Consider the following 57,671-nt stretch of genomic DNA (forward strand, 5'->3'; position numbering starts at 1 on the left):
TTTTGCTGTTCTTGCCTTCCTCTACAGGAGCGACCGGCACTTCATAAGTGTATTTAATAGCTTCCGGCGGATAGCCCGAGCTTACCGTCAGCACCATTTCAGTTCCCGGCGTAGCCAGGCTGTTCGGCGCAAACGGCCATTGGTCGATAACTTCGCCCGCTTCTCTTTCAAAGCTAGGCTCCGTCTTGATTCCGTCCTTGGCCAGCTTCAGCCCCAATTCCTTGATTTTAGCTTCCGCTACTTCCTGCTTCAATCCTACTAGGGTCGGCATACTGAATTCCTTGGGACCCTTGCCAACTTTAAGCACGATGCTTACCGATGCCGGATCATATTCCGTGCCCGCATCGGGGCTTTGCCCGATTACCTTGCCGGCCTCTTCCTCGCTGCTGAACTCTTCCTTCTGAGTAATCCGATCCTTATCCACTCCAGCCTGGACGAGTTGAGCCTCCGCTTCCTCGTAAGTCAATCCATCGAATGAAAGCATCTTCTTCAGCGGTTTGGCCGTGCTCACGGTTAAATCTATGATTGCGCCTTCTTTGACTATCGTGCCTTCCGGCCTGCTTTGGTCATAGACGATACCTTCATCGAAGCCTTCTTTGTATTCCCGTTTCACGTCGCCGACCGCTAGTCCCTTATCCTGCAATGCCTTGGTTGCGTCCGCTTCATTCAAATCGATGACCTTCGGTACCGTGACATCTGGAACGGTGAAAGTATTGTTCACGTACCATACGACGCCGGCCATCGCCGCAAGGAGCAATACCGTCAGACTTACCCAGAGTACCGGCTTCGACCAGAAACTTGCACCCTTCTTCACTTCGTCACGGCCATCGTCGGCCTGCGATTCCCTGGACAGCTTGGAGCCGCCCCGGGCAGCCGAGCCGCCCATTTGCGGCTTGATCGCCGGAACGATCCGGGTGCTGTCCTCATCGTCACCGTCGTCAAATAAGAGCTTGGACTCCGTCCGCCGCTCCGGCATCAAGCAAGTCTCCAAATCAAGAAGCATTTCTTTGGCGGACTGATAGCGTTCGCCTGGATTTTTGCGCATCGATTTCAGAATGATGTTCTCGACGCTTTGCGGAATCATCGAATTCACCGAACGCGGCTCCTCGAAATGCTCCTGCAAATGCTTCAAGGCAACGCTAATCGGGCTCTCTCCCAGGAACGGAAGGCGCCCCGTCAACATTTGATACAGCACAATACCCAACGAATATAAATCCGATTTCTCCCCGGTAGCCACTCCCTTTGCATGCTCCGGCGAGAAATAATGCACCGACCCTACGACCGAACCGGTCTGCGTAATCGTCGTAGACGTGACCGCCCGGGCGATCCCAAAATCGGTCACTTTTACCCGGCCGTTACGACCTATCAATATGTTATGAGGTTTAATATCGCGATGAATGATTTGGTTATGATGGGCATGATCCAGGGCATCCGCAATTTGCGACGCAATGCGAACGGCCTCGTCCACCTGCAGCGGCGCACGCTCCTTAATGATCTCGTTCAGGTTCTGGCCTTCTACATATTCCATGACGATATAATGAATATCGTCCTCCTGCCCCACATCATAGACGCTGACAACATTGGGATGCGACAAAGACGCAGCGGACTGCGCTTCCCGCCGAAAACGGCGTATAAATTCCTCGTCGTTCACAAATTGCTGGCGCAGCACCTTGATCGCTACGTTGCGATTGAGAAGAATGTCGTGCGCTTTGTAGACGAGCGCCATTCCCCCGCCGCCAATTCGTTCGATAATTTGATAACGACCGCCCAATTCGTGTCCGATCATGAGTTCCACTCCTTTATGCTTGACCCGGCTTCTTCCTGATGCTCCAGCAGAGCAACGGTAATGTTATCGTCGCCTCCTGCACTCAAAGCAAGCTGAAGCAGGCGATCAGCCCGATCCTGTAAGGAGAGATCGTCCAATCCCAGCGTAAGGGTCATTTGTTCCTGTGATACATAGTTGCTGAGCCCGTCGCTGCAGAGCAGCAGGATATCCCCGTCTTCCAAAATAATATGGTCCAGATCGACCTCCACTTTGGAATCCGTGCCCAGCGCTCTTGTCAGCACGTTGCGCCGCGGATGCACGCTGGCTTCCTCTTCGCTGATTTGCTTGCTCTTGACAAGCTCATTTACGAGCGAATGATCCTCCGTCAGCAGGATCAGATCGTCCTGCCGGAATTGATAGGCCCGGCTGTCGCCAATATGGCCTACGACCCCTTCCCGGCCGCTGAGGAGAACGGCAACGATGGTCGTTCCCATGTTGTGGTATTCATCATGTTCTGAAGCTTTGCGAAAAACAACTTCGTTCGCATGCAGAATCGCCGCTTTCAACGCCTCAGCGCATGCCTGTACCGACAGTCCCGGGGCCAGCGAGACGATATCCTGAGTTATCGTCTCTACCGCAAGCTTACTGGCGGTATCTCCGGCCTGATGGCCGCCCATGCCGTCGGCGACAATGCCTAATGTGTAGCCCTGCTCCAAGCGGGATACCCAGGCGCTGTCCTCATTGACAGGCCGGACACGCCCCACATCACTTAAATACACCATTTTCATAGCACCAGATCACCTCGCACCAGACTCCATATGCTTCGCCCGCAGCTGGCCGCAGGCCGCCGCGATATCGTGTCCTTGCTCACGGCGGATCGTTACGTTGATGCCCTTATCCGCCAAAATGCGCTGAAACTGAAAAATATCGCTTCTTGAGGTTCTGACATATTTGCGTTCCGGCACATGGTTGACCGGAATCAAATTCACATGGCACAGCATGTCCTTGATAACATTAGCCAGTTCCTCGGCATGCTCGGGCTGATCATTGACGCCCCCGATCAATGCGTATTCGAACGTAATTCTGCGTCCCGTCTTCGCGATGTAATAACGCAGCGCCTCCATCACGTCGTCGAAAGGAAAACGGCGGTTGACCGGCATTAATTTGGAACGAAGCGCATCGTTAGGCGCGTGAATGGAAATGGCCAAATTAATTTGCGTGTCCTCGTCGGCGAACCGGTAAATGTTAGGGACGATTCCGCTCGTAGAGACCGTAATATGCCTTTGCCCGATATTCAAGCCTTTGTCATGGATCATGATTCTTAGGAAGTTCATCGTAGCGTCGTAATTCTCGAACGGCTCACCGGTTCCCATAATAACGATGCTGCTTACGCGCTCGCCGCGGTCATCGAGGATTTTCTGGGCCTGTACGACCTGGGCAACGATTTCCCCGGCCGACAAGTTCCGCTTCAATCCACCGAGCGTCGAGGCGCAGAACGTACAGCCGACCTTGCAGCCGACCTGCGTCGTTACGCAGATGCTGTTGCCGTAGTTATGCTTCATGATAACCGTCTCAATCGCATGATCATCATGGAGCCCGAACAAGAATTTGACCGTTCCGTCCTTCGATTCAAATTTGGTGATTTCATTCAAAGTGACGAAGGCGAATTGATCATCCAGCTTTTGGCGGAGCGACTTAGACAGGTTCGTCATTTCCTCAAAGGAGTTTACGCGCTTTACATAGAGCCAATCGAAGATTTGCCCTCCGCGAAACGCTGGCTCTCCTTGGGCGACAGCCCATTCTTGCAGTTCATCAAAAGTATAGTCGTATATAAAAGGTTTCATTTTCACACACCTGTCCTATAGTATATCGTATGCAGTTGCCCACTCATTCTTCCTATTTTAGCACAAATCATTTTTACACTAAAGTGCGGCAAGTTTCAAGCTTTGCTTTCATTTTCCATTTGGAGGAAAAAAGAAAGCCGAGCTTTCCCCGGCGAACCAGGTCAGGGATCGGCTAAGACTATTGGACTATGGATTAATGCGTCACCATTGAACGGAAATCATCGCGGCTGGTAAGATCAGCATGATACAATACAACGTCCCCATCCTGCAGACGGTAGGTCACGCCAAACGGATCCTGCACGCTGCGTGCAAATCCCTCCATCTGATGCCACTGGTTTACTAAAGGACCATGAATATACTGCAGATGCGGATCGTTGAATTGCCCTTCACGCACCGTCTCAATATTGAAATTAACCGCGATATAGCCATTCTTCAAAAAAATCGGCGATTTATCCGTCAGCCCTCGGTGCGTTCGCCCGTATTCTGCGACATTCGTCCCAGTCTTCACCGCATACAGATCGGCAGGCAAGCTGTACTCCCCGTACCATTTCTGGACGGCGGCATTCACCCGGCTCGAATCGATCCCTGCCGGGATACTCGTTTTCGGCCCGATGAGGGTGCGCACGCCTTCGGGAAGACGGAGCAGGCTCAAGCTCCCTATCGTCGTCCTGCGCTTCGTGGCAAAGTTGATATAGTGACTCACAAATTGTCCTCGCCCGATATTCGCAATCTGATCAAAAGGGTATTGATGATCATATTTATAAAGCGCTGTATCCGTCAATTCCTCTGCCGGTACATTACGCAGGCGCTCGTTCAGAATGACGAATCGGGTCACGTCGTCGCCGGGCGAACCTACTTTGACATAGCTTTTTCCGCTTTTGTGATAGTACAGATCCACGGGCATACGCGAACCGTCTTCCGCGCTGATAAAGTAAAAGCTCGGCGTAATTTTGACTTCATCCTGCCATCCGAACATATTTCCTTTCGTTTTCAAATCGAATTTGAAATGATATCCGGTTTTGATAGCGACATTCTTATATACGGGATGGCTTCCAGGACGAATCGGCAGAGTGTACTTGGACGTGATCCCTCTTGGCGCCCCGTCAATTCCGCCCAGCCCGACCCAGTAAGCGGTTCCCGTCGGCAGGCTGCTTCCCTGCGTTGTCCTGAACACCGTCTCCCAATTGTAGTCGGCAATATCGGTAACCCGGAAATCATAAACGCGTCCAACGACATCAACTGCCACTGTATCATAGGCAGTGTGGTGAGTTAAATCCAGGTTGGCGTTCCTTTGCTGGCTTGCCCCGGCTGGAGCATTGTGCGCAATTGTCCGGAACTCGACATCATAGAATCCTTCGTCCACCCATACCGGGAGAAAAAAGGAGAAACTCTCCTGCGATTTCTCCACCTCGATCCACGTATTTTTCGGGTGAAATTGCGTCTTGGAGCCGTTATAGACATCAAACGGAAACCTGACCTGTTTACTGCCGATGTATTTCAAATAATTGCGGTTGCCGTACCCGAGATAATTCGTGTGCTGCCCTGAGTTAGGCATTTCGATCGTAAACGGTCGATCCAGAATCACGGCAGAATGCCCTGCCGCCGGTTTGCTTTTCTGATTGTGCGCCCGATCATCCGACACGGCAGGATAAATGACAACCGGAGTATGTACGGTAACCGGGCTAATGCCATAGATGGGATAGCTTCTTTCATTAGCACCGTTGACTTGTACATAATAAATCGTTCCTGTGCTCGGCTGATTTCCCTTGTTCGTCTTGGAGATCGGAATGACGTTTCCTGGACTATAAAGGATATTGTCACCCGTCATAGCTGCTGTGGGGATTGGGGAAGGAGCTGGCCCGCTGCCCGTCGTTGCCGCTCCGCTCATGAGAGTCTGGCTGTTGAAAGTAAACGTATCATTGCTCACCCGCACGCTCACCGCCGATCTGGCGGCTGCTTCAGGATCGCTGTCAGCATCCACGGTAATGTCAAAAACAGCGGATGGTTCATAACGATGTGTCTGCGCTATCGCATAGTACGGGGCATTATAACCGCTGGGCGAAATCCTGATGCCGTTTGCCTCGAACGCATAATTCTGCAGGGCTGCCTCTTTTAGGCTGTAGACTTCAACTTGTGATACCGTCCAGAAAGAATAGTCCTTATCCACCTGGACTTGTATGGTCGAAGGCTCTGTCGGTTCTGCATCCGGAGGCGGGGGCGGCGGCATAATGGTCACATTGACGGTAAACGTGCACTTCCCCGTCATTTCCTGATAACCGTATTTATGCAGGTAGCTCTTTGTCCAAACATTGCCGTACAGGCTCTCCGTCGTCGGTATGCCATCCTGCACATTAAACCGTTCGTTGTCCCTTGCGTCCGCCCTGATGACCGCGCTGACATTTGGGCTGAAGTCTTCTCCCGCCATCGATCTCCTAGGCGAAGGGGACGTGCAGATCACGCCAGACTCGACCGGATCGGGGTCTGGAGGAGGCGGCGTCGTTCCATTGCCTACTCTGATCGTGGCTGTCCCTCTCAGCCAATAAGGTCCCTTTTTCCAGTCGGCCGAAATTGTTGTTGTTCCCTCCGAAACCGCGGTAACTTTGCCGCTGCTATCAATAGTGGCCACTGCCTCGTTACTGGATGACCACACCGTCTCTGACGCTGTCGAGACATCAAACCACCTGTCATTCCAGTCCGCCATCGTGTAATCCAAAGTTCTAACCTCAGCCTTCATATCCTTGGTATCATTGACTTGTAAAACGGCATTTTCCACTACGCGGATTTGCTTTTTCTCAACTACGTATCCGGTGTAGAACACATCCATAGGAATGTAATATTCTACAATAAATTTAGGTGCGCCATCAGCCCGGGTAGAGTATTGATATTTAAGGCTTTCAACTAATGGGTAGCCTGTATTAACTTTAACAATAGCTGTAATCTCCCCCCTATTAAAAAGAGGTTTATTTCCTATTGGTTCATAGGTATTGTCATCGGCTCTCCACTCCATTTCTTCAATCGATAATTCTCTCACATAGGATTTTAGAAAAGCATTATCAATTGAATCCCTCAAAGACTCTGGCGCGTATTGATTCATATCTAGCTTTTCTTCAGTTTGTTTTTTTAACGGAAAGGCATTAGCCCCTCTACTATGAGTACCAGTCTCTATTTTTGTATTTCCATAAGTCGCACTCCATATTTCTGTATCCGACTGCACCCATACTACCTTAGGTCTAGCTAGAGCTTTTCCCTTAACTTCCACCTTAATGGTTTGCATGTAAACAGGTCCATTTGGAGTTACCTCTATCCCTGTTGTTGGATGACCGTTTTCAAACCCAGCAGCAAATGATAGATATGAAAATGACAATTGAAAGAGGCCAATTATTAAAAAAGCGGCCGTCCATTTTTTCATGTGTTCAGCCTCATTTTATTTTTTTTGAATAATTACGTAAGAATCGTCATCAGTTTTAAATTCATCCCATCTTGAATTAGGTGCAATATTGCTTTTTACCCATATGATTAATCCATTGCCTGTATTATTAGTTCTAAAAAACTTCTTCGCCTCAAAATTAGGAAGTGTTAAATATCCATATTTCTCAGGTTTTACATTTCCTACCCTTCCACTTCCTAAAAGGGGGGAAACAGCACCATTCATGTAATGCCCTAAATCAAACTCGTTCGCCTTCGGATAAATAGTGACTTGCATAAAAACACGATAATTTCCCGGCTTATCAATCCGCTCCACATAATCCGACTCATCCACAAACAAAGGCGCATATATGCTGTTGATATCCTTGAAATCCTCCGTATCTACAACAATATAATTGTGGAGCTTCAAGGAACCCGCATTATTCTTGAACGTGTAAGTTTTACCGACCACATTATTAAACGACGTATTCCCCGTTGTAAAAGGACTGATTGTCTCAAGGTTGGTTCGTTCCGTACCTACCTGCCTCAGCTCTCGGAGCCCCAAAAATTGATCCGCCTTCTTCAGGCTTGCATTCTCATAATTAAGCAATATGGTCGCCGTCTCTGCGCGGGTAGCTCTCTGCTCCATACCGAAAGAGCCGTCCGGATACCCGCTTAACAGCTTCGCACCCAATGCAACGGCGATATAAGGGGACTTGGATTCAGGTATGCCTGGATTAAAATATTCCTTCACCGGAATAACCGCTGTCTTGGTATCCTCCAGAGCCTGTTTGTAATCTGAGTGAGCTTCAGCCAAACCGGATGCCATCCATTTCGCAATCTCAAAGCGTGTAATCGGCGTGTTGGGTTTGAATCCATCGGGATAGTCGCTAGGCTGCACAAAACCAAGGGCAACTGCACGCTTGACCTCTGCCTCGCTCCAATGCCCGGCTACATCCGAGAAGCTCGCCGCTGAGCCTGCGTCCGCGTCCGCCTCCCCCTTCGCCACACGAGCCAGCAAAGCCGCAAATTCTGCACGCGTCACGGTCGCGTTCGGCTTAAACGTGCCGTCCGCGTAACCTTTGAAATAACCTCTGCCTACCGACGCTTCAATCGCCTTTCCCGCCCAATGGTCTGGTTTAACGTCCTTAAAACCGATGCCTGTCGCTTGAGCGTTCGCAGTAAAATACACATTCATTACAACCATCAATCCAGCCAGCAATAATGCAATCCGTATTCTCATCGTTTACCCACTTCCTTATCGATTTTCATTTATCGCCTTGTCCCTATGTACATCTACACTCCTCCCCCTATTTCGTGATAACAGGACCAAAGACCTCCTTTCAATTGGATAATTTGATAAATTAAGGAATTTGGCACAATAAAAAAACACACCTCTTCTGCTCGCTTCACGCGATCCAAGAGATGTGCTTCATCTTCGTTCATTATATAAGATATTACCCGGTCCGTAAATCCCATATTTTCCAGGTTTTATTCAAATCTTCGCGCGTTTCGTTAGACGTGCGATATAAAAACCGTCCGAATGATAATGCTGCGGCAGAATTTGCAAGCCTATAGCTTCCCGATTTATCCCGCTTTCCCGGTTATTCGAAACGGACTTCGGAACGAGCCGCTGCCACTCCGTCATCTCCGGTGCAAGTTCATATTCGGGATGGCGGTCAAGAAATTGTCTCACCATCTCTTCGTTCTCCCCAGGTTCAATCGTGCATGTGCTGTATACCAGCACCCCACCCGGTTTGAGAAGCGAGCTTACTCGATCAAGTAAATCTCGCTGAATGCTGGTGATCTCGGCGATATCTTCCGGCGTCTTGGCCCACTTCAAATCAGGTTTGCGGCGAATAACGCCCAATCCGGAGCAAGGAGCATCCAGCAAAATGCGATCAAAGCTTTCAGATGCATAGCGTTTGTCCAGCTCCATGGCATCCCCGGCCAAGGCTTGGACATTGCCGAGGTGTAAACGGGAAGCCTGATCCGCGATCAGCTTCACCTTATGAGGGTGGATATCGTTCGCAAATATCTCACCCGAGCCAGCCATACGCTCCGCCATATGGCACGTCTTGCCGCCCGGAGCGGCGCAGCAGTCCAGCACGGTCATCCCGGCCTCGGGTTCCACGGCCTCGGCAACTAGCATCGAGCTCTCATCCTGGATCGACAGTAAACCGTCCTCATACCAATCGGTTAACGCCATATTCCCCCCGCTCAGCACGATAATTCCATCGGGAGAAACCTGGGAGGCGACCACCTTCAGCCCCTGCTCTTCCATCCTCTGCATGAGCTCGTCCCGGCTGATTTGCGTGCGGTTGACCCTCACACTGACAGGAGGAGACTCATTGTTCGCACGGCAAATGGCCTCCGCGGCCCCCTCACCGTATTGCTCGATCCATCTCGCCACCAGCCATTCAGGATGCGAATGCTCCAGGGCAATCCGGCGCGCCGGAGGCAGATCTCCCGGTAACACCAGCTCCTCCTTGCGGCGCAGCACATTGCGAAGCACTCCATTGACCATCCCCGAGATTCCCTGATGCCCTCTGCGTTTGGCGATATTCACCGCTTCATTGACAGCGGCATGCGGAGGTATCCGGTCTAAATAATAAATTTGGTAGAAGCTCAGCCGCAGTAAATTCCGCACCCAAGGCTGCAGCTTGGCCACCCCTTTGGCCACAAATTGATCAAGATAATAATCGATCGTATTCTTGCGGGATATCGTGCCGTACACGAGCTCGGTGGCAAGGCCAGCTTCTGGTCCTGTCAGGCCGGACTTCTGCAGTGCGGAGTTCAGCAGCAAATTACTGTACGCACCCTCCTGCTCCACTTCGGTCAGCACATGCAGCGCGGTATCGCGGGCTGAAGCTTTATGCTGCCGGCGCGAGCCGCCCTTGGCACCCTGCTGTCCGGCTTGAGACGCGGCGCTCGCATCTCCTCCATGCCGTCCCCGTCCTCCGCTGCTCGGGCGGCCTCCTTTGTCCCTGCTCATTCAAGTACCATCCCCGGCTGCATCACGCCGCCGCGAATAAACTCAGAAGCTTCCATCGCTTTTTTGCCCGCTGGCTGGACCCGCGTCAATAGGACAGAGCCGTCTCCTGTCTTCACTTCAATTCCCCGCTCCGATAAATGCAGCACCGTACCAGGAGCTTGTCCGCCCGCTTGTCCACTCGCTTGTTCATCCGCACCGGCACCAACAGGAGCAGGCTTACCTACGGCCCACACTTTAAACACATCGCCATTCCATAGCGTATATCCGCCGGAATACGGTACTAAGCCTCTAACCCGGTCATAAATCGCCCGCGACGTGGACGTCCAGTCGATTTTCTCGTCCGCCCGGGATAAATTCGGGGCATACGTGGACTCCTCGTCATTTTGGGGAATCCGCTCAGCCCTTCCTTCTAAAATCAGGGGAAGCTGCTCCAGCAGCAGATCGGCTCCGGCCAGGCTCAACTTCTCAAACATCGTCCCGGCGGTATCCTCATCCTCGATCGGAACGACCGATTTGGCGATCATGTCCCCGGTGTCCAGACCTTCCGCCATATACATCAGCGTTATTCCCGTCTCTTTCTCGCCGTTAATAATCGAGCGCTGAATCGGCGCGCCGCCCCGGTATTTCGGGAGCAGCGAGCCGTGGACATTCAGGCAGCCGTAATGCGGCAAATCAAGCACGGCCTTCGGCAAAATCTGGCCGTAGGCGGCGGTAACGATAAGATCGGGCTGCAGCGCAGCTAATTCTTCGACCGCTTCTGGCGCTCTCATTCGCTGCGGCTGAAGCACGGGAAGGCCGTGCTTTAAGGCGGCCTCCTTTACCGGCGTAGGCATCAATATTTTCTTGCGTCCCTGCGGCCGATCCGGCTGCGTCACGACGCCAAGCACGTTATACCCCTCGCGGAGCAGCCCCTCCAGGGAAGGTACGGCAAACTGGGGAGTTCCCATAAACACAATATTCAACTGCGAAGTCACTCCTTCTCTTCACCCTCAGGCGTAATTTCATATACTCTTTCCGCTAAATCCGTATACAACACACCGTTTAAGTGATCGATTTCGTGCTGAAATGCTCTGGCCAGCAGCTCTGTCCCCGTATAGGTCACTTCCTTGCCGTTGCGATCCAGCCCTTTGACAGTAACTTGCATCGCTCTTCTTACATCGCCGCGGTAACCAGGTATGCTCAAGCAGCCCTCGGGTCCGAATTGCTCCCCTTCCGAAGCGACGATTTCCGGGTTGATCAGCTCAATCAATCCATGCTCATCCCCTACATCGACGACAATCACCCGTTTCAGAATTCCTATTTGCGGGGCTGCCAGCCCGACTCCCTCCGCATCGTACATTGTATCCGCCATGTCGGTAAGGAGCTTCTGCACATTAGGGGTAATTTTCTTCACTTCTTTGGCTACCTGGTGCAGCACTTCATCCGGTTCGTTGACAATAATCCGAATCGCCATCCTGGGAACATCCTCCTCTTGCCTCTTCTTAGATTTACCTGTTCTTAACAAAATATATATGCAGCCTTCCATGCCGATGCTCCGGCAGGAACACGCTTTTTAACGGGATAAGCCCGGCCTTACATTAGCATCTGCGGGTCGACGTCGATGCTGATTTGCAGCGATGCATCCCGGAGCTGATCTATCGTAGCCGCTGCGATCTCGCGTACGAGAGACACCACATCCAGATCCCCCCGATATTTTACCATACATTGAAATCGGTATCGGTTCTTGATGCGCGGAAGCGGCGATGCTACTGGTCCGAGAACGTCGAGCGCCTCTGCCGTCCGTCTATCCAAATCGCCGTACCAGCCGAGACGCTGGGCCTTGCCCCGCAGCTCGCTGGCGAAATTCTCTGCCATCCGCAGCAGCACGGGAAGCTGCTCATGGGAAAGAGTCACGAGGATTAGACGGCTATAGGGCGGATAATGCAGCATTTTGCGGTGCTGCAGCTCTTCCCTTACGAAAGAATGATAATCATGCCTGCTGGAATGAATGATCGAATAATGCTCCGGCATGTACGTCTGGATGTACACTTCGCCCGGCAGTTGATGGCGTCCGGCCCGTCCTGCCACCTGGGTCAACAGTTGGAACGTTTTTTCCGCCGAACGGAAATCGGGCAGATTCAGCGCCGTATCCGCAGCGATTACGCCAACAAGCGTCACGTCCGGGAAATCCAGGCCCTTGGCGACCATTTGCGTACCGAGCAGCACATCGCCTTTCTTCTCCCGGAAGGCCTGCAGCAATTTCTCATGCGAGCCCTTCTGGCTCGTCGTATCCACATCCATGCGAATGACCCGGATGCCCGGGAACAGCTTGGACAGCTCGCCCTCTACCCTTTGCGTCCCCGTCCCGAAATAGCGGATATGCTCGCTTTTGCACTCCGGGCACTCCGTAGGGGTAGGAGTCGCATAACCGCAGTAATGGCACCGTAAGTTATTTGACTTCTGATGATACGTTAGCGATATGTCACACTCCGGACATTCCGCCACATAACCGCAGGTCCGGCACATGACAAACGTCGAGTATCCGCGCCGGTTGAGGAACAGCACGGTCTGTTCGCCACGCTCAATCCGCTGGGCGATCCCCTGATGCAGAGACCGGCTGAACATAGAACGATTGCCCTCTCGCAGCTCCTCGCGCATGTCTATAATTTGAACGCCTGGCAGACGGCTGCCAGAGGGCCGCTGCTTCATTTCGAGAATCATCGGGGCAAAGTCATCGTTGCTCAACGATCGGGCAGCATGATAGCTCTCCAGCGAAGGCGTCGCCGAGCCTAAAATGACTGCGGCACCATGCTGGCGCGCACGTTCTACCGCCACGTCGCGAGCATGATATTTCGGTGTCTCCTCCTGCTTATAGGATGTCTCATGCTCTTCATCCATAACGATCAGTCCCAGATCGGCAAAGGGGGCGAACACGGCGGAACGGGCCCCGATCGCCACCTGGACGCGGCCCTCGCGGATTTTCCGCCATTCATCGTAGCGCTCGCCCGTCGACAAGCGACTGTGCATAACGGCGACCTTGCTGCCGAACCGTCCCTTGAAGCGCTCCACCATTTGCGGGGTCAGCGATATTTCCGGAACGAGAACGATCGCCTGCCGTCCCTGCGAAATGCAGCGCTCGATCGTCTGTAAGTAGACCTCCGTCTTTCCGCTTCCGGTCACCCCGTGCAGCAGAAATACGCGATGCCGGCGAGAATCGATAGCCTCGACAAGATAACGGTACACGTTCTCTTGCTCGGGGGTGCGTTCCAGCGGCTCCGTGGCCTTGAAGCGGCGGTCCTGGTAAGGATCACGGAACACCTCCACGTCCTCGATCGTCGCATAACCTTTGTCCGCGAGGCTCTTGACCGTCCCAGCCGTAACCTGCAGCGTCGACAGCACTTCTTGCATAGATAAGGGAACACCCACTTCCAGCAGGAATTGCAGCACCTCCTGCTGACGGCGCGCCTTGCCTCCAAATGAAGCGAGCGCCTCTTGAGCAGCTTCCCCGCTGATGGCTGCAGCGACGGTTTTGACCGTTTTCTTTCTGATCCTGTCCTTAATCACCTGGCTCTCGAATAATATCCCTTGCCCGAGCAGGTTCTTAATCACTTCGACCTTATCCGGATGACGAGTGCTTAAATGAGCCATCGTCACCGGGCCGGCTTGATTGATGTAACCGACAATCTCCCGTTCAGCGGGTCCCAGCAGAGCCCGGGAATCGAACAGAACACCCGTTTCAGGCGCCTCATTCCCCTCAGTCTGATGCTCATCCGCAACGTGAATATATCTTTCCGCTTTGCCTTTTAATGCCGAAGGAATCATGGCCTGCAATGCGGAAATCATGCTGCAGGCATATTTGCGGCTCATCCATGCCGCCAATTCCACCAAATCCACAGGCAGCGGGGGCAGCAGATCCAGCAATTCATCAATCGGCTTCATTCTCGATGAATCCATCTCCAGCTCTTCATGCAGGGAGACGACGAAGCCTTGCACGGTCCGGCGGCCGAACGGCACCCCGACCCGGCTCCCCACTTCAATCCATTTGCCCATGGACTCAGGAATTAAATAATCAAAAGGCCGGTCGGTTTCCCGGCTCGGCACATCGACAATCACTTTTGCCATTCTGTACATTACTTCGACTCTCCCGTCAAACGTGCCGCGGCCAGCTCCATAATTTCGAGCCCGATTTCCTCCTTGGACGCCCGTGGAATCGTCTCTACCAGTCCATCCGCATCGTAAATATGCACGATATTCGTATCAGTGCCAAAGCCCGCGCCCTCGGCAGTTACATCGTTAGCTACGAGGAGGTCGCAGTTTTTGCGCCGCAGCTTATCCATCGCATACTCCTCAAGCCGATCTGTCTCGGCGGCAAATCCGATCAAAAATTGCGTTTGCTTGTTCCGCCCCAGCGTCTCCAGAATATCGATGTTCTTGACGAGCTCCAGCGTCATGGAATCCCCGGACTTCTTGATCTTGCGATCGGCAGTCTGTTTAGGGCGATAATCCGCGACGGCAGCCGCTTTTACGAGAATATCCGTATCTGCCCACAGCGTATTGACCGCTTCATACATATCTTGGGCAGACTCCACGCGAACGAGGGATAACCCATCCCGGTAAAGCGGAGGAGCTACGTCCGTCCGGCCCGCGACAATCGTAACTTCTGCCCCCAAATCCAAGGCCGCCTTGGCGATCGCAAATCCCATTTTGCCGGACGAATCATTCGTTATGTAGCGTACTGGATCCAGCCGTTCTACCGTTCCACCCGCGGTAACGACGACTTTCCTGCCGGCGAGCGGCCGTTTCTCCGCACGTTCCTGGCGGGCAAAATAAGCCTGAACGGCGGCGATGATATTTTCAGGCTCCTCCATCCGGCCTTTTCCCGTATAACCGCAGGCAAGCTGTCCGCTGCCCGGCTCAACCATCAGCACGCCGCGCGCCGTCAGCTCCGCTAAATTACGCGTGACCGTCGGATGGGTATACATGTGAACATTCATAGCCGGAGCCAGCATGATCCGGGCCTCGGTAGCCAGTAAAGTAGTGGACAGCATATCGTCCGCCAACCCCACAGCCATTTTGGCGATGATATTCGCGGTTGCCGGCGCGATCAGCACCAGGTCAGCCCAATCTGCAAGGTCGATGTGCGCGATGACCTGCGGGTTCTTCTCGTCGAACGTATCCGTGTAAACAGGGTGCTTGGACAGCGCCTGCAGCGTCAGCTCCGAAATGAACTTAGTCGCTGACTCCGTCATGATGACGCGGACCTCCGCGCCTTGCTGCACGAGCTTGCTGCAGAGTGATGCTGCCTTGAAGGCAGCGATGCCGCCGGTAACCCCCAGCAGTATTTTTTTGCCGGTTAACATCGGTGATCCCCTCTCTTTCCGCCCCTATTCCTAACAAGAAAAAAACAACAACCTCGCGGTTGTCGTAAGAAAAACACTAAAAGTGTCCTAATAGCAGCCCGGAGGCCATGCTTCTTATTCGTCAGCAGTCTGGTTCTCGTCTACGCCCCGTCTGATCTTGATGAAATCTCCGTAAATTTCCTCCAGCGCCACGCCGACTTGCTTATGGGATTTCGGTTGCTGCAGCTCGCTCTTCTCGCCTTCTCTGAGCTGTCTTGCTCTGCGGGATGCGGCTACAACTAGGGAGTATTTACTGTCGACTTTATCCAGCATTCTATCAATAGATGGATATAACATGTTCAACAACACCTCTTCAAATATTCATCGAATCACAGCACTGCTGCGCTCGTCTATTTCCTGACTTTGCAATGCTCGGCTGTAATGATGGCCTCAATTCTCTTGCAAGCAAGATCGATTTCATCGTTCAATACAGCGTAATCATAGTGTTTGAGCAGGGCGATTTCATCCGCAGCCACGGACATCCGATGATCGATCGTCGCCTGGTTCTCCGTGCCTCGCCCTTGAATCCGCCCCTTCAGCTCGTCCAATGACGGCGGGAGCAGGAACACGAATACGCCCTCCGGGAACTTCTCCTTCACCTTCAGCGCGCCCTGAACCTCGATCTCCAAGATGATATCCTTACCGCTCTCGATCGTCTGTTCCACGAAATCACGCGGAGTTCCGTAATAGTTGCCGACATACTCGGCATATTCGAGCAACTGGTCGTTCTCGATCATTTCGAGAAACTGCTCACGGGTCTTGAAAAAATAATTCACACCGTGCTCCTCGCCCAGCCGCGGCTGCCTTGTTGTCGCAGACACGGAATACACAAGCTCTGGCAAACGATGTCTTAATTCATTGCAGACCGTTCCTTTTCCCACTCCGGACGGTCCGGATAATACGATAAGTAGCCCTTTTGCCATTGTTCTCTCCATTATTCGTCGTTGTCGTCGTCTTTGATGGATAGACGATGCGCGACCGTCTCCGGCTGTACCGCCGATAAAATGACATGGTCGCTATCCGTGATGATAACCGCCCGGGTCCGGCGCCCATAAGTGGCGTCGATCAGCATATGACGGTCTCTCGCCTCTTGAATGATCCGCTTGATTGGGGCGGACTCAGGGCTGACAATGGAAATGATGCGATTCGCCGATACGATATTTCCAAAACCGATGTTAATAAGTTTAATTGCCATGGTTAGGTAGTTCCCCCTAATTTTCTCGATTCGGTTACAAGCAGGTAGAGCATTACTCCATATTCGCTGCTTGTTCGCGAATCTTCTCCAATTCTGCTTTCATTTCCAACACACGGTTGACTAAAGCCAAGTGGTTGGCTTTTGATCCGATCGTATTAGTTTCGCGATTCATTTCCTGTATTAAAAAATCCAGCTTACGCCCGATTGGCTCGCGGGTATTCAGCAATCCGCGGCACTGCTCGAAATGGCTCTTCAATCGGATAAGTTCCTCGTCGATATTGGATCGGTCCGCAAACAGCGCAATCTCCATCGCAAATCTCTGCTCATCCAGCGCGCCGTCAAATAATTCAGTGAGGCGGCCTTGCAAGCGGGAACGGTAATCGCTCACCACTTCCGGAGCGAGCCTCGCGAGTTCGGCATGAAGCTCATCCAGCTTCAGCAGTCTGCTCTCCAAATCGCGAACAAGATGAAGCCCCTCCTTCTCGCGCATTCGCAGCAGTCCAGACACTGCCTCCTCGAGCCCGTCCTGCAGCACGCTCTCCCAACCTTCATCCTGCGAGGTCGCTTCCTCCCCAGACAAATCAGGAGCCGTTAGCACATCAGGCAAGGTCAGAATATCCTTGGCGGTAAGATCGGACTTCACACCGTAATTCCGGCTGAGTTCCTCGGCTGCCTGCAAGTAAGACTGCACGATGGAAGGATTCAATACAAATGGCAAAGAGCTGCTGTCGTCGCGCTCTTTGCTAATGTATACATCAACCCGGCCACGCTTGACATGGCGCTGCACAAGGCGCCGCAGCCCATCCTCATAGCATGTCCATTCCCGGGGCATGCGCAGAACGATTTCGGCATACCGGTGATTGACGGATTTAATTTCAAATTGAATAACATAACCGCCGTAATGCCTGGCGGACTGTCCGTATCCTGTCATACTGTGAGACAAAGGTATCACATCCGTTACCCTATTGTAATTGATAATTATGAACGAGACAAGTAGCGTGATCGATGTGCGGATTTCTCCCAGACATAATTACTCAAAATGACGCTCATCTCATAAAACATAAAAGGAGTTATCAAATAAATGCCGTTAAAATGCTCCAAAGCCGTGTCCAGCAATTCCTTGGCGATTTCCACGCCGACTTTGCGGCCTTCCTCTCCCTGCAGCCCTTCCATCCGCTTTCTGACGCTGTCGGAGAGCTGGATGCCGGGAACCTCATTGTGCAGATACTCAGCATTCTTGCCGCTGGCCAGCGGCATAATGCCGATGAAGATCGGGATATCCAAGTGAGCGGTCGCCTCCTTGACCGCAACGATCAGTTCGGGGTCATAGACTGGCTGAGTCATAATATAGTCGGCCCCGGAGGCGATCTTTTTCTCCAGGCGCTCGACGGCTTTATGCAAATGCTTCACGTTCGGGTTGAAGGCGGCGCCGACTACGAACTTCGCCTTCTGCTTCAGCGGTTTGCCTGAGAAGGCAATCCCATCGTTTAGCTGCTTGATCATACGGATGATTTCAAAAGAAGTTAAATCATATACCGAGCTCGAACCAGGCAAATCGCCGAAGCGGGCCGGATCGCCGGTCACAGCCAGGACATGGTCGATACCCAGGGCATCGAAGCCCATCATATGCGATTGCGTGCCAATCAAGTTCCGATCACGGCAGGCAATATGAATGAGCGGACGCAGCCCCACCTCAGACTGGACGAGATGTCCCAGCGCCATGTTGCTCATCCGCGTCACAGCCAGCGAGTTGTCGGCCAGGGTCAAGGCATCGACTCCCGCTTCCTTCAGAGCCGCTGCTCCATCCATAAACCTCTGGATATCCAGATCGCGCGGAGGATCAAGCTCTACGATAACCGTATGACGCTCTTTCACAAGCTCCACGATGCTCGGCTCCGCAGCTTGTCCCCCGAGGCTCTCACCAACCTGAGCCTCCCGCTCAACAGCGATAACTGAAGACCGTACTGCAGGCAGAACCGTCCCTTCCTGAAGCGGCTTCGCTGCGTAACCGGACAGCGCTCCGGCAATCGCAGAAATATGCTCCGGCGTCGTACCGCAGCAGCCACCGATCAGCCGGGCGCCAAGGTCTGCGAAGGAAAGCGCACATTCACCGAAATATTCCGGAGTTGCTCCATATACATATTCTCCATCTACATAGTCTGCTAAACCCGCATTCGGGAAGACGGACAACGGAATATCGAGCGGGCCGCCAAGGCCCTCCATCACACTCATGATTCCTTTAGGGCCTGAATGGCAGTTGAAGCCGAGTACGTCAGCGCCCTCCTGGCGCAAAACGCCGAAGGCTTCCTTAATACTGTAACCGTCCAGGGTACGGCCTAGCTGATCTACGGCGAATTGGCAAATGACAGGAATTGAAGTATGCTGCCGCGCCTTGCCGAGCGCAATCCGCATTTCATCCAGATCATAGAAGGTTTCGAACAGAAGCGCGTCGACATCCTCGGTCAGCAATGCGGCAATTTGCTGCTCATAATATTGATTCAGCTCCTGAACGGAGACGTTGACCCGTTTGCCCCCGCGAATGGATCCTACCGCGCCGGCGACATAAGCATCTGCTCCTGCCACGTTTCTGGCAATGCGCACAGCCGCTTTATTGATTTCCTCTACCTTGGATTCCAATCCGAATTTAGCGAGCTTATAATAATTCGCCGAGAACGTATTCGTTTCCAGCAGCTGCGCCCCGGCCTCTATATAACGGCGATGCACGTCGCCGATCACTTCTGGTCTTAATAGATTAAACTCTTCATAAGAAATGCCCACGGGAAAACCTAGCTGATATAAATAGGTGCCAAGTGCCCCATCCCCGATCAATACCTCATGCTTCATTTTCTCGCGTAAATCCGGCCTCATATTCCTTACCTCCACAGCCCACATTCTATTTCAAGACTTATCGCAAACTCGTTTGCATTCTAATGTACCACAAAATCAGGCTGAATGGTTAGAAAAAGCATCATGTACTCCTCAGGCGGATCGCTGCCATTCCTCACTGTTCCCCTGATTCACGCAGCAAAAAAAGAAGAGGCCACATGGCCTCTTCTTAACACGGTTGCCCGATCCTTCCCTCGTACACCGTCTCTGCAGGACCGCTCATATACACATGATTATCCGCTTCGCTCCATTCCACGTACAATTCCCCGCCTTCAAGGCCGATCCAGGCCGCGCGGTCCGTATATCCGTGAAGAACGGAGGCGACCAGCGCAGCGCAGGCTCCGGTTCCACAGGCCAAGGTTGAGCCGGCTCCACGTTCCCATACCCGCATTTCCACGCGGTCTCTGGCCGTGATCGTAACGAATTCAACATTCGTTTTTTGCGGGAAAATAGGATGCTCCTCGAGCAAGGGTCCCCACTTATACAAATCAAACACTGCTGCATCTTCGACATAAATAACGCAGTGGGGGTTGCCCATGGAGACCGCGGTAAACCTAAATTGTTGCCCGCTTGCTTCCACCGGCCAATCCAGTACCGGGCTTGCTTCAACCGTAGTCGGGATGGCGGCCCCGCGGAGAATCGGCTCCCCCATATCGATACGCACCGACGAGACGGTTCCTGAATCCATCTTCAGCACCGCATGCTGCACGCCGGCGCCCAATGTTTCGATGCTGACCTTCCCGCGGTCGATATACCCCTTCTCAAACACGTACTTGCAGACGCAGCGAATGGCGTTCCCGCACTGCTCTGCTTCCGTTCCGTCAGAGTTGAAAATCCTCATTTGAAAGTCCGCCCGTTCCGACGGCAAAATAAACACCAACCCATCGGCTCCCACGCCGAAATAGCGGTTGCACCATTTAACAGCGAGAGATGAAGCTTGCCCGGGCAGCTCCTTCTCTCCATAAATAACGAGGAAATCATTTCCGAGCCCGTGCATTTTCGTAAATTTCATCGATACCACCCCTTCAAGCTTTGGCCAGCAAAGCTAAACTATGGGGTTATTCTATATTTTGAGGGCTCGAAAAGGTATTGATTTTATGCACGAAAATTTGTACTCTTCGCCGGCACGAACGGACCAGAGTTGTTGTATTTGCGGCGGTTTCTCCGCCCTGACCAAACGCTGCCTGCGCCAAGCAGGAACGTCGGAATACCCGCAGCTACGAATGTGATGGACCAATCCCGCAGCGAGAGCGGCACGGTCTTGAAGATCGGCTGCAGCGGTTCGATGTAGATGACCCCGAGCAGCAATAGAATAGAAGATAACACCGCGATGACGAGCAAGCGATTTTGCAAAATGTTGCGGTGAAAAATAGATCGCGAGCTGCGGCAGTCGAAAACATGAATGAGCTGGGCCATGACCAGCGTGGCGAACGCCACCGATTGCGCTTTAGCGAGCTGGCCCTCCGCTCCCGGATTGCTCTGCAGCGTAATCCAGAACGCACCGAGCGTACACAAGCCGATCAATAGGCCACGGCTCAGGATCTTCCAACCGAGGCGGCGGGCGAAGATGTTCTCGGTCGCGCCCCGCGGCTTATGCTCCATCAGGTCCTTCTCCGGCTGGTCCACGCCGAGCGCCATGGCAGGCAGGCCGTCCGTCACTAAATTAACCCATAGAATCTGGATTGGCATGAGCGGCAGCGGCAGACCGGCCAGCATGGCGAACAGCATCGTCAGTATTTCGCCCACGTTGGAGGCCAGCAGATACCTAATAAATTTGCGTATATTCTCGTAAATGTTCCGTCCTTCCTCGATTGCGGCGACGATCGACGAGAAATTATCGTCGGTCAAAATGAGCGAGGACGCTTCTTTGGAAACGTCAGTACCCGTGATGCCCATGGCGATGCCGATGTCGGCCGCTTTGATGGCAGGCGCATCATTGACGCCGTCCCCCGTCATGGCGACGACATGCCCCCTGCGCTGCAGGGCTTTCACGATGCGGAGCTTATGCTCCGGCGATACCCGGGAGTAAACGCTGATGCCGTCCGCCTTCGCCTCCAACTCCTCATCGCTGAGCATGTTTAGCTCCGACCCAGAGAGCGACTCGCCGCCGCGCTGCAGAATCCCCAAATCCTGGGCGATCGCTTCGGCGGTGAGACCATGGTCCCCCGTAATCATCACCGTCTTGATGCCCGCCTTGCGGCAGACTGCGATCGCATCGCGCACCTCTCGCCGCGGCGGGTCAATCATGCCGGTCAGGCCGACGAACACCAGCTGCGATTCTACTGTATCTTCGCTGTTCGTATTTTCATGGGAGCGCAGCTCGCGATAAGCCATGCCCAGGACGCGGAGCGCCCGGCGCGCCATTTCTTCGTTCGCGGCCTGCACCTTCTGGCGCAGCGTGCCCGTGAAGGGTACGACTTTGCCCTCCCATAATATGTACGAGCAGCGCTCCAGCAGCATATCCGGCGCCCCTTTCACAAAAGCCAGGGCTCCGCCCTGGTGGGATACGACGACAGACATTCTTTTACGTTTGGAATCGAACGGATGCTCCTTCTCACGCTTGTATATTCCACTTAGCGTGTTTTCGGTCAGCCCCATTTTAGCCGCTAAGGTGACAAGCGCCCCTTCTGTCGGGTCCCCCTTCAGCTGCCAGCGGCCCCCTCCCGGCTCCTCCTTGCCTTTACGCCGGCCGCCTGCGCTTTCCTCCTCTTCTTCCTCGTAAATGACAGCATTGCCGCACAATGCGCTGATTTGCAGCAAACGGCGCAGGCTTTGGTCTTTCTTCACATCAAGCGGCTGCCCCTTCTCCGTAATATGACCCACGGGCTCATACCCGTCGCCCGTCACTTCGAGCGGCCGCCCTTCCATCCAAACATGCGTAACCGTCATTTTGTTTTGCGTCAAGGTGCCGGTCTTGTCGGAACAGATGACCGAGGCGCAGCCCAGCGTCTCGACGGAAGGGAGCTTGCGCACGATCGCTTTACGCTTGATCATCCGCTGCACCCCTAGCGCCAGAGCAATTGTCACGATCGCCGGCAGCCCCTCTGGAATGGCCGCAACAGCGAGGCTCACGCCGGCAAAGAACATATTTCCGGGAGGCTGTCCGTGAATGATTCCGACCACGACGACGAGAACCGTCAAGCCTAGAGCCAAATAAATCAAGATCTTGCCGAGCTGCTCGAGCCTCCGTTGAAGCGGCGTCTCCTGCACTTCCGTATTCTGGATAAGGTCGGCGATTTTACCCATCTCCGTCTCCATCCCCGTACGGATGACAACGCCTTTTCCGCTGCCCCGTGTAACCATCGTCCCCATGAAGCCGATATTTTTCTGATCGCCGAGCGGAACTTCGCTTTCCCGGATCGTCTCCGAGTGCTTATTCACCGGAAGGGATTCGCCGGTTAACGCGGATTCCTCCGCATCAAGGCTGTTCGTCACCAGCCAGCGAATATCAGCCGGAATGCGGTCCCCGCTCTCTACCATGACGATATCTCCTGGAACGAGCTCTCTCGCTGTAATATCGCAGAAGCGTCCTTCCCGCAGAACTTTGGCATGGGGAGCGGACAATTGCTTGAGCGCCCTTAGCGACCGCTCCGCACGAAATTCCTGAATAAAGCCCAGGACCCCGTTAAGTATGATGATGGCTATAATAGTAACGGCGTCCAAATATTCGCCGAGAAGTCCGGATATTAAAGTAGCTGCCATCAGTACGAGCATCATGAAATCCTTAAATTGGTTCAAGAAGAGGAGTACCGGCGAAACTCGCTGCATTTCTTGCAGCTCATTCCAACCGCCTTGCTCCTGTCTGCGCCGCACCTCTTCCTCGGTCAGCCCTTGCTCCCGCGTGACGCCGAACCGTTCGAGAAGCTCCTCCCCACTCCGCTGGTGCCAGTTTTTTTGTTCCATCCTCCCTATTCCCCTCCCGTATTTTATACCGTTTTACAGAGCGAAGGCTTTTCCACCTAGGGTAAATGTATTCGGGCCAGTCCTAAATTATCACAGGGGAGGACTTAAGTTTTTGCATGAAGTATGGCATCATAGAGAGAGCGCGGTACGCGCCAAGGCACTTATAAGAGGGAGATTACACAATTATGGCACTTGACGGAATCGTTACGCGTTCCATCGTCCACGAGCTGCAAATTTGCGTGGGCGGACGCATTAACAAAATACATCAGCCATCCGAGAGCGACATCATTTTCAATCTGCGCTCGCAGGGTGCAAACAGAAGATTAATCTTATCGGCTAATCCGACTTATCCGCGCGTACATCTTACGGAGCAGTCCTTCCCTAACCCGCAGGAGGCTCCCATGTTCTGCATGCTGCTGCGCAAACACTGCGAGGGCGGTGTCATCGAAGCAATTACCCAGTACGGGATGGAGCGGATTATCGCAATCGATATCAGGCAGCGCGATGAGCTTGGGGATATTTCCGCCAAACGGATCATTATCGAGCTGATGGGACGGCATAGCAATATCATTCTCATCGATCCTAACACGGGCGTGCAGCTGGACGGCATCCATCACGTGACCCCTTCCATCAGCAGCTACCGGGTTGTCATGCCCGGATTTGCCTATACGAACCCGCCGGAGCAGCATAAGCTAAATCCGCTGGAAGCCGGCAAGGAGGATTTCCTCACAGCCTGGCGCGAAGCCGGGGAAGCGGCAGCAGAATCCAGTCACTGGCTGGTGCAGGCTTATAGCGGCCTCAGCCCGCTGATCGCGGAGGAAATCTACTACCGTGCCCGTCACAACGAAGCTGACGCCAAAGCTCCCCCTGTGCAAAAGCCTCTGGAGCCTGAAGCGTTATGGTCGGCTTTCTCAGCAATGATGCTTGATATTTCCAGCCATCAATATCAGCCGATGACCGGCAACAACAGCAAAGGAAAGCATGTGTTTTCGTCCGTTCTGTTAAGCATGGTGCAGGAAGAGATTCGGACGTACGACTCGATCAGCGCCTGCATGGAGGGCTATTACGGGGAAAAAGCGCTGCGCGATACCGTGAAGCAAAGGACGAGCGATCTGCTGCGTTTTCTGCAAAATGAGCGCAGCAAAAATATAAAGAAGCTGACGAAGCTGCAGGAGGATCTGGCGGAAGCCGACGATGCCGAGAAATACCGGATCTCTGGGGAACTGCTCCTTGCCTCCCTTCACCAAATTGATAAGGGCGATAAAGAGGTGGAGCTCATCAATTACTACGATGAAGAGCAGAAGCCTGTAAAGGTATCGCTCGATCCGCTGCTGACCCCGTCCGAGAATGCGCAGCGTTATTTCAAGAAATACAATAAATTCAAGAACAGCCTGGCGGTTATCGATGAGCAAATGGACATCGCCCGCAGGGAAATCACTTATCTGGAGGGCTTGCTCCAGCAATTAGAGTACGCGACGTTAAACGATATCGATGAAATCCGCGAGGAACTGACCCAGCAAGGATACTTACGGGAACGCAGCGGCAAGCACAAAAAGAAAAAGAAAAGTGACCGCCCGACGCTCCATGTCTATACTTCGTCCGAAGGCATCGACATTTACGTCGGCAAGAACAATCTACAGAACGAGTACGTGACCAACCGGCTGGCCAGCCACAATGACACCTGGCTGCATACGAAGGACATCCCGGGCTCCCACGTCGTCATTCGAAGCGCCTCTTATGGGGAGGCCACATTAAACGAAGCGGCCCAGCTAGCAGCTTACTTCAGCCAGGCCAAGGAATCCAGCAGCGTACCCGTAGACTACACACTTATCAGGCATGTCCGCAAACCAAATGGCGCCAAGCCCGGCTTCGTCATTTACGAGCAGCAGCGTACTCTGTTCGTCACACCCGACGAGGCGCTCGTTAAGAGCCTGCCTAGTGCCATCAAATGAGCAAGATAAGCGGAGATTGATCCGATCGCCTTACACAACAAAAATCCTTCGACCGTTCGCTGTTGTTCAGCTAAAACCAAGTCGAAGGATTTTTTAATTCGATTAGGTATTTATTTCAAATGTATCAGCTTAAACCCGAGCGAAGGCGTAGCTGTTCCAAGGTACTTAACGGTACCGTGCGTGAACCGATATCCCCATGAAAGACGACATCCTGCCGGACGCCATGATAATCGGAACCGGCAGTCGGGATCAGGTCGAACTCTTTCGCGATTTCCAGGTAACGCTGCTCGTCGGCTGCCCCATGGTCGGAGTGATACACTTCGATTCCAGCGGGCTGTCCCTGGGCAATAATCCGCTTGACCAGCCCGTCATCCCCATATAACCCGGGGTGCGCCAGCACGGGGGCGCCGCCGGCCTCGCGGATCCATTGCATCGCCTCTTCCGGAGCGATCCTGGGGACACTTGCATAGGCTGGCTTCCCTTCGCCAAGATAACGGTCGAAGGCATCCCGCATATTCTCGGCATAGCCTTTGCGGACCAGCGCATCGGCGATATGCGGCCGGCCGATGCTCTCATCAGGACGAAGCGGGCGGCCAAGCCCGTCCTTGATTTCTTGGAGCGTCAGCGGCATCCCAAGGGCATGAAGCTTTTCCAAAATGAGATCGTTCCGCGCTTCTCGAGTAGCCCGGAGCTTCTGCAGCCTGCCCAACAACCTCTCATCCCCGGTATCGATATAATAACCCAGCACGTGAATGTCGCGGCCAGCTGCGACTGTGCTGATTTCAACGCCTGGAACTACCGTAATGCCGTATTGCTGTCCGGCGACTAGCGCCTCTTCAATCCCGGCTACCGTATCATGATCCGTAATCGCTATGGCGGCGAGGCCCTTCACTTTAGCGAGACGCACATTTTCCACCGGAGCGTTCATGCCGTCGGAGGCCCGGGTATGGGTGTGCAAATCACATAAATCTTGGAGTACCGTATCGTTCATCAAGGAGTCCCTCCCTAAAAATATCTACAAAGGCAGCTGCTGTTCCCGCAAAAAGGTCAGAAACGTAACTGCAGATACCGGAAGCAGCGTGGATTTCAAATGTATGGAGTAAAACTGGCGTTTGAACGTTACATTCTCGATTTCCAGCACCTCCAGCAATCCTAGGGCCAACTCGTGCTTCACGGACGAGGGAGACAGGAAGGTGAGCCCGAAGCCTGCCTCCACCGCCGACTTCACAGCGCCCGTGCTCCCGAGCTCCATGACGATATCCAGCTCCGCAAGATCGATTCCGCTGCGTTCCAATTGTTCCTCCATCACCTGCCGTGTCCCTGATCCCTTCTCCCTCAGCACAAATGGGTATTCCAAAATATCGGCAAGCTTCAACTGGTCCTTATCTGAGAGCGGATGCCCGGCAGGCACGACCAGCTTCAATTCGTCCTCCATGACCGGTTCGGAAATCATATCAGGATGGTGCACCGGCGCTTCGACCAGGCCAAAGTTAAGCTGATGGCCTACGATTTCGTCGATGATTTGCGTCGTATTCATCACCTTCAGCACGATAGAAATGTGTGGATACTGGCGCCCGAACGGGCCGAGCAAGCGCGGCAGCACATATTCGCCGATCGTAAGGCTGGAGCCAAGCAGCAGGCGCCCTTCCAGCATGGACGTGAACTGCGACATCGCCTTCTCTGTCTCGCGCATGAGCTCGATGCTTTTACGCGCATACGGATATAAAGCTTTTCCCGCTTCAGTCAAATCAATACGCTTCGTCGACCGGACTAGCAGCTTCGTGCCGAAATAATCCTCAAGCGATTGAATTTGCATCGTTACCGCAGGCTGGGTCATATGCAGCGCCTGCGCGGCCGCGGAAAAGCTTCCTCGCTGGGCAACGGTATAAAAAATATGTAATTGGTGATAATTCAAAGCCATCTTCGCTTCACTCCTTCATCTCCACTACAATAGCATGTCCAAGCAAACAAAAAAAGCAAACACCTCTTTCGTGTGTCTGCTTATCACCGCGTCTTGTAAATTGAAATCCAATCGGCCTATTTCCGCTTGCGGCTGTTCTTCATGAGCGTCATACGGCGGGAATGCCGCAGCCAGGAATAATAGGACCGCAGGTCGCGCAGCTCGATCGTCTCGGACATGCGTCCGAGAAACGTCACGATGATCATTCTATGCATAGGTCTTCCGACCAAATCGTATTCTCCGGGAATTTCAGAAAATTCAGCGACCATCACCAAATCATCGTCCACCAAATAAACGTCTTCTTCATTACGATAATAATGCTTGATCCGTCCCTGCTTAAGGCATTCCCAAGCCCAGACGGCAATTTTCTCAAAGCCTTTGCTGGATTGGTCTATCCTGTCGCGATATCGCATCATGGCATGGTTAGTGATCACGATATCGGAGACTCTCTTATCGCCTAAAGTTATGTGAAAAGCCTCATAAGTTCCCCACCGCTCCGTAACCTTGTCTCTCATGACGCACCCCTCATGTCTTGTAGTTAATAGGTCTTTGTGACTAAGTATATTTACCTATAATCATACATCACTTTCCATTATTCTACAAGGGAGGCCTTAATCTTAGAACCAAAATCTATGAGAAAAATTACTCCGCTTTAATTTTTTTCACTAATTCGTAACTTCCTAAGGCCAGCATTAGCGTCTCCAGGTCATAACCACCTTTGAGCTGCACGGTCAAAGCCATGCTCAGCCACTGCTCCTCACGCTCAACTTCAAAGGACAGCACGGTAATATGAAACTCTCCAAGCAGCTTTAAAATCCGCTTCAGCGCTTCTGATTCATTCTCGAGCACAAGGATGATATTCTCGACCTTTGGAGAGGTCAACCGGCCTAAGCGGCCATGCAGCACGATTTGTCCCACGAAAATAATCAGCATCACACCGATTCCGACGAAATACATGCCGGCTCCTACCGCCATGCCTATTCCCGCCGTCGCCCAAATTCCGGCTGCCGTAGTCAAGCCCTTCACCGTATGCTTCTGCATGAATATCATGCCCGCCCCCAAAAAGCCGACCCCGCTCACGACACCGGCCGCGACTCTTGACGGATCGAGCGACAGGTTGCTCCAGCCGATCTGATCCTGAAAACCGTACTTGGAAATGATGATCATGAGGGCAGAGCCAGCAGCCACGATAAAATGCGTCCGCACTCCCGCTTCCTTCATGCGGCTCTTTCGCTCAAAGCCGATGACATAACCGCAAAATCCTGCGATCAGCACGCGCAGCAGCAGTTCATACTCCATGATTTCCGCCTCCTGACGTTGTTCTGCTCCATTCTGAGGTAAAACCGTAAAAAATAAAGAGCGCCCCGCAGGGTCGCTCTTTATTGTATCCCGCCGGCGTTCTAATAAGTCCTACGCCAATCGGGCAATGAATATTCGTGCTCGCAACTTGGATATCTACAATCCATAATACTGCGTCTTATCTGAAACTTCCTTCGTATATTCCGTCTTGATTTCATTGCGGTACGATCGTTCGATCTTCCGAACATAAGACAGCTTGCGGATATTGCGCATGATATCTTCTGCGCGCTCCGCATTTACATACATGACGACGTAATGCATCCGCCGGGATAAATAATGCACGCTCCCGTATTTCTCCAGATTTCTTGCCGCCTTCAAATCGCTTACCCAAATAATATAGCCTGTACGTTCCGGAAACATGTAATCCCCCCAATTTCGTCGTCCGCAAATGATAGTGCCGAGGTGCCGCGATTATCCGCAGCTGCATTTACCTCCGCTTCCGCAGCCTCCACCCTTCGGATTCGGATCGTTGCCCGGCACCTTGATCGTGTCGGATACGGAATAAGCTATCGTCTCCGACATCAGATGCAGTATGTCGTCCAGTTCTTTCTCTGCCGCTTTGAAGCTGCGTACGGCCTCGAACTGCTCCAGCTCCTTCTCCACCAGAGCTACTTTGTCTTTCGCCTCATGGTAATTGGGATGGTAATGTCCGAATCGCTCCGTCTCCTCAAAAAGCTCCTTCTGCCCATCAAGCTTTCTGACGTAAGCCTGAATCTCCGGATCCTCCTCCACGCGTCTCTTCCAGTATAAATAATCGGATACCGCGATGGAATTGTTTATCATATCGCCTAATTCATAGGCGTATGTCAAAAGCTCGGCCATGTCGACCGTCTTCAGTTCGGTTACGCTCATGAATCTCAACTCGATTCTATATAGAATGGTCTACTTAAAAATTCGTTCAAAAATAAAATTATCAGTAGACTACATTATAATAACATATTCGGTTTCCGAGCAGAAGGGTTTCCCGCGAATCCTTATGTCCGATAACCCGTTGCCGTCTCCGGAAGGAGCAGGCGCATAATCTCCCAATCCTCCGGGGCGAGCACAGCATCCCGGCCTTCAGGGGCGTTGGGCGAGAATAGTTTGCCAACAACCTGCCAGCCTGCATCCTCTTGCAAGCCTGTAGGCAAATATTCAAACATTTCTCCCTTGATTTCCAAAGCGAGCATAACACGCCACTTTATGGCCTGGCTTACTATTTCCCGTGCGGTTGAGGAATGATAGCTTCTTGCCGTCTTCAGCCACATCGTAGGAACCTGAGCCAGCCCGGGAAACAGCTCTTCCTGCTTCAGGCCGGCGTCATATAAGCGATAAGCAGAGCGATCCTCCCCGCAAAATATCCAGCCACGGCCGATTCCGCCAGTGAGTGGGTTATCATTTGGTCCTCCTTTCATTGGCAAAGAAATATCCAGTCGCGGGAAAGGCGTCCCTTCCCCTGGCTCCCCTAACTGTCTCCCCCATTCTTCGAGGGCGAGGGCCACATTGTCGGGGACGCCCGAGAAGGAGTGCCGCAAATGATCGAGCGCTTCCCGCCAGGAGCGGCCGTTCCTGATGCCTCCGGCGATGCTCTCCTGCGTGATCCGGTACACCGACATGCGGTCTGCAGAAATGCACTCGCTAAAGGCCTCCAGCTCCCAGCGGAAGGCGAAAGGCACCTCAGGAGAAACCATCATTTCGAAATCTGGCTGTACATAGAAGCCGAATTTCGCAGCTTCACGGTCTTCGAATCGATGCCAATCGTCTTGTTCCAAATCCACCCTCCCTGGCAGGTCGATCCAGCGAAAAATACGTTCCCACGCGTCGTTGCACCCCAGCTCCAGCCAACCGAAACCGCTCAACGCCTCCATCCAGCCCCATATCCAGCTCCGCCATTCTTCAGAAAGGCTCGAGCGAAGCAGCTTCTCCTCCTGCATCCATTGGATAAACATCTCGAAGGAATACCACTCCCCCTGCGCCAAACTCGGGGATGACAAGGCATAAACAAAATGCTGCAATCCGGCCTCCGCAGGAACATATTTAAGTTGAATTCGCCGATACAGCTCTGCATTCATTTCGTCTACACTGTGCTCGAGCCATAAAGCTATCGCCTGCACATTCAGCTGCCACGCTTTTGGGGCCTGAATGATAATCCCTGATTCCAGCAATAAATCCAGCACGACGGCCGTTGAAGCCGGAATCGCCTCTTTATGGGGGTATTCAAGCCCTAAGCCCGTTAAGTCTGTCGGCTGCAGCGCCGTTTGCTCGCTTAACTTCACCACTGTCCGTTGATGAATGGCTCCTTTCACCGTAACGGGCATCCCATGCCTCGCAATCCAAACGAGGCTGCGGAACAAATCCAAAACGAGCCCCCGCTTGGCCTCCTTGATAAGTTTGATTTCATACCCGCAAATCGGCGAAAGCTGTGGTTTGATCCAGTGCTTATGAATCACCCCCGTAATTTCATGCGGAATAAAGAATAGACGTTCACCCCAGGGATTGCGGGCGGAAACCAGATAGTGATGACGCAACAGAACCGGGACAGCTGCACGCAAATCAGCCGCCGTGGTCCGGCCCTCGGCGGCCTTCGGCAAATGCTCAAGCTTGAAAGACAGCCCGGCAAACCGCCGAAAAATCAAAACTAAGGCCGTTTTAGCGGATTGCGGCAGCTCTTCCCGTCCGCATTCATGGACCTTGGCCGTTTTCGTTTGCATGTGCTCCATATTCATGCTTAGAGTACCTCCCTTTGGGAAGATGCATCTTGATAGGAACCGTCGTCGCGGCGAATCATGTATTCATAGCCCTGCTCGACAAGAAAAAGCTGGCGGCGCAGGGCAAAATGCTGCTCCCTGCTGTCTGCGGAGACTAAGCTATAAAAATACGCGTTATCTCCCGCCACCTTCGGGCGCAATATCCGGCCAAGCCGCTGCGCTTCCTCTTGTCTTGAGCCAAAGCTGCCCGATATTTGCACGGCCACCGAAGCGTCCGGGAGATCTACGGCAAAGTTGGCGACTTTGGACACAACAAGCACTTTCACCTGCCGTTCGCGAAAGGCCTGAAACAACCGGATCCGCTCCTCCTGCGGGGTGCTTCCCGTAATAAGCGGTGCCTGCAGCACGACCGCCGCCTGGGTGAGCTGCTGCAAATATTGACCGATGATGAGGATTTGCCTGCCTTCATGCAAGCGCAACAGCCGCTCTAGCCAGTCGATCTTTCGGGAATTTTCGGCAGCAATTCTGAACTTCTCGCGTCCCGGGGCGGCTTCATACTTTTCCCTCAGGGATGGGGCCATTGCAACCTGGATTTCCTGGCATTCAACCCGGGCGATATGCCCGGTCATTTCCAAATCGCGCCAAGGCACCTCATAAAGCTTGGGTCCGATCAGTGAGAACACGTCCCGTTCGCGGCCGTCTTCCCGGACGAGAGTTGCCGTCAGGCCGAGGCGCCGGGTCGCTTGAATATCAGCCGTAGCCCGGAATACGGGCGCCGGCAGCAGGTGCACCTCATCGTAAATGATCAGTCCCCAGTCCCGCTCGTTAAATAAGCGCATATGCCTGAAATCTTCGTCTTTTTTAGAGCGGTGGGTCAAAATTTGGTACGTCGAAACGGTAACCGGACGCACCTGCTTCTTGCCGCCGGAATATTCCCCGACCTCTTCGGACGTAAGCGTCGTCTTCTCGCAGATCTCTGCGATCCATTGCCGCACAGAGGTGACATTCGAGGTCAATATCAGGGTCTCGCACTGCAAGCGCGCCAGGGCGGCTAGCCCGACTACTGTCTTCCCAGCCCCGCACGGCAGTACGATCACTCCGCTTCCGCCATGCCCCGCCTGCACTTCGGAACGGTTCGCCTGGCCGGCAAACGCATTGACTCCTTCTGATTGGTAATTCCTCAGCGCAAAATGCCGGCCATCCGCAAGCACGGTCCTGAGAGCCAGCGGCAATTTATGTCCGCGATGATACCCCGCTTCATCGCTGACGGGATAACCTAGACGTGCCAGTTCCTGCTTAAGCAGGCCGCGGAAGAACGCAGGAAATCGCAACCGGGAGCCTTCCCGCTGCAGCCTGAAAGATGTCAGGGAGTTTTCCCTCTCCAGTTGTTCCAGTAGGGCCGAATCCGAACACCGCTGCTCAAGATAGATCATGTCCGGCTCCTTCTCCGATCGAGTCAAAGCCAAAGAGCCGTAACGTGACATCCACATGTGGATGTCGGAAAGCACCTTGCCCGGCACCTCCCATCTCGCCAAGCTGCGCAGCATTTCTACAACGTCGTCCGCCGTTTTGCCCCCTGCTGCGGCATTCCATAAAGATAGCGGCGTAATTCGGTATGTATGAAACAGGGCCGGACTTTTGACGAGCTCCGCAAAGAGAGCCAGCTTATTCTTGGCCTGTTCGAAGCCGGGATGCTCCTTCTCCAGCAGAACCGTAAAATCACGCTGCACAATGCATGCTCCCGTTCCGTTCATCAAATGGGCCTCCTTCTTCTAAAGATAAATTTTGCGATATGGAAAAGAAGAAGCCCGCAAGCAATGCGAACTTCTTCTCTGAAATTGGCCTAGCATGACTAGTGGACTTGATGGGAAATCTCGCTGAGCGCATCGCCAGCTTCATCGGAAAAATTGTTGCGTACAGCCATATCTCCGATCGACACGATCCCGATGAGCCGTTCTCCTTCCGTTACCGGCAGGCGGCGAATTTGCTGCTCCGCCATCATTTCCGCGGCATCATCGACCGGCGTGTCCGGCGAAGCGCAGCGGATGCCCCGCGTCATGACCGTCTCCACGGCCGTTGAACCAGGATGCTTATCCGCGATCGCTCGAATAACGAGGTCGCGGTCGGTAATGACGCCGATCAGCCGATCTCCATTCTCAACGACGGGAATAAAGCCCGTATCATGGTTTTTCATTTTAACCGCGACCTCATAAATATTGTCTTTCGGCGATACGGTAACCACTTGGTCAGTCATGATGTCCTTTACTTTTCTCATTATGCCATCCCTCCATCATTTAGATTTCCTAGGAGGGGGCTATATTATGCATGGCCCTGGGCTGAAGACTTTAGATATTAATTAAGGCTGATTCACTTGAAAGGCTTCCGCCATCGCGATCAAGAGATTGGCAGCATGCAGCATCGCCTCTTCATCGATATCGAATTTCGGATGGTGATGCGGATAAATCGCATTCTTCTCCGGATTTCCGGCTCCTACAAGCATGAAGACGCCGGGAACCCGCTGCAAATAATAAGCAAAATCCTCGGCAGGCATAATTTGCGGTGAGAGCTCGCTTGACAGCCCGGTCTCCCGCTCCGCAACCTCCCGAAATCTTTCGTATTCCTCCTGATGATTGACTAGGCTCGGATAACCGGTCATATAATCAATCGCCACACCCGCTCCATAAGCCTGTGCCGTTCCTTCTGCCAACTGTTCGATCCTCTCGCGGATTATCCTGCGGGTCTCTTCCTGGAAGCAGCGGACCGTGCCGGCTAATCGGCATGTATCGGCAATTACGTTCTGAGCCGTGCCGCCGTGAATGGAGCCGATCGTCACGACAGCGGGATCCAACGGATTGACCGAACGGCTGACAACGCTTTGCAGTTGCAGAACAAGCGCCGCTCCGGCAACGACGCTGTCCACCGCAGCATGCGGCATTCCGCCATGGCCTCCGCGGCCCGCCAGCTCGATGAAGAATTCATCCGTCGACGCCATTAGCGGCCCCGGTCGACTGGCCGCCGTGCCTACCGGGATCGGCGTCCATAAATGCACTCCGTAGATCACGTCCACGCCGTCCAGCGCCCCGGCCTCGATCATGGACAATGCTCCTCCCGGACAGACCTCCTCCGCCGGCTGGAAGATAAGCCGGATTTCGCCTTGAAGCGTCCCTCTTCGGGTGCTGAAATATTCGGCAACGCCGAGCAGAACAGCAGTATGGCCATCATGTCCGCAGGCGTGCATGACGCCGGGAACCAAAGACGCATATTCACAGGTCTTCTCGTCCTGAATCGGCAGCGCATCCATATCAGCGCGCAGCGCGACCGTCTTCCCCGGCAAATGGCCGCGAATCGTGCCCACGACTCCGTTCCCTCCGACGCCAACCGCTGCATCGATGCCTAGCTCCTTTAGCACATCGGCGACGTATGCCGCCGTTTTCTGTTCCTTGAACGACAATTCCGGGTGGCGGTGCAAATACCGTCGGCGCTCCACCATAACCGGAAACAATGATTTTAGCGCTTCCTCTCTCATTGACTTCCACTTCCTTCTTCGTCAATAACGCATCAAACTGCCGGAGGCATGCCCGCCGGCATACGATATGTATTATTGTAGCAGAAAAATCAGCGCCCTCAATATAGGGCGAATCACTATACCCCTCACCATTCTGAAGCGTTTCCTACGCTTGCACAAGTGGTGGAAACATAATATCATGGGAGAAGAACTTTTAAGGAGGCATTTTACACGATGATTCTCGAAAATACCGGTTTGAACGGATTAAAAAGCGACTTGTCCTATCTGGACGAATCCGCGGAGAAAGTCGGGTTTATTCGCTGGCAATGGGAATATTACCGGGCTACATACGATTACAAAATAGAAGCAAATGATAACGAGTACTTCCTTCGCATTAACACGCGAGCTGTAGAGGGCAAATTGGAGCGTCCGGACACGGTTCTGGAAATTGAAGCAGTATATATTGGACGGGCCACATTCCCGCATGGGCTGGAATACGAATCGGAAATTCCGGCATTCGTGTTAAAGACGGCCAACCTTAAGCTATCCGAACTGAAACAGCTCCTAGAGGCGTAAGGAACTTGGCATGAGAGACAGCAAATCAGAGCCCAAACGCGGAGCTCCCGATTTTCAACTACTCATCCTCACCTTATTATTGGTTGGCTTCGGGATCGTCATGGTGTTCAGTTCCAGCTCCAGCATTACTTTGGTAAGCGAAAAATTTGGTTATGATTTGATGTACTTTACGAAACGTCAAGTGATCTTCGGAGGAGTCGGCCTGATTCTCATGTTCATTACGATGAACATCCCTTACGATAAGTTCAAGAAGCTGTTTGTGCCTGTATTTATCTTGACTATCATCATGCTGTTTCTCGTTCCGTTTTTGGCGGTTGACATCAACGGGGCCAAGAGCTGGTTCCTGATCGCCGGTCTAGGCATTCAGCCTACCGAGCTGGCGAAGATCACCACCATCCTGTATTTGGCCGCGCTGATTTCCAAGAAAGGGGAGCGGTTCCGAGATTTAAGGACCGGCTATATCCCCGTAATGGTGATCGTCGGCTTCATCGCAGGTCTAATCATGCTTCAGCCTGACTTAGGCTCCTGCCTTATTCTGGTCGCAACCGCGGGCCTAATCATTTTTGCCGGCGGAGCGAACTTGAAGCATATCCTCGGTTCGATTGCCCTGCTGATCCTAGGCGCAAGCCTCGTTCTAGGTGCCGGAGCGCTTTGGGACAAAATCAGTCCGAGCGAATCGGTGTCATCAGGCGGAAGCAGCTATAAGATGGGACGGATCAAATCATTCATCGATCCTTGGGAAGACCCGCAGCATACCGGCTACAACCTGATCCACTCCCTTACCGCACTAGGCCATGGCGGGCTTACGGGAGCGGGATTCGGCCAAGGCATTCAGAAGCTGCATTATCTGCCCAACTCGTACAATGACTTCATTTTCTCCGTCATCGGCGAAGAGTTCGGTTTTATAGGCAGCATCATTTTCTTATTGTTCTACACCTACTTCATATGGAGGGGACTGCTTGTCTCGCTCCGATGTTCCAGTATGTTTGGCTTGCTGACAGGTGTAGGGATCATGGGACTCATCGCAATCCAGGCCTTCGTTAATATCGGGGGCGTAACACGGACGATACCCATTACCGGCGTAACGCTGCCGTTCATCAGCTACGGCGGCTCCTCCCTGCTTGTCATGATGGGAGCAATGGGCATCGTACTCAGCATCTCGCGCGACTCTTCCCTGCCTGCAAAGCAGGAACGGACCAAGTCCGTCGTTGTGAAGGATCCATCGTATGAGTTGAGCCATCCCAGACGCCGCCATCTATAGCATGAAGAAACGAAAGAAGACTACGGGTTCCCCGTAGTCTTCTTCCTTCCATGCCGATCGGTTCAAATACTTCTCGAACCATCTATGTACCGTTACGCTGCATGATCAGATTTCATCATCTTTGAATGCAACGCCTTCAACTTTTACATTGACTTCCACGGTTTTAAGTCCAGTCATGCTTTCGACCGCTTCACGAACATTTTGCTGCAGCATCCGACATACCTCATGAATCGGTGTCTCGTACAGTACAATAATACGGAGATCGATTGCCGCTTCCAACTGACCGACTTCTACGGTGACGCCCTTTTGCACGTTCTTGCCGCTTAACCGCTTCGCCCATCCTTCTGACAAGCCGCCGGACATTGCCGCGATTCCCGGTGTTTCCAGGGCTGCCATCCCAGCGATTTTTGCAACGACGTCATCTGAAATTCGAATAAGCCCATTATCTAACTGTAATTGTTCGGTCATGGTCCATTCCTCCTTCAACCTCATTATTATTTATTGTAATTCCTACACTGTTGTAAAGCAAATCGGAATATTCTTTTTTAGTAGATCGTTTTTATTTTATTCAAATTGGTTATATTGAATTTGATATAATTCATGCAAAGCCGAGGTGCCATCATGCGAAAATTTGTATCGCCAAGCCTGTTAATCATTTTCTTTATTTTAAGCGCCGCAGGGCATTATGCACACTGGCCAGCCACGTGGCAGTTCATCATTTCCGCCGTCGCCGTCATTTGTGTTGCCGGATTTCTAGGAAAAGCGACCGAAAGCGTAGCTCATTATGCCGGCCAGCGTCTGGGCGGATTTCTCAACGCGACCTTCGGGAACGCTGCAGAGCTGATCATCGGCATTCTGCTCGTCCGCGAAGGCTTATTCGATATGGTTAAAGCGAGCATTACCGGTTCGATTATCGGCAATCTGCTGCTTGTCTTAGGTTTAAGCCTGTTCGCTGGAGGATTGAAGCATAAAATACAACGGTATAACGTATCGCTGGCTGGCATGAACGGGTCGCTGATGATCGTTGCGATCATCGCTTTGTTTGTACCGGCCATTTTTCTGCAGACACATGTCCTTCATGAGGAGGATCGCACTACACTTAGCCTTGTCGTCGCCGGAATTCTCATCGTTTCTTATTTGCTATGGCTCGTCTTTTCTATGATTACGCATAAGGATTATTTAGCCGATGTCACGGAAGCCGGCAAAGGGGCGAACAAAGAAGTTGCCACCGACTCGGACAGCATAGGCCTGGCTACTGCAGGAGGCTCGCATGAATTGCCGCCCGCATGGTCCAGAGGCAAATCAATCGCATATCTCATCCTGGCAACGGTCATGGTCGCTTTCGTCAGCGAATGGCTCGTAGGAACGCTGGATACGTTCACAGAGCGTTTCGGTCTTAGCGAAATATTTGTCGGTGCTTTCGTTGTTGCTATCGTTGGGAACGCAGCAGAGCACAGTGCGGCCGTTTTGCTGGCCATGAAAAATAAGATCGGCGCCTCCGTAGAAATCGCCGTGGGCAGCAGTCTGCAAATCGCATTATTCGTCGCTCCGGTGCTCATCTTTGTCAGTCATCTCTTCGGCCGGCCGATGGATATCGTGTTCACCGTGGTCGAGCTTGCAGCCATCGGCGTGTCCGTCTTTATCGCCAAATCAATTACTCAGGACGGTCAGACGAATTGGTATGAGGGCCTGCTCTTGATCGCTGTCTATGCAATTCTGGGGGTCTCGTTCTACCTCGTATAACGCCGCCAAAATACATCAAGCAGGTACACAGCGATGCAAACAAAAAAAGCGTACAGCCCGGGTGATAACACGGATTGTACGCTTTCTGTAGTATGTAAGCCTGTTTCTATTAAACAGGCTATTCTTTATTATTCATCGCTTCGTATAACAGGGCCAAATTCCGCTCGAGCTTGTTCAAAATTTGTTTGCCTGTTGGCTCTTGAATGAGCCCGACACGAACCGCGTAGTCAACCTGTCTGGAGAAACCATACATTTGGGTATCCAATACTTCCTCATAGAGAGGGCAGTAACGCGTAGCCAGGTTCTCCATCTGCACTTCGATCAGCTTCTGTATTTTATCCGCATCTTCCTGCAGAAGATTTAATGCTTTCAGATTCAGTTGCTCCTGCAAATCAGATGAAGTCATGTTTCTTCCCCCCTATGTCCCTAAAGTCGATCACTCATCTACTCTATTCTTAATATTAGACGAAATCGAAGGCCAATACAAGAACCTCTCTAAATAATCCCTTTCCCAAGTCTCCCCAATTTGGATATGATGTTTTGCACAATCATTCGTTAAGCCAGGCCTTATAATTTCTATAGTCTTCAAAAAAGCACCCTTGCCTGTAAGGCAAGAGTGCTTTTTCGAACAAACGATTATTCGGCAACTACCTTCACATTCAAGCCGTGCTTCGCAAACACTTCGGATACGGCAGCCTTTGCCGCATCTGCATCAGGTCCGTGAACATGAAGCTCATAGCTTTGCGTGTTTACCAGCGTTGTGAAGAGACCCAAAATACTTTTTACATCGATATACTTATTATCTGCTTGAAGAACGATGGATGATGAAAATTTGCTCGCTGTTTGAGCAATTTCAACTACCGCTTGATTGTTGTTCGCCATTTCGAATCCCTCCGCGTCTAACTTTGGAATAAATATATTACCATGATACATTGAATCCGCTTCCCTAGCAAGGTATATTCTCTCTATTTCAAGTTCTCCGGATTCAAAGGCTCCAGCTCAGGCACTACGAATATTCCGTCTTTGCGGATGAGCACGTCATCGAAATAAATTTCCCCGCCGCCGTATTCCGGGCGTTGTATAAACACCAGATCCCAATGGATCGAAGATTTGTTTCCGTTAAATGCCTCTTCATAAGCTTGACCCGGGGTAAAATGAAGGCTGCCCGCAATCTTCTCGTCGAACAGAATATCCTTCATCGGATGCAAAATGTATGGATTGAAGCCGATCGCGAATTCGCCAATATAGCGCGATCCTTCGTCCGTATCTAGGATTTTGTTAAGGTTTTCCGTATCATTGCTCGTCGCCTCTACGATTTTTCCGTTCTCGAAGCGGAACTTGATATTCTCGAACGTAATCCCGTTATACAAAGTAGGTGTGTTGTAACTGATCGTACCGTTCACCGAATCCCTAACTGGCGCCGTGTATACTTCCCCGTCCGGAATATTGCGCTCTCCCGAGCACTTGATGGCTCCGATTCCTTTAATGGAGAAAGACAAATCGGTACCAGGACCGGTAATCCGGACTTTATCCGTACGCTTCATTAAGTTTGCTAACGCATCCTGCGCCCGGTCCATTTTGGCGTAATCCAGATTGCATACATCGAAATAGAAATTCTCAAAAGCTTCGGTGCTCGTATTCGCTAATTGCGCCATGCTGGCGTTTGGATAACGAAGCACGACCCATTTCGTATGCTTCACCCGCTGCTCACTATGTACCGGATGGGAATAAAGCGAATTGTACAGCTTCATTTTATCTTCAGGAACATCGGACAGCTCGTTCACGTTCGTGCCGGCCCGGATGCCGATATAGCAATCCATCTGCTTCATCCGGTTAAGGTCAATTTCTGCCCAGGTCTTCATCTGTTCCTCATTCGCATATTTGAAAAGTGAACGCTGCACTGTGCGGTCGGTCAGCTCAACAAAGGCATTTCCGCCCTTTCTGCCAACCTCTTCGACGATCGCGATCAGTAAATCCCGTTCATTGCCGATCATCTCGACAAGCACGTTTTCTCCCGGCTGAACGTTAACTGAATATCCAACCAAATTTTCCGCCAATTTCTGTATTCTTGGATCTCGCATACAGACTTACGCCTCCTCTAATTTACATAAGCAGCATTCCCATCGTGACAGGAAGCTGCTCCGTTAGTTGAACGCTGGTTAATTCGTATTCTATTGTATCACGGTCTGCCGAACTCTTCCAAGGGATTTGGGGATATTCGGAAAATAAACGTCCGCTACTTGTAATCGGAGAACCGGTTATCCGTACGTAGCGTTTCCTGCTGCGGAGCACCTTGCGGACTCAAATATGCTATTCTCGATTCGGAGGTCAGGCGCATTGGTAGCCCTGTCTTCGAACTGAGAGTAAGATGGTATACGGCTTGAACTTCAGCTTGATTCAGCATTTCGGCAAGCTGTTTATCTCCCGCGCTCCAGATCTGCTCCGACTGACTGGCCAGCTTCGCCCGTTCGGCGCTCGGCAGCTTCGCAAGCTTGTTCTCCCATTTCTGTCTTACCTGCTTCATCTCTTCCTCCAGTTCCCCGCCAATCAGAGCCTGCGCATCCGCGGCATCAAGTTCAATCCGCAGCACCTTCGTCCCTCTGGCTGCCCCGCTCTCCAGCTTGACGGATTTGCGAGCATTACGGATATGCTCCAGCTGTTCCAGCGGGTTAAGCCGTGCCAGCCCCCTGCCGAGCATCTCTTCGTCAGATTCGATATGCCAGCGCCGCCCCTGCGCCACAAACTTCGTTTCATATTCTTCTCCCGCTCGTGTTCCCGCTGCCAGAGGACCTCCCTTGCCTCCGGACTCCCCTTCCGGTATTACCGTCCGCATAGTCAGGCGGTGATGATTATCCAGCCTGCCGTTATAGCTTAAATTTTGCTCCAGCACTCCTTGCTCCCCGCGCCATAATGCTGCTTTGCCCTGAAAAGTCAAAGCATCCACGCCAGCTAAGCCGGACCACGCATGATTAAACCACTGCTCGCCGCTCCGAGTCTCCTGAAGACGGCAGGATGACATCGCGGCTGCAGCCATCAAGCAAAAACTCGCTAAGATAAACCTGTTAAGTAGAACCATGATGCTGATTCCTCCTCGGTGCTATAAGCCTGATAGCTGTAGGCTGTCCCTGCCCGAAGAATCTATTCGCCGGCAAAACAAAAACTGCCTCACCGCGCGAGACAGTTCATCTTGAAATTGCTCTATATTTAACCCGCTTGCGTTTGATTTCTACCGTTATTCTTCGCTTTGTACAAAGCCATATCCGCCTGGTAAAACAACGATTCAACACTGATTCTGTCATCATCCCGCGTCCACTCGGCAATCCCGCACGACACGGTCACCTTGGGCTCGGTCTCCTGTTCTACGCGCAGTCGGATCATTTCCGCGATTTGGAGCCCGTGCTCAATGCTCGCTCCCGGCAAGTACAGGGCAAGCTCCTCGCCGCCCCACCGGGCCGCGATATCCGTTTTGCGAATCGTACTCCTGATAATGGAGCATACCTGCTTTAGGATTTGATCTCCGGTTTGGTGCCCGTACGTATCATTGATCCCCTTAAACTGGTCGATATCAACGACGATCAACGAGCCGTTGGTGTCCTTCTTCTGAAACTCCTGAATCGTATCATCCAAATAATGGCGCGCATATAGCCCTGTAAGCATGTCCCGGTTAGCCATCCTCCGCACTTCCGCATGCAGAGAAGCGTTAGCAATCGCAAGGCCGATATGGGAAGCCAGCACTTGCAGCAGCTTGTAATTTTCATAAGAGAAAAACCGTTCTTCCCGGTGGGACAGCATAATAACGCCGTTCACTTCTCCCCTGACGATCAAAGGTGCCGCGATAAGAGATCGCGAGTCCGTCACCTCCATCATTTTGGAAGAAAACTTGCCATAGGCCTTGTAATCTGACAAAATAATCGGCTCCTGCGTCGAATAGACCAACCCGCTAAAGCCGTAATCCTTCGGAAAGAACTCCTTGGACAACGACGGCACATTGCTGGACATGATCTCAAAACGCTCGTTCTCTTTGGCGATTTGCGAGATGCAACAAAACTCAGCTCTAAAGATCGACAACAGCTCTTCCGTGGCAAATTTAAAAACTTCTTTAGGCCGGAGACTTTGATTCAGCCGTTTAGTCAATTCATTGATCAGCCGCAGTTCGCTGATCAACAGATTGGACTGCTCGTACAACTTCGCGTTCTCGAAGGCAGTTCCCGCCGTATCGGCCAGCATGCTGATGAGCTGCAAGTCGATTTCCTCCACCTGATCTTTAAGCAGCAGCAAATGAAACACTCCATAAACGCCCTGCTTACCAATGAGAGGAACCGCGATTTCTATGTTCAGCTCGCCTTCAGCGCTCTGCAGCTCCTTGCGCAACATTCTGCCTTCCATGAATGCCCTAACGCAGATATGCTCCTGCTCTCCGTGCAGCAGAAGCGACTTGACCCTCGGATCGCGGCTGACGTGATCCTGCGACATGAGCAGTTCCACCTTAGCCTCCGGATACATGCCGGCGATCCTCTCGAACACTTCGGACAAAATGGAATCGATGTCGATTTTGCCATGCAGCTTCTGAACGACCTGGAACAATATCGAACGACGCTGCTCCTCGCGCTTGTTCTGTCTCTGAATACTCAGCAAATCCAGCACGAACCAGGCATGGAATCTCTTGTAGAAGCAGGCCCGGAAATAATGGGCATTCATTTTCGCCAATATTAGAGAAGCATCAGCACCCATGCCTTCGTCCAGCACGCAGCCAAATACAGCAAACAAATGCCCGTTACTCCGCGTCAAGACCGGAACGGCAATGCAGTTGTTGCGTTCGAAGGAACGGACGGCAGAGTCGAGACTTTGCACGCTGGCGGCGACCGTCTCGGCAACAATCTGTGGAATCGGCATGTCTGCATCGATGAGCGTTCCGGCATGATTGGCCACGAACCACCTTACCCCATCAAGTTCGGGCAATCCGGCAACCTCCTGCTTCCAATCGGCGAAGCCTTTCTGTATGAACGGTTCAATATATGAGTAATCATGCTCTGTTATATCGAGTTGTTCCAGCCAACTCATATGCTCGTTTGCTTCCTCAAATAGCATAGACAGGGAAGAATTCGGAATTGTTTCTATCATCGGGTCGTCTCTTGATTGTTTGGCCATAGGAAAACTCCTTTTCGTCGCACTTGGAATACGGCGATTTATTGGTAACCTAAGCTAATTCAACTCTGTCCATGTATAACAGCCGCTAATGGTTGTCTCATCCGTCCAGTGATTCTCGCTTCTGTGATTCCGATTTTTTGTGACTATATGTTTATTTTACTATCTTCCGTCCCTTTTTGCATTAATTTTACTTCATTCTACCACACTTTTTTAGGCCGAAAGCCCTATCGACATAAACTACGTTTTTTAACGCTTTTCATACAAAAAACCCATCTTGACTTTATTCAATGATTTCATATAATATATATTGTTGATGAAGACTGGATAGGTCTTTGATTAGGGCGTAACGCATGCGGCACCCTCTGGACTTTGTTGCTGTCGGGACAGCGGCTGAACTTTCCTGACAGATGAAGCGTAATTATTTCTATCCTTCGCTTACCTAAACAAAGTCCGCGCAAGTAGAACCCTATAAAAATTTCAAATTAAAGGAGTCTACCTATACAATGGCACGTTACACTGGTCCTAAATTTAAACTTAGCCGCCGTCTTGGCATTTCCTTGAGCGGCACTGGAAAAGAATTGAAGCGCCCATTCCCTCCGGGACAACATGGTCCAACTCAACGGAGAAAAATCAGCAACTACGGTATGCAGCTTCAAGAGAAACAAAAGCTTCGCCACATGTATGGCCTTGGCGAGAAGCAATTCCGCACTGTGTTCAACAAAGCTCAAAAAATGAGCGGTATCGCGGGTGAGAACTTCATGTTCCTCCTCGAAACTCGTTTGGACAACTTGGTTTACCGTCTGGGCTTCGCCAACTCCCGTGCAGGCGCACGTCAATTGGTATCCCACGGACACGTTACCGTTAACGGCAAGAAAGTTGACATCGCTTCTTACTCCGTAAGCACTGGCGACGTAATCGGTCTTCGCGAAAGAAGCCGCGGTCTTTCTTCCATTAAGGAAGCCCTAGAGAACCGTACGCACGTTCCTGCTTACCTTGAGTTCAACGACCAAGCGCTGGAAGGCAAATTCATCCGTTTGCCAGAGCGTTCCGAGTTGTCCCAAGACATCGACGAGAAGCAAATCGTCGAGTTCTACAACCGTTAATAAGCAGTTCAAAACCGACTCATCCGCAAGGATTGAGTCGGTTTTTTTATTTTCTATTTAAGCAAGCGACAGCCTTCATCGTTATTTTCTGCATGGCCAATCTTTGAAAGAGCATTCAAATCCCTTAATTTATGCTATAATGTTGCTGTTAAAAAGGAGGATATTTCATGGCTCGCGATAACGATACAAGCTCCAACAATAAGCAACAGAAGAAGGCAAAAGCTCCGAAGCGCTCCAAATGGCGCTGGGTCTGGAAGACACTGGGCTGGCTGACCCTGCTCGGATTCGCTGCTGTTCTCTTTGCCGGAGGCGCCGTATTCGGGTACGTCACCTCGATCGTTAAGGATGACCCCGTGCGATCCCGCGCCGATATAGAAACGAAAATCAATCATAACGAAATGACAGGCTTCGCCTATTTCCGCGACGGTTCAGGCATCGGCCAGCTTCGTTCGGAAGAAGACAGGCGGCCGGTTAATTACGATGAAATTCCTGCTTCCGTCATAGATGCAGTTATCGCTATTGAGGACAACAACTTCAACAGCCATATCGGCGTCGATTTCAATGGAACGATGCGCGCGGTCAAACAACGGCTCCTGAAGGAGGACGTGCAGACCGGAGGCAGCACGTTGACTCAGCAGCTGGCCAGGCGCGTGTTTCTGAGCCTCGACAAAACCGATAACCGAAAGGTCAAGGAAATTTTTCTTGCTGTACGTCTGGAACGCTTCCTGTCCAAACCGGAAATCATTACAGCTTATTTGAATAAGGTCCCTTTTGGCAACGGCTCGAATGGGTATCAGGTATACGGCATCAAAGCTGCCGCCAAAGGAATATTCAACATCACCAATTTAAACGAACTTAACATTGCCCAAACGGCTTATCTGGCGGGGCTGCCTCAGCTTCCCTCCGCCTATTCCGCCTTTAACGGCAAAGGAGAATTCAACGAAGAGGCATTTACGCGTGCGATCAAGCGTCAGCAGCTCGTGCTGTCCCGCATGCTGGAAGAAAATAAGATTACCAGGGAGCAATATAACGAAGCATTAGCCTTCGACATTAAAGGCTCTTTGGCCGAACAAACGAAGAAGGCCTACGAGACGTATCCATACTTGATGCTGGAAACCGAGCGGCAGGGCGCTCTCGTCATCGCCATGATGAATAACCCGGAGATGACCAAAGAGGAGTTGCTGAGCAATCCGCAGCTGCTCGAAGAAGCACGGCAGCAGCTTCTGACAGGAGGCTATCGAGTCTACACGACCATCGATAAGCAAGTGTACAACTCCATGCATAAAGTGTCGGAGAACGCCGACAATTTCAGCCCTTACAGCGAGAAGAAAGGGCTGGAGCAAGTCGCGGCCATCATGCTCGACAACCGTTCCGGCGCCATTCTCGGGATGATTGAAGGCCGGGATTTCTATACGGAGCAAATGAACTATGCTACACAAATGAAAAGGCAGCCCGGATCTACGATGAAGCCGGTCGCCGCTTATTTGCCGGCGATGGAACTCGGCTTGATCCAGCCAGCCAGCATCATCGATGATTCGCCGATCATTTTGCGGGATTACTCCAAGGGCTATCATATCCCGGTGAACTCAAGCGGCGGCTACAAAGGCTTGGTTACAGCAAGAACCGCGCTGAATGAATCGCGGAACGTACCGGCGCTGAAGGTGTTTAATCAAACGGTAGGCATTGAGCAAGCCTGGGAGTTCGCCAAGAAGCTCGGTATCACCACATTGGTCGAGGAAGACTACGGAGCTCAGACCGGCGTCCTTGGCGGCCTTAAATACGGCGTTACCGTTGAGGAGCTTACGAACGCATACAGCACGGTCGCCAATGGCGGAGAGTTTACCGATGCCTATATGATCGAGAAAATCACCGATTTCAAAGGCAATGTCGTGTATAAGCATGAGGTCGAGCCTGAACGCGTCTTCTCCAAGCAGACCGCATACCTGATGACAGATATGCTTCGTACGGTAATTACTGACGGAACGGCGAAGTCGCTCAAAAGTGATTTCAAAAGCTACGGAAAAATACCGATCGTCGGTAAAACGGGCTCCACGCAAAGTTATGCGGACGTATGGTTTATGGGCTATACTCCCGACGTATCGCTAGGCGTCTGGATCGGCTATAAAGAACCGGTCAATACGCTGTCTGACGCAGGCAAGTCGAGAGCACGCTCTATTTGGGCCAAAGTTATGAATGAAGTGACCAGCAGCAAGCCGGAGCTGTTTCAAACGAAACAATTCGAGAAGCCGGATGGTATCGTAACCAAAACCGTTTCAGGCTATAGCGGCAAGCTGCCAACCGCCCTTACGCAGCAGGCCGGAAAAATGGTCACGGATCTATTTAACGCTAAATACGTGCCTTCCGAGCCCGACGACGTGCTGGTTCGGGCGAAATATGTCACTTATGAAGGCGTCAACTATGTTCCGCATGACACGACCCCTTCGGATATGGTGCTGGAAAAAGTCGTCATGAAACGCGAGAAGCCGATCAAGGAGCTTGTCGACGAGCTTCAGAAGGCCTTCTCCGGCATGAGGGGCGGTCATAAACCGCTTAGCTTCTACATGCCGAAGGATGCTGGCGAGGATGCTCCAACCAAGCTGGATCCGCGGGAAGACGATGGTAAAGATCCATCGCCGCCTAGCAATGTCCATCTGACCGGGGCGGGCGGCACAGCCAGTATATCTTTTACTAAAAATCCCGAAAATGATATTGTCGGCTACCGTCTGTATCGGTCGGAAGGCGGAGCTGCTTTCAAGGGCACCGGGAAGGTTGTGCTGGCAGGCCAAGACACCTTGTTCACGGACTCGGGCTCCGGCGGCAATTTCGCCTATTACATTACAGCGGTAGACGTCGCTGGACGCGAATCGGCGCCAAGTGCGATCATCAGCTTCGATAGCTGGAGTGGCATCCACAATCCGGATGGCTCGGACCAGGAAGCATTGCCGGAGATTGATTTGGACAATTTAGCTCCGCCGAATGCGCCAGGGCAAATAGGCGTGCAGATCAATGACCAGGAAATTACGGTAAGCTGGGCAGCCAATGCGTCCGAAGAACACATTACGAAATATCAGATATATTTATCGGATACGGCGGATGGAGCGTATTCTAGACTAGGCTCCACCCCAGCCACGCAATTCTCGTTTAAAACGGATTCGCCAAGCGGTTGGGTTAGGGTAACGGCGATCAATGCGCTCGGAGAATCCTCACCCTCGGGCTCGGTGCAGTTCAAGAAGTAACCGCGAAGACCAAAAAGCTTCCACGCTTGTGGAAGCTTTTTTTGCGTATTAAACTACTTATCTGTTAGCTACCAGTCCCTCATACCGAAACGAATAATAATGTCCGTTCCCCTGCCAACCTCGCTTCGCACCTCGACCATTCCACGATGGGCCTCAGCAATCTCTTTGGCAATCGCCATGCCAAGACCGCTGCCGGATGACGTACGGTCAGTATCCGTTCCCCGATAGTATCTTTGGAAGAGGCGGCTTTGGGTAACCTCATCCATTCCCGAACCGTTATCCTCGAAACGGATGGCAAAGCCTTGGTCCGGGAGTTTTTGCACATGAACCGCTAGTCGAGTCCCCTCCGGATTATGCAGCATGGCATTGATCATAATATTGTCCATCATGCGGCGAAAGGCCGTAGTGTCAACATGATAATAAATCTCCTCGGGAGAAGGAATCCATTGGCATTCATAAAGTGACCAAACCGGATCCTCCGCGATGCGTTTGACCGCTTCCCCCACGACCTCATTCATGTTCCGGCATTCTCGTTTCAGCGCATCGTCAGCGTGCTTAAGGCGGTACAGCATATTCAAATCCTGAACTAGTCCGTCCATGTATTCGGCTTTTTCGGCCATGATAGCGGCAAACTCCATAATTTCCTCCCGCTCCCATTCATATTGGCTCGTACGCAGCAGTTGGGCATACCCGAATATGGATGAGAGCGGGGTCTTCAAATCATGGGACAAGCCGGCGATCCACTCCTCACGCATCCGGTCATTCCGCTCCCGTTCAAGCTCACTGCGCTCAAGCTGACCCGACAATTCCTGTACGGAATGAATAACCTCGGCATACGCCCGATATCTCCGTTTGAGCCGTCCTGAACGTCTCTTGCTTCGCGGCCTTCCGTTCCGGTCCGCCGGCTCTTTGTATTGCCGCTGAGCCAAGTTCTGCAGCCAGCGCATCACGTGAAGCACCGGCAGCCCGAATTTATTCCCCTGCCATAACGCTAATGCGCCGCAAGCAAGCAATAGGAGCAGCACGAGACTGCCAAAACCGTACATGATGAGCTCGCTCTCGCTGTTCACAGTTGGTCCGAAAGGGGTCAAACGAATTCCCGGAGCTGCTTGGAACGGGGCATGAATCAGCCAGATCCTTCCGGTATCCTCTTCCATTCTCATTTCCATGCGGGTTCCGTAACGTTCGGGGTACTGCAGCCTGAGAACGAGCTCCTGCGGTGAATAAATCCGAGGCACGCCAGCAGGAAGGCGATACGACGCAATCTCTGCCCCCCGCAAATCAAGAAGCTGAATACCCGCCTCGTATTCTCCCAAGACATAGCGAACCTCCTCTGGCCATGCGGTTGTGCCTTGTGCCTGTTCCGCCTCCTTCATCAAGCGCTCGGAACGGGAGGCCTCCTCAGCCAGTTTGGCTACAGCTGTATCCAGCGGCTCCTTCACCCCGTAAAGCAGCGTTACCGTCTCTCCATCAATAACACGTATCAGGATGTACAGGCGATATGGAAACGGCACCTGCCCGTAAAAATAGTTGACCAGTTCCCCAGGTGTATATTTTGCAGGGATGTCGGGAGGCGTAAAAAATGCGTACATCGCTTCTCCGTCCTCATTTAAGACTTGAAGCCATCCCCCATTATCTTCAACCTGCTTCAGCAGCTTGGGGGATATATACGGAGAGCCATCCTCCTGAATGGAATACGCATCCATAATCGATTCCAAGGCGACACGAGAGAAATTGCGTTTCAGTTCAAGCTCAGTCATGTTATTCAAAATCCACAGAAACATCATTACAACGCAAACAGCTGTAATTGCTCCGACGGTCAGCCACTGTCTGATGAACATCAGAACGAAGCGACGGCGCATCGTCATTTGTCCGCCCCTCTTCGGACAAGCTTGTACCCTAACCCCCTAACAGTAAGCAAAAATTCCGGCTTGGCTGGATTTCGTTCAATTCGCTCCCGTATGCGGTGAATATGTACCATGACCGTGTTATCATCGTTAACCGCAGATTCCCCCCATACCCGCTCATAAAGTTCTTCTTTGGGAAAGACACGATTAGGATGGCGGCATAAGAACAACAGCAGCTGAAAAACTTGTGCCGGACAGTCGACGATAGCTCCCTCTACGGTCAACTCTTTGGCGGTTGCATCCACTATAAAATAGCCGAAATCGTATGTTTCCTGTCCCCCCGGCTTCTTCGCCGGCAGAAACATCGACGATTGAGCGGTTCTTCTAAGGTGCACCTTCAAACGGGCAACGACTTCGAGCGGATTAAACGGCTTGACGATATAATCATCGCCGCCGATCGCAAATCCCGTAAGCTTGTCCAAATCTGTAGAGCGGGCCGTCAAGAACAAAATTGGCGCGTCCGTCGTCTCCCGGATGAAGGGAGCAGCCTCAAAACCACTTCTTCCGGGCAGCATTACGTCTAAAATAATCAGGTCGTATGTTTTGGAACGGCAGGCCTCAATCGCCTCCTCGGCACTTCCGGCCAAATCCACGTCGGTATATCCTTCCTTGACCAAAACCGTATGCAGCAGCTTGCGGATCGCCTTCTCGTCATCGACAAGAAGAATACGAGGTTGGCTCATTGTCAGCCCTCCCTTACGCTTATTTCGTGCTCATTGTATGCCATTGTAACATATTAATTTTATCTTTTATCGTCCGGAACCTTAACAGAACCTTAACAGCAGAGTTTTATATTTAAGATGCTGTTCATACCTTGTTTCCCCCCCGTTTAAGTCCAGCAGATATGATTATAGATAAATAGAGAACAGAATGGGAGAGTTGAAGGACATGCAAACAAAATTGATCATTTGCGCACTCGCACTTATTCTATTATCGGGGTGTGGATCGGGTTCGCAGAGTACAAGCACCCTCGCCAATATCGACGAGCTGCCGGGAGCATTAATGGCTGAACGTTATGACCAGGTTTATAACAGCCTCAGCGATGATTTCCGAAGCCGAGTTACGAAGGCACAAATCAAGACGCTGTCACAATCGTTCTTTGAGACAGAAGATTTATTCGAAATAAAATCAAGATATGCGTTAAACGCTGTGACAGACTACATTTGGCTCAATTCCTCCGGCAGTAAAGGAATCGCAGCTACCGCCGATCAGGACGGGGTTATATGGGGGATGCAGATTGTGAATCTGGCCAGCTATACCGAGACAGACAATGCTTACACCAAGCAAGAGTACAGTTTGCCTTTAAAGGGAAATTGGTTTACCTTCTGGGGCGGAAGCAATGTGCTTCTAAACTATCACTACGCCTACGAGACGCAGCGTTATGCCTATGATTTCGTGGCCGTGAAAGAAGGCTTCTCTTATGAAGGAGATCCATCCCGCAATGAGAGCTTCCATGCTTTTGAGCGGGAAGTGCTAGCTCCTGCGGACGGCGTAATCGTAGAGGTCGTAAACGATGTGGAGGATAACGCTCCGGTCGGTACGATGAACGAGAAGCAGGCTGCCGGCAATTATATCATCATCGATCATCAGGGTGAGTACAGCATATTAGCGCACTTCAAACAAGGATCGATTACTGTTCGTGAGGGACAAAAGGTACAGCGCGGCGACTTGCTTGGATTAACCGGCAATTCCGGCAATTCCAGCGAAGCGCATATTCATTTCCAGGTATCCGACCAGCCCAGTCTGGAGCAGGGCAAATCCATCCGCATTAAATTCGTGAACGGACTGGATCCGGTCAAAGGACAATTTATTGAAGGCTAACTACAAGAAAGACGCCAGAACTGTTCATCCAGGCGTCTTTCTCATTATTATTTATCGATTATGCCTAAACGCCTCTTCTCAATCCTCTATCGTCGATAAGTCCCCAGCTGGGAGATTCAATTCCCAAGCTTTGAGTACACGGCGCATGATTTTGCCGGAACGCGTCTTCGGCAGCTTATCCTTGAACTCGATTTCGCGCGGTGCCGCATGGGCCGATAGCCCCTCTTTCACGAAGCGTGCAATGTCCGCCTTCAGCTCCTCCGAAGGCTCATAACCATCCAGCAGCGAAATGAACGCTTTGATGATTTCGCCCCGCGTCGGGTCAGGCTTGCCGATTACACCCGCTTCCGCAACGGCCGGATGCTCCAACAGCTTGCTCTCCACCTCAAACGGACCAATTCGTTCGCCGGAGGAATTGATGACATCATCAATCCGGCCCTGGAACCAGAAATAACCGTCTTCGTCCATATAAGCCGTATCACCGGAAATGTACCAGCCCGGAATCCGGAAATATTCCTCATATTTCGGAGCGTTGTTCCAGATCAGCCGCATCATGGCTGGCCAAGGCGTACGGATGGCCAAATTCCCCATTCGGTTAGGCGGCAGAACCTTGCCGTTATCATCGATAATCGCAGCCTCGATGCCTGGAACCGGCTTGCCCATGGAGCCAGGCTTCAACGGCATCGACGGATAGTTGCAGATCAGCTGTCCGCCAGTTTCCGTCATCCACCATGTATCATGAATGCGAAGCCCGTATACTTTGCGGCCCCAGCGCACGACCTCAGGATTCAGCGGCTCGCCTACGGACAGGACATGTCTCAGCGAAGACAGATCGTACTGGCCGATAATGTCTTCCCCTGCGCCCATCAACATCCGAAACGCGGTCGGCGCACTGTACCAGACCGTCACATTGTTCTGTTGGATCGTATCATACCAGTCCCCGGGACTGAAGCGCCCCCCGCGCACAACATTCGTAACACCAATCAGCCAAGGTGCGAATATGCCATAGGAGGTACCCGTCACCCAGCCCGGATCGGCCGTGCACCAGTACCTGTCGCCTTCTTTCAGATCTAGAACGACCCTGCCTGTATGGTAATGCTGAACCATCGCGTTATGGACGTGATATACACCCTTAGGCTTTCCCGTAGAGCCGGATGTATAGTGCAAGATCATCCCGTCCTCCCGGTTGACCCACTGGATTTCGGTCTCCGGCGGGGCCTGTTCAAGCTCGGCCAGCAGGTCGATCAGTCCCGCTTCCTGCGGAAGATCCTCGCCGACCAGGAACACGTGCTTCAATGCGGGAAGCTCATTCCGCTTAACGCGAGGCAGCAATGCAGGCGTCGTAACGATTGCCACCGCACCGCTATCCTCCAGCCGGTCCTTTACTGCCGTCTCCATAAAAGCTTCGAAGAGCGGCCCTACGACCGCACCAACCTTAAGCGTGCCAAGCAGGGAGATATACAGCTCCGGGCTTCTCGGCATGAAGACGAAAACGCGATCGCCCTTGCCAACCCCATAGCTGCGCAATACATTCGCAAATTTGTTCGACAGCGTGCTCATCTCTTCATACGTATAGGATTCATTCCTGTTCGAATCGCTAAACAGCAGAGCGGTACGGCTGCCTTTCCCCGCATCCACATGGCGATCGATCGCTTCATAAGCCATATTGACGCGACCCGTGTCATACCAGGAGAATTGCTTCTCCACATCGGCCCAATCGAATTTGGCATAAGCCTCCTCGTAATTCCCCAAATTGGACGAAGCAGCTACCTCCGAAATAACCTCACCTTGCAACTGACTCATTGTTTCATCCTCCTTGAATCTGTCTTTAGACAATCATTGAAAAGCAAATTCAAATCATGAAAACGGATACACGTTGGCGGATTTCATTACACGGACTATAGCTGTCAATCTATTTGCGTAGTTTGAAGCGGTATCCACTTGTTCATGAGGGCCAGTGTGTAATTAGTCATGCATTGTTAAGCGGGATGTCAAGAGTTATTTATGAATGTTTTATGTCGGAATACATTATAACACACGCTTTTATGAGGGGCTATACTTTTCAAATTTTCATTTTTCTGTTATAAGTGAGGGGAACGAGCAAAGGAGGCGGCGAAAATGGAACATCAGAAAACACATATCCGCCATACCGTATCAAGTGAAGGCCGCGAAATCGTCATCGAAGGCCCGGTCTTGCCGGAGCTTCTGCGAAGCTTCCAAATGCATGAAGAGCTCGATGCTTTCCGAAGGCCGAAGGATCAGCACGAAGCATTGATCGAAATCGCGGCGCTCCCGGAAGGACGAATCATTATCGCAAGGGAGCAGGACACGATCGTCGGTTATGTCACGTTTCATTATCCGGATGAAATGGAACGCTGGTCTCAGGGCAATATGCCCGATCTCATCGAGCTCGGGGCGATCGAGGTGGCAAACGACTACCGTTCGCTCGGGCTTGGCTCGAAGATGATCCGGACGGCATTCGAGCAGGATCAGATGGAGCGGTACATCGTATTTACGACGGAGTATTACTGGCATTGGGATTTGAAAAGCAGCGGGCTCAGCGTGTGGGACTACCGAAAAATGATGGAGCGGCTCATGAAAACGGTCGATATGGTCTGGTATGCTACCGATGACCCGGAAATTTGCTCCCATCCGGCAAACTGTCTGATGGTCCGCATCGGGAAAGATGTTCCGCTGGAATCTGAAGAGCAATTTGACCGCATTCGCTTTCAGCAGCGGTTCATGTACTAAGTGCACATCAGATGATGACACAAGAGCAAGGAGAGTGGCGCCCATGACTGGAAGCGCTTTATTGGTTCATCATGATAAAGCTATGAATTATCATTTTCACGACAGCCATCCTTTTCATCCGATCCGGCTTAAATTAACGCTCGATCTCCTTGCCGAAGCGAAAGCACTAGGGCCTACGGCGATGCTGACATCGCGTCCAGCCACGGAAGACGAACTGCTGCAAATTCACCAGCCTGCATATATCGAGGCTGTAAAAGCGTTAAGCGCAAGCCCTGGGCCGGATTGGCTGGAGCGGGCAGGGCAGTACGGGCTGGACGACGGCGATACGCCTTTCTTCCCGGGCATGCATGAAGCCGCTGCTTATGTTGCGGGAGGCTCCATTTCGGCCTGCGAGGCGGTCATGTCCGGTCGCTGCGATCATGCCCTGCATTTGGGAGGCGGCCTGCATCATGCTCTCTCCGCCAAAGCAGCGGGCTTCTGCGTATACAATGACGTCTCCGTGGCCATCGCCTATGTCCGGCAGCGCTACCAGGCACGGGTGCTCTATATCGACACCGACGTGCACCACGGCGACGGGGTGCAGTGGAGCTTCTACTCCGATCCTGAAGTATGCACTTATTCCATCCATGAGACCGGCAAGTATTTATTCCCGGGCACCGGCTTCGTGCAGGAACGGGGCGAGCATCAGGGCTATGGAACCTGTGTCAACATTCCGCTGCAGCCTTATACGGAAGACGCTTCCTGGATGGAATGCTTCGAGCAATCGATCCGCCGCTTGACGGAATATTTCAAGCCGGATCTCATCATCAGCCAGCATGGCTGCGACGCGCATGCACTCGACCCTCTCTCCCATATGCAATGCAGCATGGCCATCTATAACGAGATGCCCGCCATTATACACAGCCTGGCCCATACGTACTGCAGCGGGCGCTGGGTTGCCGTAGGCGGCGGCGGGTATGACATCTGGCGTGTCGTCCCCCGGGCATGGAGCCTGCTTTGGCTGGAGATGACGGATCATCCGCTAAAGCGCTCCCTCGACCAGCACCCCCGTACCCGGCTGCCCCAAGCATGGATCGAGCGCTGGCAGGAGCAAAGCTCAGTAAGCCTCCCAGCCGAATGGCTGGATGATTTAACCCATTGGGAGGGGATTCCCCGCAGGGCTGAAATTACGGCAAAAAACCGCGAGAGTCTCGCGGTTGCATTACAGGATTTCCCCTGAGCCTGATTAACGGTTCAGGCGAGCCACCATTTCGTTGAGGATTTCGAACGAACGCTTGGCGGCCAATACCGTAAATTCGGCGAAATTGACGTCCGCCGTGCCATCAGCCTTGTCGGACATCGAGCGAAGAATAACATAAGGAACATGATTCATATGGCATACTTGAGCCACGGCTGCCCCTTCCATTTCCACGCAGGCGCCATCCATCGTCTCGTGAAGCTCGCGCACATAGTCACGATCGGAAATGAACTGGTCGCCGGACAGCACCTTGCCTACGATAAAGTTGTTGTCCGCGCACAGTTTGGAGCAAACCTCCTCCGCCAGCCGGATCAACTTCTTATCGGCCGGAAAATCCGAAACGTCCTGATAAGGAATCATGCCGCGGGCGAAACCGAGCGGAGTCACGTCCATATCATGCTGCTGGCATGAAGAGGAAATCACGATATCCCCGATATTGAGCTCGGGGTGAACCGCACCGGCGACTCCCGTAAACAGTATCGTGTCGGCTTCAAAGCGATCGACCAGCACCTGCGTCGTTGCGGCAGCATTAACTTTGCCGACCCCTGATCTGCAAACGACAACCTCTTTGCCGTGCAGCAGCCCGGTCACAAAGCTGATTCCGGCGTGCACGACCGTGTTCTGCCGCTCTACCTGCTCCAACAGCAGAGCGATTTCTTCATCCATGGCGCCCATCAGCCCAATCGTTGCGGCCATAAGATCTCCTCCTCCTTTTTTTCCCTAAAAAAAGCTCCTGAACAGGAGCTTTTTCCGTATAACCTTTTTCATATATTTGTCTGTAATCTTCTTCTCTATCTATAATTGATGAATCAGTCCTGCCAATTATACATGGCTTACCGACAAGCGAAGAATCGTCTCATGCGGCAAAATTACCTTCGAGCTCTCCACAGTCTCTTTCTTCATCAATTTCGTCAACAAACGCATAGCCACCGCACCGAGGTCGTACATCGGCTGAGCTACCGTAGTCAGCTGCGGTCGGACCATCGAAGCCATCCGAATGTTGTCCACGCTAATAATAGAGAAATCCTCCGGTACTTTGAGGCCCTCATCCTGAATGCTGTGGATCGCTCCAATCGCCATTTCATCCGTAGCCGCGAAGATTGCCGTTGGGCGCTTCTTCAGGCCCAAGAAATACTTCATCGCTTCGACACCGGATTCGTAGCGATAGTTGCCGATCCGCACCAGATCCTCCTGGTATTGAATCCCCGCAGTTTCGAGCGCCCGCTTGTAGCCCTGGAACCGCGCGTATCCGTTAGCCGGGTCCTGCAGCGTTCCACTGATCATGGCGATCTCGCGATGACCATGGCGAATCAGCGTGCTAACGGCATCGAAAGCAGCTGCCTCATGATCGATATCAACGGACGGAATCGTTCCGTTCTCATCGCTCGTCGCACACAATACAACCGGAACAGAGGACGTTTGGAAAGCCTGCATATGCTCTTCCGTCACTGCCCCGCCCATAAAGAGAAGCCCGTCCACCTGCTTCTCAAGCAGCGTGTTGATGACGCGGATTTCCTTCTCTTTCTTCTTGTCCGCATTACATAAAATAATGTTATAGTGGTACATGTTGGCGATGTCTTCAATGCCCCGGGCGATTTCTGCGAAAATTGAATTTGAGATGTCTGGAATTACTACGCCAACCGTAGTCGTCTTCTTGCTCGCAAGGCCTCTTGCGACCGCATTCGGACGATATCCCAATCGTTCAATTGCTTCGTATACTTTCTTCCGGGTTTGCGGCTTCACGTTGGGGTTGTTGTTGACAACCCGTGAAACCGTGGCCATTGAGACGCCTGCTTCACGTGCCACATCATAAATGGTAACCGTCACATTCTTCTCTCCATTGCCAATAGATTTTCACTCATTCATCCCGTAGTTTTCAAGCTCCAATTAGGTTTATGATACGACAAAATTTTACTTTGTGCAATGTTCGCGCTTTATTCAGCTAGAATTCCCTCTAGGACTTCTGAAGTAATGTCGGAATGGGAAGTGTGCCAAACGGCTTGTCCGTTTTTGACTAGAATGGCTTGAGGGGATTCATGCTTTACTCCAAGATG

Annotated in this window: 48 protein-coding genes (2 of these 48 cut by a window edge); 9 read left to right on the forward strand and 39 right to left on the reverse strand. The window is 52.1% G+C overall.

Features of this window, described 5'->3' with window-relative positions; translation table 11 throughout:
- From pknB to ACYUJT_RS13005, 17 genes are all read right to left on the reverse strand, one after another.
- A protein-coding gene (gene pknB, locus ACYUJT_RS12925; RefSeq protein WP_460322598.1) for a Stk1 family PASTA domain-containing Ser/Thr kinase crosses the window boundary here: on the reverse strand, positions 1–1,786 show its 5' portion. 401 nt of this gene lie to the left of the window's left edge; only the first 1,786 of its 2,187 coding nucleotides appear in the window; the start codon lies at positions 1,784–1,786; its stop codon lies off the left edge, out of view.
- Positions 1,783–2,553, reverse strand: a complete 771-nt coding sequence (locus ACYUJT_RS12930; RefSeq protein WP_460322601.1) for a Stp1/IreP family PP2C-type Ser/Thr phosphatase — start codon at positions 2,551–2,553, stop codon at positions 1,783–1,785. Before ACYUJT_RS12930 ends, pknB begins: the two co-directional genes overlap by 4 nt.
- Before the next feature lie 9 nt (positions 2,554–2,562).
- A complete protein-coding gene (gene rlmN / locus ACYUJT_RS12935; protein WP_460322604.1) occupies positions 2,563–3,609 on the reverse strand; it encodes a dual-specificity RNA methyltransferase RlmN in 1,047 nt (348 codons plus the stop codon).
- A 193-nt stretch (positions 3,610–3,802) separates the two neighbouring features.
- Complete coding sequence (locus ACYUJT_RS12940; protein ID WP_460322607.1) at positions 3,803–6,640, reverse strand: DUF5704 domain-containing protein; 2,838 nt, start codon at positions 6,638–6,640, stop codon at positions 3,803–3,805.
- A gap of 393 nt (positions 6,641–7,033) precedes the next feature.
- The gene (locus ACYUJT_RS12945) at positions 7,034–8,257 is read right to left on the reverse strand and encodes an S-layer homology domain-containing protein (RefSeq protein WP_460322610.1); all 1,224 of its coding nucleotides are present in this window, start codon (positions 8,255–8,257) and stop codon (positions 7,034–7,036) included.
- A 252-nt stretch (positions 8,258–8,509) separates the two neighbouring features.
- Positions 8,510–10,009: a 16S rRNA (cytosine(967)-C(5))-methyltransferase RsmB gene (rsmB, locus tag ACYUJT_RS12950; RefSeq protein ID WP_460322612.1), complete on the reverse strand. Its 1,500-nt coding sequence runs from the start codon at positions 10,007–10,009 to the stop codon at positions 8,510–8,512.
- A complete protein-coding gene (fmt, locus tag ACYUJT_RS12955) occupies positions 10,006–10,971 on the reverse strand; it encodes a methionyl-tRNA formyltransferase (protein ID WP_460322614.1) in 966 nt (321 codons plus the stop codon). Before fmt ends, rsmB begins: the two co-directional genes overlap by 4 nt.
- 8 nt (positions 10,972–10,979) lie before the next feature.
- Positions 10,980–11,462: a peptide deformylase gene (gene def / locus ACYUJT_RS12960; RefSeq protein ID WP_460322617.1), complete on the reverse strand. Its 483-nt coding sequence runs from the start codon at positions 11,460–11,462 to the stop codon at positions 10,980–10,982.
- Between the two features lie 119 nt (positions 11,463–11,581).
- A complete protein-coding gene (gene priA / locus ACYUJT_RS12965; RefSeq protein WP_460322620.1) occupies positions 11,582–14,119 on the reverse strand; it encodes a primosomal protein N' in 2,538 nt (845 codons plus the stop codon).
- The gene (coaBC, locus tag ACYUJT_RS12970) at positions 14,119–15,348 is read right to left on the reverse strand and encodes a bifunctional phosphopantothenoylcysteine decarboxylase/phosphopantothenate--cysteine ligase CoaBC (RefSeq protein ID WP_460322622.1); all 1,230 of its coding nucleotides are present in this window, start codon (positions 15,346–15,348) and stop codon (positions 14,119–14,121) included. The genes priA and coaBC overlap by 1 nt, the downstream gene beginning before the upstream one ends.
- 114 nt (positions 15,349–15,462) lie before the next feature.
- Positions 15,463–15,684 carry a DNA-directed RNA polymerase subunit omega gene (gene rpoZ / locus ACYUJT_RS12975; protein ID WP_460322625.1) on the reverse strand — a complete coding sequence of 74 codons (222 nt, stop codon included), beginning with the start codon at positions 15,682–15,684 and terminating at the stop codon, positions 15,463–15,465.
- 53 nt (positions 15,685–15,737) lie between these two features.
- Entirely contained in the window at positions 15,738–16,310 is a 573-nt protein-coding gene (gmk, locus tag ACYUJT_RS12980) for a guanylate kinase (protein WP_460322627.1), read from the reverse strand.
- Positions 16,311–16,321: 11 nt separating this feature from the next.
- Positions 16,322–16,582 (reverse strand): extracellular matrix/biofilm regulator RemA, encoded by a 261-nt coding sequence (remA, locus tag ACYUJT_RS12985; RefSeq protein ID WP_019639066.1) that lies wholly within the window; start codon positions 16,580–16,582, stop codon positions 16,322–16,324.
- A 52-nt stretch (positions 16,583–16,634) separates the two neighbouring features.
- Complete coding sequence (locus ACYUJT_RS12990; RefSeq protein WP_460322630.1) at positions 16,635–17,525, reverse strand: YicC/YloC family endoribonuclease; 891 nt, start codon at positions 17,523–17,525, stop codon at positions 16,635–16,637.
- Between the two features lie 35 nt (positions 17,526–17,560).
- On the reverse strand, positions 17,561–19,450 hold the full coding sequence (locus ACYUJT_RS12995; protein WP_460322632.1) for a bifunctional homocysteine S-methyltransferase/methylenetetrahydrofolate reductase: 1,890 nt from the start codon (positions 19,448–19,450) through the stop codon (positions 17,561–17,563).
- Between the two features lie 187 nt (positions 19,451–19,637).
- Positions 19,638–20,480 (reverse strand): diaminopimelate epimerase, encoded by an 843-nt coding sequence (gene dapF, locus ACYUJT_RS13000; RefSeq protein ID WP_460322634.1) that lies wholly within the window; start codon positions 20,478–20,480, stop codon positions 19,638–19,640.
- Between the two features lie 83 nt (positions 20,481–20,563).
- On the reverse strand, positions 20,564–23,371 hold the full coding sequence (locus tag ACYUJT_RS13005) for a calcium-translocating P-type ATPase, SERCA-type (RefSeq protein ID WP_460322637.1): 2,808 nt from the start codon (positions 23,369–23,371) through the stop codon (positions 20,564–20,566).
- Positions 23,372–23,556: 185 nt separating this feature from the next.
- Here ACYUJT_RS13005 and ACYUJT_RS13010 point away from each other — a divergent pair, with 185 nt between their 5' ends.
- Positions 23,557–25,323 carry an Rqc2 family fibronectin-binding protein gene (locus ACYUJT_RS13010; RefSeq protein ID WP_460322638.1) on the forward strand — a complete coding sequence of 589 codons (1,767 nt, stop codon included), beginning with the start codon at positions 23,557–23,559 and terminating at the stop codon, positions 25,321–25,323.
- A 124-nt stretch (positions 25,324–25,447) separates the two neighbouring features.
- Here the strand turns inward: ACYUJT_RS13010 and ACYUJT_RS13015 are convergent, their stop codons facing one another.
- The 10 genes from ACYUJT_RS13015 to ACYUJT_RS13060 form a co-directional block, all read right to left on the reverse strand.
- Entirely contained in the window at positions 25,448–26,314 is an 867-nt protein-coding gene (locus ACYUJT_RS13015) for a PHP domain-containing protein (RefSeq protein ID WP_460322641.1), read from the reverse strand.
- Positions 26,315–26,338: 24 nt separating this feature from the next.
- Entirely contained in the window at positions 26,339–27,244 is a 906-nt protein-coding gene (locus ACYUJT_RS13020) for a selenium metabolism-associated LysR family transcriptional regulator (RefSeq protein WP_460322643.1), read from the reverse strand.
- 116 nt (positions 27,245–27,360) lie between these two features.
- The gene (locus ACYUJT_RS13025) at positions 27,361–27,798 is read right to left on the reverse strand and encodes a hypothetical protein (protein ID WP_460322646.1); all 438 of its coding nucleotides are present in this window, start codon (positions 27,796–27,798) and stop codon (positions 27,361–27,363) included.
- 127 nt (positions 27,799–27,925) lie between these two features.
- Entirely contained in the window at positions 27,926–28,582 is a 657-nt protein-coding gene (locus ACYUJT_RS13030; protein WP_460322647.1) for an MgtC/SapB family protein, read from the reverse strand.
- A 156-nt stretch (positions 28,583–28,738) separates the two neighbouring features.
- Entirely contained in the window at positions 28,739–29,002 is a 264-nt protein-coding gene (locus ACYUJT_RS13035; protein ID WP_460322649.1) for a YlbG family protein, read from the reverse strand.
- A gap of 51 nt (positions 29,003–29,053) precedes the next feature.
- Positions 29,054–29,494 (reverse strand): YlbF/YmcA family competence regulator, encoded by a 441-nt coding sequence (locus tag ACYUJT_RS13040; RefSeq protein WP_460322651.1) that lies wholly within the window; start codon positions 29,492–29,494, stop codon positions 29,054–29,056.
- A gap of 122 nt (positions 29,495–29,616) precedes the next feature.
- The gene (locus ACYUJT_RS13045; protein ID WP_460322655.1) at positions 29,617–31,347 is read right to left on the reverse strand and encodes a helicase-associated domain-containing protein; all 1,731 of its coding nucleotides are present in this window, start codon (positions 31,345–31,347) and stop codon (positions 29,617–29,619) included.
- Positions 31,348–31,349: 2 nt separating this feature from the next.
- Entirely contained in the window at positions 31,350–33,083 is a 1,734-nt protein-coding gene (locus ACYUJT_RS13050) for a DNA repair helicase XPB (RefSeq protein WP_460322657.1), read from the reverse strand.
- Between the two features lie 98 nt (positions 33,084–33,181).
- Positions 33,182–33,604 carry a CBS domain-containing protein gene (locus tag ACYUJT_RS13055; protein WP_460322660.1) on the reverse strand — a complete coding sequence of 141 codons (423 nt, stop codon included), beginning with the start codon at positions 33,602–33,604 and terminating at the stop codon, positions 33,182–33,184.
- 81 nt (positions 33,605–33,685) lie between these two features.
- Positions 33,686–34,855, reverse strand: a complete 1,170-nt coding sequence (locus ACYUJT_RS13060) for an amidohydrolase (protein WP_460322663.1) — start codon at positions 34,853–34,855, stop codon at positions 33,686–33,688.
- 213 nt (positions 34,856–35,068) lie between these two features.
- Here ACYUJT_RS13060 and ACYUJT_RS13065 point away from each other — a divergent pair, with 213 nt between their 5' ends.
- Both ACYUJT_RS13065 and ftsW read left to right on the forward strand, forming a co-directional pair.
- Positions 35,069–35,410 (forward strand): YugN family protein, encoded by a 342-nt coding sequence (locus tag ACYUJT_RS13065; protein WP_055107558.1) that lies wholly within the window; start codon positions 35,069–35,071, stop codon positions 35,408–35,410.
- Between the two features lie 10 nt (positions 35,411–35,420).
- On the forward strand, positions 35,421–36,671 hold the full coding sequence (gene ftsW / locus ACYUJT_RS13070) for a putative lipid II flippase FtsW (protein ID WP_460322666.1): 1,251 nt from the start codon (positions 35,421–35,423) through the stop codon (positions 36,669–36,671).
- Positions 36,672–36,776: 105 nt separating this feature from the next.
- On the opposite strand, the gene ACYUJT_RS13075 is transcribed toward ftsW, so the two are convergent.
- Complete coding sequence (locus ACYUJT_RS13075) at positions 36,777–37,139, reverse strand: Asp23/Gls24 family envelope stress response protein (RefSeq protein ID WP_155610298.1); 363 nt, start codon at positions 37,137–37,139, stop codon at positions 36,777–36,779.
- A 153-nt stretch (positions 37,140–37,292) separates the two neighbouring features.
- Between ACYUJT_RS13075 and cax the strand changes: the two genes are divergently transcribed.
- Entirely contained in the window at positions 37,293–38,414 is a 1,122-nt protein-coding gene (gene cax, locus ACYUJT_RS13080; RefSeq protein ID WP_460322669.1) for a calcium/proton exchanger, read from the forward strand.
- Positions 38,415–38,532: 118 nt separating this feature from the next.
- Here the strand turns inward: cax and ACYUJT_RS13085 are convergent, their stop codons facing one another.
- The 5 genes from ACYUJT_RS13085 to ACYUJT_RS13105 all read right to left on the reverse strand — a co-directional run bounded on the left by ACYUJT_RS13085 (position 38,533) and on the right by ACYUJT_RS13105 (position 43,562).
- On the reverse strand, positions 38,533–38,820 hold the full coding sequence (locus tag ACYUJT_RS13085; protein ID WP_460322672.1) for a YlaN family protein: 288 nt from the start codon (positions 38,818–38,820) through the stop codon (positions 38,533–38,535).
- Positions 38,821–39,050: 230 nt separating this feature from the next.
- Complete coding sequence (locus ACYUJT_RS13090; protein ID WP_155610300.1) at positions 39,051–39,296, reverse strand: HPr family phosphocarrier protein; 246 nt, start codon at positions 39,294–39,296, stop codon at positions 39,051–39,053.
- An 83-nt stretch (positions 39,297–39,379) separates the two neighbouring features.
- Positions 39,380–40,495 carry an aminopeptidase gene (locus tag ACYUJT_RS13095; RefSeq protein WP_460322675.1) on the reverse strand — a complete coding sequence of 372 codons (1,116 nt, stop codon included), beginning with the start codon at positions 40,493–40,495 and terminating at the stop codon, positions 39,380–39,382.
- Positions 40,496–40,650: 155 nt separating this feature from the next.
- Positions 40,651–41,490: a hypothetical protein gene (locus ACYUJT_RS13100; protein WP_460322677.1), complete on the reverse strand. Its 840-nt coding sequence runs from the start codon at positions 41,488–41,490 to the stop codon at positions 40,651–40,653.
- A 128-nt stretch (positions 41,491–41,618) separates the two neighbouring features.
- Positions 41,619–43,562 carry a sensor domain-containing diguanylate cyclase gene (locus tag ACYUJT_RS13105; RefSeq protein ID WP_460322680.1) on the reverse strand — a complete coding sequence of 648 codons (1,944 nt, stop codon included), beginning with the start codon at positions 43,560–43,562 and terminating at the stop codon, positions 41,619–41,621.
- Between the two features lie 503 nt (positions 43,563–44,065).
- Here ACYUJT_RS13105 and rpsD point away from each other — a divergent pair.
- Positions 44,066–44,665 carry a 30S ribosomal protein S4 gene (rpsD, locus tag ACYUJT_RS13110; protein WP_460322684.1) on the forward strand — a complete coding sequence of 200 codons (600 nt, stop codon included), beginning with the start codon at positions 44,066–44,068 and terminating at the stop codon, positions 44,663–44,665.
- 167 nt (positions 44,666–44,832) lie between these two features.
- The gene (locus ACYUJT_RS13115) at positions 44,833–47,901 is read left to right on the forward strand and encodes a transglycosylase domain-containing protein (RefSeq protein WP_460322686.1); all 3,069 of its coding nucleotides are present in this window, start codon (positions 44,833–44,835) and stop codon (positions 47,899–47,901) included.
- A 68-nt stretch (positions 47,902–47,969) separates the two neighbouring features.
- Here the strand turns inward: ACYUJT_RS13115 and ACYUJT_RS13120 are convergent, their stop codons facing one another.
- Together ACYUJT_RS13120 and ACYUJT_RS13125 are read right to left on the reverse strand one after the other, a co-directional pair.
- A complete protein-coding gene (locus ACYUJT_RS13120; RefSeq protein WP_460322689.1) occupies positions 47,970–49,769 on the reverse strand; it encodes a sensor histidine kinase in 1,800 nt (599 codons plus the stop codon).
- Positions 49,766–50,491 carry a response regulator transcription factor gene (locus ACYUJT_RS13125; protein WP_460322692.1) on the reverse strand — a complete coding sequence of 242 codons (726 nt, stop codon included), beginning with the start codon at positions 50,489–50,491 and terminating at the stop codon, positions 49,766–49,768. Before ACYUJT_RS13125 ends, ACYUJT_RS13120 begins: the two co-directional genes overlap by 4 nt.
- A 205-nt stretch (positions 50,492–50,696) precedes the next feature.
- On the opposite strand from ACYUJT_RS13125, the gene ACYUJT_RS13130 reads away from it, so the two are divergent.
- A complete protein-coding gene (locus ACYUJT_RS13130) occupies positions 50,697–51,629 on the forward strand; it encodes a M23 family metallopeptidase (RefSeq protein WP_460322695.1) in 933 nt (310 codons plus the stop codon).
- A gap of 78 nt (positions 51,630–51,707) precedes the next feature.
- Here the strand turns inward: ACYUJT_RS13130 and acsA are convergent, their stop codons facing one another.
- A complete protein-coding gene (acsA, locus tag ACYUJT_RS13135) occupies positions 51,708–53,432 on the reverse strand; it encodes an acetate--CoA ligase (RefSeq protein WP_460322698.1) in 1,725 nt (574 codons plus the stop codon).
- Between the two features lie 315 nt (positions 53,433–53,747).
- Here acsA and ACYUJT_RS13140 point away from each other — a divergent pair, with 315 nt between their 5' ends.
- Both ACYUJT_RS13140 and ACYUJT_RS13145 read left to right on the forward strand, forming a co-directional pair.
- Positions 53,748–54,380 carry a GNAT family N-acetyltransferase gene (locus tag ACYUJT_RS13140; protein WP_460322701.1) on the forward strand — a complete coding sequence of 211 codons (633 nt, stop codon included), beginning with the start codon at positions 53,748–53,750 and terminating at the stop codon, positions 54,378–54,380.
- Between the two features lie 43 nt (positions 54,381–54,423).
- Complete coding sequence (locus ACYUJT_RS13145; protein ID WP_460322704.1) at positions 54,424–55,599, forward strand: acetoin utilization protein AcuC; 1,176 nt, start codon at positions 54,424–54,426, stop codon at positions 55,597–55,599.
- 6 nt (positions 55,600–55,605) lie between these two features.
- Here ACYUJT_RS13145 and ACYUJT_RS13150 read toward each other — a convergent pair whose 3' ends face one another.
- The 3 genes from ACYUJT_RS13150 to ytxJ all read right to left on the reverse strand — a co-directional run.
- Positions 55,606–56,313 carry a 5'-methylthioadenosine/adenosylhomocysteine nucleosidase gene (locus tag ACYUJT_RS13150; protein WP_460322707.1) on the reverse strand — a complete coding sequence of 236 codons (708 nt, stop codon included), beginning with the start codon at positions 56,311–56,313 and terminating at the stop codon, positions 55,606–55,608.
- Between the two features lie 126 nt (positions 56,314–56,439).
- Complete coding sequence (gene ccpA / locus ACYUJT_RS13155) at positions 56,440–57,444, reverse strand: catabolite control protein A (RefSeq protein WP_055107543.1); 1,005 nt, start codon at positions 57,442–57,444, stop codon at positions 56,440–56,442.
- Positions 57,445–57,551: 107 nt separating this feature from the next.
- Positions 57,552–57,671: the final stretch of a bacillithiol system redox-active protein YtxJ gene (gene ytxJ / locus ACYUJT_RS13160; RefSeq protein ID WP_460322711.1), read on the reverse strand. 225 nt of this gene lie beyond the right edge of the window; 120 of the gene's 345 nt are visible here — the last part of the coding sequence; the start codon falls outside the window, past its right edge — the gene reads right to left on this strand; its stop codon occupies positions 57,552–57,554.

This window comes from Paenibacillus sp. YSY-4.3, assembly GCF_054767475.1.

Coding starts and splice junctions, on each gene's coding strand:
- ACYUJT_RS12930 (WP_460322601.1), bottom strand. CDS start 2,553: ATGAAAATGGTGTATTTAAGTGATGTGGGGCGTGTCCGGCCTGTCAAT.
- rlmN (WP_460322604.1), bottom strand. CDS start 3,609: ATGAAACCTTTTATATACGACTATACTTTTGATGAACTGCAAGAATGG.
- ACYUJT_RS12945 (WP_460322610.1), bottom strand. CDS start 8,257: ATGAGAATACGGATTGCATTATTGCTGGCTGGATTGATGGTTGTAATG.
- rsmB (WP_460322612.1), bottom strand. CDS start 10,009: ATGAGCAGGGACAAAGGAGGCCGCCCGAGCAGCGGAGGACGGGGACGG.
- def (WP_460322617.1), bottom strand. CDS start 11,462: ATGGCGATTCGGATTATTGTCAACGAACCGGATGAAGTGCTGCACCAG.
- priA (WP_460322620.1), bottom strand. CDS start 14,119: ATGTACAGAATGGCAAAAGTGATTGTCGATGTGCCGAGCCGGGAAACC.
- coaBC (WP_460322622.1), bottom strand. CDS start 15,348: ATGTTAACCGGCAAAAAAATACTGCTGGGGGTTACCGGCGGCATCGCT.
- rpoZ (WP_460322625.1), bottom strand. CDS start 15,684: ATGTTATATCCATCTATTGATAGAATGCTGGATAAAGTCGACAGTAAA.
- gmk (WP_460322627.1), bottom strand. CDS start 16,310: ATGGCAAAAGGGCTACTTATCGTATTATCCGGACCGTCCGGAGTGGGA.
- remA (WP_019639066.1), bottom strand. CDS start 16,582: ATGGCAATTAAACTTATTAACATCGGTTTTGGAAATATCGTATCGGCG.
- ACYUJT_RS12995 (WP_460322632.1), bottom strand. CDS start 19,450: ATGAGGCCGGATTTACGCGAGAAAATGAAGCATGAGGTATTGATCGGG.
- dapF (WP_460322634.1), bottom strand. CDS start 20,480: ATGAAATTTACGAAAATGCACGGGCTCGGAAATGATTTCCTCGTTATT.
- ACYUJT_RS13005 (WP_460322637.1), bottom strand. CDS start 23,371: ATGGAACAAAAAAACTGGCACCAGCGGAGTGGGGAGGAGCTTCTCGAA.
- ACYUJT_RS13010 (WP_460322638.1), top strand. CDS start 23,557: ATGGCACTTGACGGAATCGTTACGCGTTCCATCGTCCACGAGCTGCAA.
- ACYUJT_RS13015 (WP_460322641.1), bottom strand. CDS start 26,314: ATGAACGATACGGTACTCCAAGATTTATGTGATTTGCACACCCATACC.
- ACYUJT_RS13020 (WP_460322643.1), bottom strand. CDS start 27,244: ATGGCTTTGAATTATCACCAATTACATATTTTTTATACCGTTGCCCAG.
- ACYUJT_RS13025 (WP_460322646.1), bottom strand. CDS start 27,798: ATGAGAGACAAGGTTACGGAGCGGTGGGGAACTTATGAGGCTTTTCAC.
- ACYUJT_RS13030 (WP_460322647.1), bottom strand. CDS start 28,582: ATGGAGTATGAACTGCTGCTGCGCGTGCTGATCGCAGGATTTTGCGGT.
- ACYUJT_RS13035 (WP_460322649.1), bottom strand. CDS start 29,002: ATGTTTCCGGAACGTACAGGCTATATTATTTGGGTAAGCGATTTGAAG.
- ACYUJT_RS13040 (WP_460322651.1), bottom strand. CDS start 29,494: ATGAGCGTAACCGAACTGAAGACGGTCGACATGGCCGAGCTTTTGACA.
- ACYUJT_RS13045 (WP_460322655.1), bottom strand. CDS start 31,347: ATGAATATGGAGCACATGCAAACGAAAACGGCCAAGGTCCATGAATGC.
- ACYUJT_RS13050 (WP_460322657.1), bottom strand. CDS start 33,083: ATGAACGGAACGGGAGCATGCATTGTGCAGCGTGATTTTACGGTTCTG.
- ACYUJT_RS13055 (WP_460322660.1), bottom strand. CDS start 33,604: ATGAGAAAAGTAAAGGACATCATGACTGACCAAGTGGTTACCGTATCG.
- ACYUJT_RS13060 (WP_460322663.1), bottom strand. CDS start 34,855: ATGAGAGAGGAAGCGCTAAAATCATTGTTTCCGGTTATGGTGGAGCGC.
- ACYUJT_RS13065 (WP_055107558.1), top strand. CDS start 35,069: ATGATTCTCGAAAATACCGGTTTGAACGGATTAAAAAGCGACTTGTCC.
- ftsW (WP_460322666.1), top strand. CDS start 35,421: ATGAGAGACAGCAAATCAGAGCCCAAACGCGGAGCTCCCGATTTTCAA.
- ACYUJT_RS13075 (WP_155610298.1), bottom strand. CDS start 37,139: ATGACCGAACAATTACAGTTAGATAATGGGCTTATTCGAATTTCAGAT.
- cax (WP_460322669.1), top strand. CDS start 37,293: ATGCGAAAATTTGTATCGCCAAGCCTGTTAATCATTTTCTTTATTTTA.
- ACYUJT_RS13085 (WP_460322672.1), bottom strand. CDS start 38,820: ATGACTTCATCTGATTTGCAGGAGCAACTGAATCTGAAAGCATTAAAT.
- ACYUJT_RS13090 (WP_155610300.1), bottom strand. CDS start 39,296: ATGGCGAACAACAATCAAGCGGTAGTTGAAATTGCTCAAACAGCGAGC.
- ACYUJT_RS13095 (WP_460322675.1), bottom strand. CDS start 40,495: ATGCGAGATCCAAGAATACAGAAATTGGCGGAAAATTTGGTTGGATAT.
- ACYUJT_RS13100 (WP_460322677.1), bottom strand. CDS start 41,490: ATGGTTCTACTTAACAGGTTTATCTTAGCGAGTTTTTGCTTGATGGCT.
- ACYUJT_RS13105 (WP_460322680.1), bottom strand. CDS start 43,562: ATGGCCAAACAATCAAGAGACGACCCGATGATAGAAACAATTCCGAAT.
- rpsD (WP_460322684.1), top strand. CDS start 44,066: ATGGCACGTTACACTGGTCCTAAATTTAAACTTAGCCGCCGTCTTGGC.
- ACYUJT_RS13115 (WP_460322686.1), top strand. CDS start 44,833: ATGGCTCGCGATAACGATACAAGCTCCAACAATAAGCAACAGAAGAAG.
- ACYUJT_RS13120 (WP_460322689.1), bottom strand. CDS start 49,769: ATGACGATGCGCCGTCGCTTCGTTCTGATGTTCATCAGACAGTGGCTG.
- ACYUJT_RS13125 (WP_460322692.1), bottom strand. CDS start 50,491: ATGAGCCAACCTCGTATTCTTCTTGTCGATGACGAGAAGGCGATCCGC.
- ACYUJT_RS13130 (WP_460322695.1), top strand. CDS start 50,697: ATGCAAACAAAATTGATCATTTGCGCACTCGCACTTATTCTATTATCG.
- acsA (WP_460322698.1), bottom strand. CDS start 53,432: ATGAGTCAGTTGCAAGGTGAGGTTATTTCGGAGGTAGCTGCTTCGTCC.
- ACYUJT_RS13140 (WP_460322701.1), top strand. CDS start 53,748: ATGGAACATCAGAAAACACATATCCGCCATACCGTATCAAGTGAAGGC.
- ACYUJT_RS13145 (WP_460322704.1), top strand. CDS start 54,424: ATGACTGGAAGCGCTTTATTGGTTCATCATGATAAAGCTATGAATTAT.
- ACYUJT_RS13150 (WP_460322707.1), bottom strand. CDS start 56,313: ATGGCCGCAACGATTGGGCTGATGGGCGCCATGGATGAAGAAATCGCT.